This window comes from Bacillus sp. JFL15 (genome assembly GCF_001184225.1).
Classification (GTDB): Bacteria; Bacillota; Bacilli; order Bacillales; family Bacillaceae; genus Bacillus; species Bacillus siamensis.
On sequence record NZ_KQ236689.1, the window covers coordinates 1,491,832 to 1,549,502 of the forward strand.

Here is a 57,671-nt window from a genome sequence, read left to right on the forward strand (position 1 = left end):
GTTTTACCCCATTCTGCGGCTGCCGCAGAATCACAAGCTACATACAAAGTTGAAAACCTCAACGACAGTGAGCTGAAGATGACGTTCAATCATGCAGATGTTCATATTGACGCTAAAGGCAATGCAACGCTTAAAGACAACATAACAGGCGAGGAGCAGGCTCTTCCGAAAAGCTCAACTGACAAAAATGGTGACCCCGTTACACTGAAATATGAAAAAATCAAAAATGGCGTTTTAGTCAAAGTCGTGAACAAAGACGCTGGAAAAACGAGCGGTTCAATCAGCACCCAATCAGTCGGGAAATGTATTTTAGGTACTGGCGGCGGTGCGGTAACTGGCGGCGGCACACTGGGTCTCGCAGGAGCTGCTGTAGGAACAGTCACAATACCCGGCATCGGAACAGTAGGAGCGGGTGCCGTCGGAGCAATTACCGGAGCTGTTGGCGGTGCAATGACAGGAGCTGCCGCATCTTGCTTTTAACCATGAAGAAAAAGGGGCCCGCGCCCCTTTCTTTTACTAACTATGGAAGGTGGTCGACATGTACAAAATCATCATTCCTTCAATACTAGCCATCTTCATTCTCTGGATATTCTTACAGATTTCGCTGGAGATAAGCATCGTTAAGAATCCATTGAATTATTTTATTGTATTCATTGTCTTCTTTCTCTTTATTAAGATGGTGAAAGAGAAGCAACAGTAGGTTGCTTCTTTTACCATGTGTAGAAAATAAAATCATATCTTAATGAATTCTATAAGCAGAAACCAGGCTATTATTCTCTATTGTACCTTGAGAGCAGGTAAAGGAAGCTTAGGTTTTGAACATTATGTTTGAGCGGAAGTTTAGTTTAAACGAAAAAATAATCCTATTTAATCTTAAGATGAATCTTAAACAGCAATACAGTAATGATCGGACTCACGATTATTAAAAATGTATGTTTACCTTTATGATTTAAAGCGGTTCAACAATAGAGTTTATTCTATTCTTAGTTAGTATTAAAAATGATATTTCCATTTCATTTTAATTTGGCAGATGACTACAATACGTTTCTCCGAACTTTTCTATATCACTATAAAAAGGGTATTTTAAGGACTTTAGGCCAGTTACATTTCACTAGAATACTACCGCTGATTACCTGTTATAGTCTTCAATAATCGAAATTGTTTTATTTGCCACTTCACTTCCAAGTGAGGCATACAATTTCTTATCGCCAATAACATAAAATTCTTCTTTAGCTCGTGTAGCTGCAACATTCATCATATTTGGATCAGAAACAGCCCATCTTGCTGCTCCACTGCTATTAGTGTCCGCTCCAAGAACAAAATAGACAATTTTTGCTTCTTTTCCTTGAAAAGTATGGACAGTTCCGATGTTTGTTTTTTTCCCATTTTCGCGTTTCGTAAAGTTAATTTTATCTAAAACTTGTGCAAGTTTATAAGCCACATTTCTAAATGGAGATATAACATAGATTTCTTCAGCTAAGTCTGGATTTTCCTGCAAACGATTATCAATCAGACTTTTCAGTAAGTCAGCTTGTTCTTTAACAAATTTGTCATTTGCTTTTCCGGTTGAATCATACCATTGTGATTTTCCTTGTGACTCATCTTCTGATTTACCTTGTACCATCAACCCATCATACGAGATTTCATTTGAAATCGTAAACATCGGATAATTTGAACGTCTGTGCACCCAAAGTGGTATGCCAATCCATTCATCCTCATTTTTTTGAAAACCATACTGACTTGCAGCATCCACAATCGTTTGAGTAGAAGCATCAGCAGAGACAAATTTTTCATCAACTTTATAATATCTTCCAATCAATGTCAGAACATTTGAATCTAACGTCAATACTGGTTTTATTTGTGATGGATCCCCAACCACCATAACCTTTTTACTTCTAAAAATTGCGCCAACACTTGCCTGCGGTAGTGCTTGACCTGCCTCATCTATGAATAAGTTACCTATTGAGTTTTCATTAAGGTTTTTAAACATCCTGCCAAAGCTGGCAAAAGTAGTACTGACAACAGGGATAGCGAAATTCAACCATTGCCATGATTCTGAAATTAACTGATGTCCATTCTCTTTTCCAATGTATTCGGACTGTTTATTCCAAATAATTCTTGCCGCTTTCAAATTCTTTCTGTTTTCATACAGGAATTGCTTTCTAACCTTTAAGGCTGAAATAAATAATTCTGATTGTAAAATACGAAAGCGCTTGGTAAACCATGGATTAGACTTTTGAAGTTCATCATATGATAGTGAGAAATCTAGTTCTTCTATTCCACTTTGAAATTTGAGTTTTTCCAATAACGCAATTTCTTGTTCCAATTTCTTAAAATTATTTTGTTGAGTAGTGATCCATTGTTCGAAATCAGCTTTTGTGTCCTGAATTTGTTGCCGAGTATTTTCGATTTTAACAGCATTTACCTTTAGTGCATTTTCGAATTTCATGCGCTCATTTAACAATTTAGTCTTTTGTTGAGAAAGATGATTTAAATGGGCATTCGTATTATTGAGATTTTTGAAATACTGCTCAACTTTTGATTTATTAAATATTTTCTGGAACCATAAAAAACTTGGCTTTTGTGAAGTAACTACATCATAATTCCGTTCAGCTTGAGCTTGTAAATCATTCAAATTTTTGTTTTCAATGGAACAATCCGATAACTTTTTTTGGAGATTTACGCTTTCTTGTCTCAGCCTTTCAAGTTCACGCTGCGCTTCTTCCTCCTGTGAAATCAAATTTGCTCGTTTCTCTGTTACTTCTTGTTCAAAAGCAAGGGTTTGCTCCTTATGCTTGGTTTTAAATTTTTGAAGAGAATACATTTTCTCGCTATATTCTTGAATTTTTTCTCTTTCAGTTTTTAATTCATCATAGAGACGTGAGAATTCTTGATATACACTTACATCTGTATTCGCTTCATAATTTTCTTCTAGATCCTTTTCAATTACTTCGATAGTTAAAAGTAACTTGTTAATGTTTGATGATGCTCCGCCTTCCAACGAAAATGTACCCCAATTATCCTCATTTAAAAGCTCACTTTTTATCTTGCGATTCTTTCCGAAACCTTCACCGGTTAATTTAGAATTAGAGATATCTTTAAAATAATTCGCTTCCTCTAGTTGCTTTTGAAAATCGTCAGCAATCTTCTCTTTCTTTGGTAGCTCCTTAACAATGTTTTGGACTGCCCCATTGTTTGAACTTGCTACAATCATGTTCTTATCTGAAATGGAATGTGGTAAAACACCAAGTTTAGCACTCTGCCAATAAACTAGACTACCTTGAATATTTTTATCAGACAGCTGTGAGATTTCCGCTGCCTGTTGTACTACTAAATCAGCAAAAATATCTTTTAACAGTGTTGTTTTCCCTGTTCCCGGCGGCCCATTGACACTACGAATATCATTTTCATCATTTAAAGCAAGATTTACCGCAACCTGTTGCATAAATGAAAGCGCAAAATCGGGATTACTTGGGAAACGTCCCAAAGGATAAAATTTAGGTTGCAAAATCATCTCAAAAATATGTGGATTAAAATGAGTCGATTCTTTTTTACCATCTAAATTTTTTCTGTATCCAGAATAGCCATTAAAATATCTATCCAAATTTTTATTAGTGATTGTCTTTGCCTTGTTCAGATCTCCAATAAAGAACGAATGTAGATTCACATCTCCATTATCCAAGTTTTTCACAAATGCATAGCGGAAATTTTCTGTAGTAACATTATAATTTTGTAAGAGTTCAGAAAATGCGGTATTAAAATCCTCATTAAATTTCCTGTTCAAGTCTTCTCTAAATGAGTTTTCAACTTCTAAAATATCTTTCGGTAAATCGCCATGTCGGCGGATATAACCGCTCATCGTATAGAACAATTTGTCTGCTATAAAATTTAACTGGTTATCAAAATATACAGAGAAGGTGAATTTGTCAGAGTTACTAACTTCTTCGTAGGTTTTAGCGATCTTATATTTCTCCCTCAATATGTCAACAATCTCTTGAAAATTGAATATATCAAAATATAATACTAAGCCCGACTTCTTGAAGAACTTATCTGATACACTTTGCTGTTCTTTTTGTTTAGTTAAAAAGTCTAAAAAAAACTTACTCCAGTCCTTCTCCACTGTATGTAAAGGCTTTAGAGCTTTATCTTTTTTATTAATAGAACCTTCTGATAGTTGCTCTATCGTAATCCAAGCATTTAAAATGTCTTTCCTTCCGTTCATACTATCCCCCGTCATTATCTATATATAGAAAACTTGAATTATATGTTGCATTTGTGTATTTCATTTTTAAAATGAAGAGTTTTTCATTGACAAAATTAGATTTCAACTAGACATCTGCTTAGTTTGTATCAAAAGGCACAACTTATAATTTGTTTTTTCTTTAATCAATTATAAAACCTCACTCACTTATGATAAGGCTCCCCTTAATGCATCTAAATGAGGTTTATCGGTATCAAGGTTTTAAATTATTAAAAGGTCAATTCGTCTACTGTTTTGGATGCTCTTAACATATCATAAAGTGGTGATATGTTCGTATTTTGACAAAAATCATTATCTCTAAGTTTTGAAAAAGTAAAATAAAGATATTTCTTAGCTCTAGATAAGCCTACAAAGAACGTACAAGTGTCTTCTTCTTCTTGGTTTGAATAAGTCCAAAATGCGTTGTCATCAAGCCCTACAAAAAATACTGCTTCATATTCTAGACCCTTACTTTTATGGATTGTCATAATAGGAATAGAAAAGCGCCCCTCGAAACTATCAATTGCTTCTTTCCAACTCCCTGTTTTTTGATAAAAGGCAAATAAATAATCTACTAGGCTATCTCGTACTTGATTAAGATATTCTCCCTGTGAATATTGAGGATAGAATTTTCTAATTTTATCTACCCTATAATAATCCATAATGTCTAGGAGGATTTTTCTAAATCCTTCTAGTTCACTAAGTTTATCTAATTCATCTTTGACCTTATTTAAAAACATCTTGAAGTCAAATAAAAGGTGATTGATTGTTTGATTTATTATGGAACCTTTTACTCCTGCTAATTCCATCTTGATGTCCCATATTTTTATCCAAGCATCACTGTTTTTTACGTCTATTGCTGATTTTAAAGTGTTGATTAATAAAATTATTAATTCTTCTTTTAGTAAATCCTGAAATAAAGTTTCATTCCTAGCTACTATATTATAGTTTTCCAACTCACTAATTATATCCTGAGAATATTTATCTACAGTTTGTTTAACAATAATACAAATCTCATTATATGGTGTTTCTAAGGAATAGATTAGTTCATTAATCTTAGTTGCAACAATTTGAGCTTCCTTTTGAGAATTTTCAAAATACCATATTTCTGATATCCCATCTTCAGTTGACCATCTTGAATTTGGAATAGGAGTAAATGGTTGATCTTGCAAATAATTATTCACAACTTTTTGTATTTCTAATAATCTAGGAGCTGATCTATGGTTCATAATTAAATTATATGGCGTTGCAGAAAAATCTTTTTTATAACATTCAAAGATGTCTTTCTTGGCACCCGCCCATACCATAATCCTTTGTCTATGATCTCCTACAGCAGTGAGTGAAATAGATGAACTTATAAAGCAAGTTTTAACTAAGTCATATTGAAGAGTAGTTGTATCTTGAAATTCATCTAAAAAAACATGACTATAAGTTTTTTGTAGTGATTTTAAAATCAAAGGATTGGTATTTAAAATGTATATAGACAATTGGCAAATCATTGGAAAGTTAAGTCTTGCAGAGCTCTCTTCATTACCTTTCAATAAGTAGTTCCATACATTTTTCAACAACTCATCATTTTTTATAGGAAGAGGTTGGCTATTTAAGTGCTTTAATAATACATTAACAAATTCATTTCTTTTCATTCCCTTACGTTGAAAAATACCAAATTTAGCATATGCTTTTACAATGTCATTATTACTTTTGTCGAAAAGACTATAGTTTAAATTCGGTCTGTATTCTATAGGTAATGCAGAAATAAAGCTGTCTAATATATTTTTAGCAAATGAATCGAATGTTTTGGAATTGAATCGAACAGCTAATTCTGAAGCAACCCTTAAATTAACTCTTTCTTTTAAATTTACTGCAGCATCTTTTTTAAAACTAATGGCTAATATTCGTTTTGGCTTTGGACAGCTATTAGTCTCTAAAAGAAAGCAAGCTTTTTGCGCTAATAATTCTGTCTTACCAGCTCCAGGTCCAGCAACTACTAATGAATTCTTAAGATTTTTCGTAGCAGATAGAGCATTTTGTTCAAGACTCAATCCACCATTTGGCACCCAACTATTAACTAACTCATTCAAAGTATCCATCCCCACTCTAAAGGTTTAAAATCTGTGTCGCTTTTTCTGCAATTCTTTGTATGACATCTGGAGTTGAATCTTTTAAATGCTGATCCTCAATAAGACTTAATGCTTGAAGGTGTGTTACAGGTTTTCCTCTTGTTAAGAAGAAATAGTTATACCAAATCATTAATTCCTTCTGTTCACTTGTATATGTATCCCCATTGCCACCATTTTCTTTTAATGTTTTTCTAACACTATCGTTTATTCTATCTATATATGCTGCTGTATTCTTATCGGCAGCTGAAAGTTTATGAATTCTTTTATTAGTTTTATCATCAATTGCTAGAAGGGGGCCTTCATTGTGTTTAAGAATCATTAAGTACTCATCTAAAAAGTTTTCTATCATCATAAAATCAATATCTATTGGATTTGAAAAGTACACATTATAGTTATTTAACAAATTTATCCAGCATGATAAATATTCCAATCCCTTTTCATCTAAGGACCACTCATGCATTTTTTCTAAATATTGATTTTCTAATATTTGTCCATTTTTCAAACGCAGTAATTTATTTCTGTCGACACCATTCTCGATTAATTGCTTAAGAGCATACTTAATTCTTCCCCAACCACCACCATTTCGTTCCCTATCTAAATCTAATAACGTGATAAATGGAATATCTAATTGGGTTAGTAATCTCCAAAAGTGATTTACATGTCTTCCTCCTAAGGGAACTACAGAAATTCCGGTTGAATCTAGATTATCGTTATATAAGGTAAGAAACTTAGGTAATAATATTTCTTCACTATCACCTTCACCTAATATTACTAAAGATGAAAAATAGAGCTCAGGATAGGCTTTTACAGCTTCTTTAACAAATTTAAATGCTTCATCATCCTTAGGCGGTAATAACACCTCTTTTACAACAGTTTTACTATTATTCTTTTCTATTCTTAAATGCCTAATTTGAATTGGATCTATTCTTTTTATAATAGAAGGGCTATGAGAAGTTATAATTATTTGAGCATTAGGTTTATCTCCTAAACTCTTAAGATTTTTTATTACTTTTCCCAACAAATGAGGGCTAACATGATTCTCAGGTTCTTCTACTAATACTATAGTTATCGCTGGTGGATCTATATTTAATATTCTACTTTCTTCCGTAACTTCCGAACTAATTTCTTCAATCGCTTTGTTTTCTAACTCTAATAAAGAATCAATTAAGGTTAAATAAAATAAAGATTTTAGTCCGTCTCCTAAATCAGAAACCTTAAATGCCTTTTCCGTATGAGATGGGGTAAATTCAACGTCTAACTTTTTTAATATACTTTCTAAATTGTTACTTCCGAATTTGATATTTGCATTGCTGTATCTTTGGTCATTATGGTAATTTTTCCATTGATCTGCAATTATTGATTTTACGGTTGAAATCCCCTGTTGATTAGCTACTTGAGTATCTAATAAATTAATTTTTTCTTTAATAGCTTCCTTGTCACTTTCTTTCCAATTAATTTGCTTGATAATTCGCCACAATATGGTTCCTGAAGCGTTTTTTAGCTGCTCTGATGGATTTCTAGCAGCAGGAACATAAATTACTTTAATTTTAGATTTATCATGCGCATTAATAGGTTTTAAATGTTCCTCGGAATTTTCACCTTCAGAGCACTGAATATAGTAATAACGATAGTCAACGCTTCCTTCAGGGTCATTGCTTTTTTGCCATGTTGCATGTAATTGGATTCTAATATAAGGATTACCACCCTCTTCTGAAACTATGAAATTTTCAAAGTAGATGGGAATTCCATAGTCATCAGGGTCACCGTTTTCTTTAAAAAACTCAAACTTTGCTTCGAGTTTAAAGTAATTACTTTCAACTTCTTCAGGAGTTTGATTATTTAACAAGTGAAAATCCGATCTTTTAATATTGGTGCTTTCGCCAAACAATTTTAAAATGGCGCTTAGTACAGTAGTTTTTCCAGCACTATTCGTACCAATTAGAGCTGTTAAATCCGAAATATTTATACTAGTTGGTTCAGGACCAAAACTTCTATAATTCTCAAGAGTTAGTTTAACTAATTTCACAAACACATCCCTCTCTTTCCTATAGTTGTTAATTTTACCACAAAAAAGCCAAAGATTATTGTATCAACAATCTTTGGTTTTGATTAAACCTGATTCACAGAAAATTTCTTACTATTATTTTAACATCTCAAAATAAATAATTTCTTTGATAATCAAAAACCACTCACTTATGATAAGGCTCCCCACGATTAATCCGAAACGCCCGATAAATCTGCTCTACAAGTATGAGACGCATCAACTGATGAGGAAAGGTCATCTTCGAAAATGACAGTTTGTCGTCTGCGCGTTTCATGACGGCATCGCTTAGGCCGAGTGAGCCGCCGATGACGAAGGTGATTTTGCTTTTTCCATAAGTCGCCAGCTCATCTATTGTATCGGCCAGTTCTTCGGATGTTTTCATTTTTCCTTCGATGGCGAGAGCGATGACGTGGCTGTCCGGGCTGATTTTGGCCAGGATGCGTTCGCCTTCTTTGTCTTTGACGATTTTCATGTCTTGGTCGCTCAGGTTTTCCGGAGCTTTTTCGTCCGGGAGTTCGATGATGTCGATTTTTGCGTAGGCTGAGAGTCGTTTTTTGTATTCTTCAATGCCTTGCTTGAGGTATTTTTCTTTTAGTTTTCCGATGGTCACAATATTGATATTCACAGGTCATCCCCACTTTAGAAATATATTGTCCACAATTGTGGATATCTTTTCTGTATTTTGTGTAGGATCATTCGTTCCCTACTAGATATGTTGCAGTGTCCCCACATAATTCACAGGCTGTGGATAAACTGTTAGTATGTTCGATTTTTCTGATTTCGGGCGGAAGCTCATGATCATCTATGTACATGTCCAGCACAGTTTCGATATGTTCTTCACAAGAATAATAAGCGGTTTTCATTGTTACATCCTCCGGTTTTCTTTTGCGCGCGGCAATTGTTCTCTTCTCAATATAACCTATTTATACACATGTTAGTAGTGCTTCGGGCTGAGTTTTATCCACAATTCGGCAAATCACGCGCAAAAAGAGCCGGCGTTTGCAGCATCCGGCTCTTTACGTGTTTTCTCTTTTTTCTAAGCGAAGGACGAACAGAATTCCTAATAGACACGCCAGCAGCGTACAGCATACATCAATCCAGTCCGGCTTTCCGCCGTTTAAAAAAGAGTTGGTTATCACGGAAACCAGGAGAATGGTTACAGTCACCGCGGCAAGCTTTTTCTTCATCGGCTCCCTCCTTCATCTGACTGTCTTCTGCTTTTACGGTGCAAATTCCTCTATTTCTATGTTCGGTCGGTTTTTTTCTTGTTATATAGCCTGATTATGAGAGTCACAACGATATATACAATCATAATCAATGTTCCGTTGCTCACATCAGGGTATCCAATCAACATATTCATTATGACAAAAACAATGGTTATACAAATGACGGACAACAATAAGAAGAGACTGAATGATTTCAAATGAACACCTTCTTTCTTGCAGTAACGTTTCATTATAAAAAGCTTACCAAAAGCGGCAAGCTCTTTTCAAATCTGCATATTTCAACCAAAGAATTGTTCGCAAATTTCTTTAGCACCTGCTTCGCCAACTCCATTTTCAATTGCTAAACATAAGGGCGAGCACACTACTGCGCCGACAGCACCTCCGACAGCCATACAAGCACCTGCACAAGCAATACTGGATCCCAGCCCCAGCATTTTTGTGACTAAATCGTTACAGGACTCCAATTTTGATTTTGCCGGAGATGCTTTTTTGACAGAGTTCAATAAAGCATTATTCCCCTTGCCTTTTAATCCATCTTGATTAAAATCTTCATTAATAATTTCTTTATCTCCAACTCTTAATTTGAAGTTTCCTTCTTTTTTTTCTTTGTCCCATTTTCCTATACCCTCTACTGATAAAACGATTTGCTTAGTGTTTAAATTAATATACCTCTGCGCAAATGAATGATTTTGCTGGTCTTCATAATGAACCAATGCAATCTTATGATCTTTATTATTTAAAACAGTTACAAAGACTTCTGTTTTATCCATATCCAAATCATCTCTGTCTTTGACGATATCCAAAGCTTTTTGTCTGTCTTTTTTACTGCCTTCAGACTTAATCGTTTTATCACAGACAGGGCATGTGATTTCATCCTTTATTGTCTTTGTACTAATAGCTTCTGTCACACCTGAAAAACTGAACATAAAAACAAAAATAACTACTCCCACAAACCATTTGAAACGTTTTTTCACTATATATCCTCCTTTTATTCAGTCTACTACTCTATATCCTGAAATGAGTACAAGTAAACCAATAAAAGGGTTTTTTGTTTATATAATCCAAAGTTTATATTTTCATTATGATGACTGCTTTTCCTTCTCAAAACCCATCCATCACCTGCACATCATACAGCTTGAGATGGCTTTTCGGCGTGATGATGTCTTTCAGGCTGGGGATGGTCCGGTCGTTTAGTTTTTTGCCTGTTTTCAGGTCGAAGGATTCAATTTTGGCGGGCTTTTTGTAGCTGTATGTGAACAGATACAGCTTTCCGTTTTGATGCGTCAGGTCTTTGAAGTCGGCCTTCATTCGTGATGCGGGGAGGGTGAAGGCCTTTTTGCTTTTCCCGGTCTCAGGGTTGATGCGGTAGACGGTTCCGAAGCCGTCAACGAAATAGAAGCTATGCTGCTCCATGAAAAAGCTTTTTTTGAAGCTGAACGGCATGGAGTCATAGATCGTCTGTTCGTCATTTTTATAAGCGGCGATGTCATATGTTTTGATAGTGCCGCTCTTTCTCATAACTTTCACCATTTGGTAGATGTGTTCTGCTTTTTCCCCTCTGGTGACAAAGCAGACGGCGCCGTCGTCCGCGGCGAGCTGGGATTCGACTGACGTGCCTTCTTTATACGTCCATGTCGCGATGGATTTTGTATGGAGCTTTTCTTTATCGGCCTGAATGTCTTGTATGTGATAGCCTTTTTCGTCATCTGTCGGCGTGAGCGCGAAAAGATGATCTTTAAAATAGCCTGAGGCGCGGATATAGTGCGGGATGACGTTTTGCTTCCACCTGCCGTCAATCTGGCGGTACAGCTCTGAGCGGTAGCTGCCGCCGCTCTTGTCGTAGCCCGAATTGTACAGCGTGTAAAAGCCTTTCGTCCGTTCGATATATCCCGCGCTGTCTCCCGTATGCTGATACGTTCTTTTATATGTGTGAAGACCATTTTGAACGGTGTAGATTCCTTTTTTGTCCTCCAGCAGCACGCTGCCGTCATGCACTTTGGCCGATCCGAGCTCAAGCCCCTTCATTTGATAAGAAGAGAGCCGCCCCTTTTTATCGGCGAAGAGGGCATAGCTTTTTCCGCCGCCGAACGTGTCTTGGTCAGCCGCAGTGGAGAAATACAGCAGCGCTTCTTTATTTTTCAGAAAATCAGGGTCATTTAATGTTTCCCTATCAACCTCCGCAGGCTCTTCCGTGCGGAAATAGAAGAAGCATAAGACCGCTGCGGCAAGGATGAGCACTAAGGGTATCCAGATGATTTTTTTCACGTTGTTCTCCTTAGCGAATGGTCAGAATCGTGGCCGTGTAAGACGAGCTTGTGATGTCGCGCGGATATACGCCTAAGCCGCCGTTAGAGTCAATATCGATTCCGGCTTTTAAAAGAAATGCCGACCACAGCAGTTTTGAGCAGTTTTTGGCGCCTTCATGGCCCGTATTTCTGTTATTGACGAAGTTGAAGGAGTATTCATCACCCACTCTTGATACAGCCCAGTCAGCGGCGGCTTGTTTTTGGGCATCAGTGACTTTCACGGTCTGGACGATTGAATTGTCTTCGACTTCTCTTCCGTTATAAGCAATCTGGCGGACGCCGTCTCCCGGCACGGATTCGACAATTTTATCAGCGGATGAATACATGCCGACATGCCCGTGGTTGTAAAAAGCCGTGTATGAGTTCGTGTAATAAATATTGCCTTTTGTGCTTTTCGGAAGTTTTTTTGTGCCTGATGATCCGCCCATTGCAGAGAGTCCGTCTTTGGAAGCGATTACATTTCCTTGCACCTTATCTGCTGTGATTTCTTGATGAAACTGCTTGAGAACCGCTTCTGTTGAAACGTGCTTCTGCTCGGCAAGCTCTTTGGCGGATCGGAGAACGTCTTGCGGGGTTGTGCCCTGCTGAAGCTCTGCGATTTCTTTTGCGTAGCGGGCTGCTTCTGTTTCTTTCGCTTTGACATTCGTACCGGAGAACGACAGAACCATGGTGAACGACAGGGCAAACGGGAGGACAGCTTTGAACAGCTTTTTACACATATTACTTCGCCTCTTTTCTCAAAGTATAATTTTTCCACATTTGCATTATATGACGGAATTGCGATAAAAAAATATAAAATTTACAGATTTTTAAAAATTTTATAACAATAGTAAAAAATATGCATAATCGTCTTTTATCAAATACATAACAATCGGGTCGTTGCGGTTTCCTCATTGAGGTTAGGGTGCATGGGCATGCAGGAAGGACTACGGCAGCCAGAGTGAGTCATGCCGTTCATCTCGGGGGGGTGATCAATGTGGATAGGATCGAATAAAGAGCTTGTCGGAAAAGCACCTTTATGATCTGCATAGGTTGATCCGCGGGTGACGATTGAAGAGACCGTCGGCGCCATGAAGGAGGACGGCTGATCAGAGGCGTCCCCCTGCCGTGAGCTCGGTAAAGGCGGATCAGCTTGATGCCGATGAAACGCCGCGATTTCATTTAGCTGCCAATACGGAGCCCGTCCAAAAACTTACCGCCATTGCCCGGGAAATGAATAACAAAAGAGGCCCATCGTGCGGGCCTCTTTTCATGACAGCTTTTTGCTCATAATCACATCGGTCTCCAGGAATCCCGTCTTCTCATACAGCTTCCGCGCCGTTTCGTTATGAGCGAATACATGGAGAGAAATCTTGCGGACACCCAGATCTTTGGCTTTGTCCTCCAGCCTTGCGAGTGCCTCTTTTGCATAGCCTTTGCCGCGGAAGGGCGGATGAAGGCCGAAATCATAAATAAATGCGTCGTGCTGCGGGTGATCCGGATCGGCGTGCAGCCAAAGCCAGCCGGCATTTTCCTTACCGTCTAATGTCAGCGTCCATAAATAGTGATCGGCCGTTTCCAGGCCGTCAGGAAGCAGGTCTTCAAACGCCAGCTCCGCTAATTCCGGCGCTTCATCAGGCAGCCACGTTCCTGCTTTTACCTTATCTTCAGCGTAATGCTTTGTTGAATGAGCGAGATAGGACTGAAATTCTTGTCCTGTCATCGGCTGCAGCGTGATAGCCATTGAATCACTCCTTACAAAACACAGACTGAAAGCGGTTCATGAAGTATTATCCGAAGGCTCCGTTTTCCGCCGGTTTTATGATTTGTTCGGCTTGTGCCGTTGAACCAGTTTGCGCAAATAATCCAATCGAAATGAGACTTGCTAAAGCTGCTGAGAGTACAATGAATTTACATGTTTTCATTACGAATCCCCTCCGTCAATCTCAAAATTTGGTCATTGGCATCAATTGATTCCTGAAAATACTTCGCCGCCAGTTTGTAATTCTCCTGTTTTTTAAAATGCGTTGCGGCTTGATACGATAAATCGGAAACGTCACTCCACAGCTCTTTCCTTCTTAACTCGGCGAAAGCTGATTCAAGCGCTTCTTCACTGTGGTCAATAAATACATGCTGTAAGATGCGCAGCTTTTGGGTATATACGGGCTCGTTTTTGTCTTCTGCGGCATTCAGCGCTTTATGCAGCCAAAACCGGCCCTCATCCGTCTGTTCCTGCTTCAATAATACTCTGGCCAGCATGTACAGACTCCGCACCGAATACGCTGATCGCAAATGCTCCTTTTGATCGAGAGCCATTTCAAATTCGACTCGCGCCTCCTCCAATTTCTCCTGTCTTTCATAGCAAATGCCTGCGTTAAAGTGGGCAAGCGCTTCAATGTGCGGATCGCCCGCTTTGGCGGCTTGATGGACTGCCGTCTGCAGGAGCTCTTCAGCTTTCTGGTAGTGAAACAGGTCCATTCTGTTACAGCCGATCACCATTAAACACTGTGCTTCTCTGACCGCGTACATTTCGTTCGCTTTGTAGATCTCTAATGCTTTTTCCGCATGGTTCATCGCAAAGTAGTTTTGGCGGATTTCATAATAGGCAATCGCCACTTGATAATTAAACTCGGCTCTTTCAATCTCATTCGGTATGTGCCGGAGCCTGCTTTCAGCAATCCGGTAAAAATTAATGGCGTTCATGAACCGTTTTTGGTAAAACTCGTGCATTCCGGAAAAAAAGTAATAATAGTATTGAATCATCTGGTCTGTTTTTTCTTTATCGGCGGTCAGCTGGATCGTTTTTAAAATGCCGTCTGTTTTCTCATACTCTTCCATCAAAAGCTTATAGCGGGAATCAATTAAATTAAAATAAAGGAGCACCGTTTGATTTTGTGTCATATTTTGCAGATCTGTAAGCAGTTGTTCTCTTAATGCCTCAGCCGATTCGGTGTTGTGCTTTTTGATTTCTTCATACCAGTCACTGATTTTTTTCGCAACAGTTTCGTGGGCCATCACCTCAGCCATCTGTCAGGACACCTCCCTTTCCCATTTTGTGTAATAAATATATCATATTTACAGGGTCAAAAAGAGGGTGACAGCCTGCTAGTTTCCTCGTGGCAACAAAAAAACCTCCGCAGGTGCGGAGGCGCATATTTTATAATAGTTTTTTTCCCAACAAAGATTCCACCAGCTCAACCGCTGTTTTGCCGGTTTTGTTTTTGTGATCGAGAATCGGGTTGACTTCGACAAATTCAGCTGAGGTGATAATGTCGGCATCATGCAGCATTTCCATTGCCAAATGGCTTTCACGGTAGCTGATGCCGCCGACGACAGGCGTCCCTACGCCGGGCGCGTCGCTCGGATCGAGGCCGTCGAGATCAAGGCTGAGGTGAACGCCGTCACAGTCTGACAGGTAGTCAATGGTTTCTTCAATAACCTTCGTCATGCCGAGGCGGTCAATCTCATGCATCGTATAGACCTTCATGCCTGTTTCCTTAATGTATTCACGCTCGCCTTCGTCAAGCGATCTCGCGCCGATGATGACGACGTTTTCCGGCTTGATTTTCGGGGCATAGCCGCCCAGGTTCACCAATGTGTCGTGCCCGACGCCGAGGCTGACGGCCAGCGGCATTCCGTGAATATTGCCTGACGGCGATGTTTCCAGCGTGTTTAAATCGCCGTGCGCATCGTACCAGATGACGCCGAGCTGTTTATAGTGCTTGGCCGTTCCTGTCAGCGTTCCGATCGCGATGCTGTGATCGCCGCCCAAGACGAGTGGGAACCGCTCATTCTCAATGACGCTGTCCACCTTGTGGGCGAGCTGCTCGTTCCCCGAAAGCACAGAGTTCAGATTTTTCAGCTCTTCATCATTTTTGAGTTTTTCACGATTGACGGGGATGTCGCCTAAGTCTTCCACCGCATACCCCATGTCAGATAACCGTTCAATGAGATGCGCGTAGCGGATGGCGCTCGGGCCCATGTCCACTCCGCGTCGTGCTTGTCCTAAATCCATCGGCATTCCAATAACTGAGATATTCTTGTTCATCCGTTTTTCCACCTCAACATGTTGTATGTTGTCCTGTGCGGGTTTCTCAAAGATGACTTGGACACGAAAAGATTTAAAGCTCTATCTGTTTTTCTGACTGTTTATGCTTTTTTACATACAGATGATAGACGATAACGCACACCGCCATGAACGGGATGCCGCAATAAAGGGCGAGCCGCTGTTCTGAATCAAATGCGAGACTGATCAGAACGACCGTATTTAACGTCAGCCCGACAATAGGCAGCACCGGGTACAGCGGTGTTTTAAACTTAAGGTCTTTCACTTTGCCGCCTTCGCGGATGTATTTCCGTCTGAACATCAGCTGCGACAGAGAAATCGTAATCCAGCCGACCTGCGCGCTTAGTCCGGCTAATGATAAAAGAAACATATAAACGGTTTCCGGCGCTGCCACTTTAGACAGCAGCGACAGGCAGGCGACGGCCAGCGTCACAATCAGCGCGTTCATCGGCACGCCGCGTTTATTTGTTTTGCCGAGCGCTTTAAAAGCTTGTCCTTCGTTCGCCATGGCATATAGGATACGCGTCGATGCAAACAGGCCTGAGTTGGCCACTGACAGCAGCGCAATTAAGATAACAAAGTTCATGATATCAGCGGCATACGGGATTCCGATTTGTTCAAACACCACGACAAACGGGCTTTCGACCACTCCCGCCTGCTTCCACGGAATCATGCCGGCAATGACGATGATAGAGAGAACGAAGAAGACAAGCGTTCTCCATACCGTCTGCCGGATAGAGCGCGGAATCGTTTTCTCGGGGTCTTCACTTTCTCCCGCGGCAACCCCGATCAGCTCCGTTCCCTGGAACGCGAAGTTTACGGTAATCATCGTAACAAGCATCGCCTTCATGCCGTTCGGAAACAATCCATCCTCATAAAAATGAGAGAAGAAAGGTGCCTGCTCGCCGTGTTTCAGATCGATCAGGCCGAACATGGCGGCGCCTCCCAAAATAATAAACAGCAGAATGACTAAAATTTTAATGCCGGAAAACCAAAATTCCGACTCAGCGAACGCTTTTGTGGTAATGGCGTTCAAAAGAAACATCAGCCCGACAAACACGAGGCACCACACCCATACGGGAACATGCGGAAACCAGCGGAGCATCAATTGTCCCGCAGATAAAAACTCAATGGCGCATGTCACCGCCCAGCCGAGCCAGTACAGCCAGCCGAATGCGAAACCGAAAGCGGGGCTGATAAATTTGGTGGCGTACGTCTGAAACGACCCTGAAACGGGAAGGGCAACCGCAAGCTCGCCTAAGCAGAGCATTGTCAAAAACATAATAAAACCGCCGACCAGATAAGACAGAACCGCGCCCAGCGGTCCCGCCTGGTTGATTGTATATCCGGTACTCAGGAAAAACCCGGTGCCGATTACTCCGCCCAATGAAATCATAAACAAATGGCGCGATTTCATTGTGCGCTGAAGCTGATTCTCTTTTTGATTTGTATTCACTATTCTGCACCCCTTCAGCAACTTGTATTGGAACCAAGCCGGTGCTTTGAAACCGATTTGCTGTCCAAAGAGCCTCTATTTGTATATGAAAGTTATATGAAATTCATTTTCGTACATAAAGATACATTATACTAAAATACTGTCGCCGCGCAAATAGAGTGTGCTGAATTTTTTATTTGTTAATTCCATACAAGCTGAGGGAAAGCGTTTCCACATCAAGTTTTTACGCGTTTTGAAGCACGTTTGTGATCTTTTGGACCGCCCAGTCCAAGTCTTCCTTGGAAATCATTAACGGCGGTGCAAAACGGATCACGGTATCATGTGTTTCTTTGCATAAAAGCCCTTCGCCTTTCAGCTTTTCACAGTACGGGCGGGCCGCTTCAGTCAGTTCGACGCCGATAAACAGGCCGCGTCCGCGCACGTCTTTTATGATCGGGTTATCGATTTTCTCAAGCTCTTCTTTAAAATACCGGCCAAGCTGAAGGGAACGCTCTGCCAGTCCTTCTTCCTCAAGGACTTCAAGAGATGCGAGCGATACCGCGCAAGCGAGCGGGTTTCCGCCGAATGTCGAGCCGTGGGAACCCGGATTAAACACGCCGAGAATATCACGGTTCGCCGCGATGCACGAAATCGGGAAAACGCCGCCGCCGAGTGCTTTGCCCAAGATAAACATATCCGGTACGATATTTTCCCAGTCAACCGCGAATGTTTTCCCTGTCCGGCCGAGTCCCGTCTGAATTTCATCAGCAATCAGGAGCACATTTTCTTCCTTACAAATAGCGGCCGCTTCTTGTAAAAATCCTTCCGGCGGAATGACGATGCCCGCTTCTCCCTGAATCGGTTCGAATAAGAAAGCGGCTGTGTTCGGCGTAATCGCCCGGCGCAGCGCTTCCGCGTCTCCGTATGGAATTAATTTTATACCCGGAAGCATAGGCCCGAAACCGCGTTTATACTCATCTTCTGAAGAAAGGGATACCGCAAGCATCGTTCTGCCGTGGAAGTTGCCGATACACGCAATGATTTCCGCCTGATTATCTTCTACTCCTTTGACCTCATATGCCCAGCGTCTCGCCGCTTTGACAGCGGATTCAACAGCTTCCGCCCCCGTATTCATCGGCAGAATCATATCTTTTCCCGTCAGCTTGGCTGTTTTCTCATAAAACGGGCCGAGCTGATCGTTATGGAACGCGCGTGACGTCAAAGTGATTTTATCCGCCTGATCCTTCAGCGCCTGAATAATCTTCGGATGTCTGTGTCCCTGGTTCACGGCAGAATAAGCACTGAGCATATCCATATATTGATTGCCTTCAGGGTCTTTTACCCAAACACCCTGCGCTTCAGAAATAACGATCGGAAGAGGATGGTAGTTGTTCGCACCGTAATGTGAAGTTTGGCTGATAATCTCTTGAGATTTTGTGAAAGCTGACATAATCTGATTCCCCCTTGTTTTGTATATCATTCAACATAAGATCTTGCTTTCCCTTTTTATAAAGCAAGTTCCGTGCCAATCCGAAAAAACGGGATATTTCGCCAGCATTCTTTCTCTTCCTGCAAAATTTTCCGGCAGTTTGCGTGCAAACTTCAGCCAAGCGCAAAATTTTTTTGCGTTTCCCGCTGACAAAATAGGAGCAATCCAATTAGATTGCTCCCATTCAACCGTTATTTATTCAATTGTCTCTGATATACAATGTAAGAATATAGTAAGGATAATATGATACAGCCGATTGCGGCAATGAAAATGACTGACACTCTATACACTGGCGGCAAAAAAGCTGCAAGCATCATGATAATGCCCGCTAAGACAAAAATTTTCGAACTGACCCTGTGTGTATCCTTCCAAACTCTTTCACTGCTCAGCGTCCAAGGCGTTCTTATCCCCAAAAAGAAATTAGGCTTAACGATCTGAATAAAGTTTCCAAACACAATGAAAATGACTCCCACTATAAAGTTTCCTAAATAAGATATAGGGAGATCATATCCCAGTCCGGTCAAGATGGTCATCAGATTAATGACAAACAGAACCGCAAACATTGTATTAAATATAGCCATATATGGCCGGATAAATGTGTTGTAGTTATTTTTAGGATCAATCTTAGGGATGATAGCCATTAAAATATATAGAATCATCATTATGCCAATAAGCATCATCATCGCATTAGCTTTCGTTTGGTAACCATTTGCACTTCCGTTTAATCCCCAGTGTGTCGCCAAAATGTCCGGTAAAGATGAATATGTGAAAACCCATGTTAAAACAGTTAAAACAATGATTCCTGCCGAAAAGAGATATTTTTTCATGATTCCCCGCCTTTCTTATTATCATGTTCTGAATCAGCCAAAGAAAAGAACCAGCCTATAAGATCCTGTAATACAGTGGTATTTAATGAGTACATAATGAATTGGCCTTTCCTCTCATCGTGAACCAGATCAGTATTTTTCAATATGTTAAGGTGATGAGAAATACTGGGTTTTGACATTTCGAAGTGCTCCGCAATTTCTCCAGCTGTCATATCTTGTTTTTTTAATAAATCCAAAATTCTTCTCCTTGTAGGATCGGCTAGTGCTTTAAATGCTTTATTCAAGAATGTTCCCCCTCTCATACATACATGATTTAGATATTTAAGTATATATCTAAATATCAACCATTTCCCTAAAAAAGTCAATGGTTTTATTACCTTAATTACCATTTATTTTAAAATATCAGCCGAGCGCAACATTTTTTTGCGTTTCATAATCAATTTATTTTAAAATAATGAATGTTACGACGATTGGGAGGGGGAATTGACCTGTACACAACCAGCGAATTTTTCACACTCGTGTTACAAAGCATTCTGGAAGAGATTGATGTCGGGCTGCATGTGGTGGACGAAAAGGGCAGCACCGTCATTTACAATAAGAAAATGATGCAGATTGAAGATATGGATGAACGGGACGTCCTGCATAAAAACCTGACTGATGTATTTATGTTTTCCAGTCAGCAGGACAGCACACTCGTCCAAGCCCTTCAGGAAGGCAAAACGATTAAAAATGTAAAGCAAAGCTATTTCAATAACAAAGGCCAGGAAATCACGACGATCAACCACACCTTCCCGATTGTGCAAAACGGCGAGATCAAAGGCGCCGTGGAGATCGCCAAAGACGTCACCAAGCTCGAACGGCTGATCAGGGAGAATATGCACAGAAAAGAACAAAACAGCTACACGTTTGACAGCATTCTCGGCAGCAGCCCGGTTATCCGGGAAGTCATCGAAAACGCGAAACGGGCAACCCGCACCTCATCATCCGTGCTTTTGGCCGGTGAGACGGGAACGGGCAAGGAACTGTTCGCCCAAAGCATTCACAACGGCAGCCAGCGCTCAGGCGCCCCGTTCATATCACAAAACTGCGCCGCCCTGCCGGACAGTCTGGTCGAAAGTATTTTATTCGGCACGAAAAAAGGCGCCTTTACCGGAGCCATCGACCAGCCGGGCTTATTCGAGCAGGCGCAGGGAGGCACCCTTCTCCTTGATGAGATCAATTCTCTCAATCTCAGCCTGCAGGCAAAGCTGCTCCGCGCCCTTCAGGAAAAGAAAATCAGGCGCATCGGATCAGCGCAGGACAAACCGATCGACGTCCGCATCATCGCCACGATGAATGAAGACCCGATCACCGCCATTTCAGAAGAGCGGCTGCGCAAAGATTTATACTACCGATTAAGCGTTGTCACGCTGATTATTCCGCCGCTCCGGGAGCGCAAAGAAGACATTCTGCCTCTGGCCGAAGTCTTTATCCAGAAAAACAATCACCTGTTCCAAATGCATGTCGATTCGATCAGTGACGATGTACAGCAATTCTTCCTGGAATATGACTGGCCGGGCAACATTCGCGAGCTTGAACATATGATTGAAGGCGCCATGAACTTTATGACGGATGAAACGACGATTACGGCGGCCCACCTTCCTTATCAGTACCGCATGAAAATCAAACCGGCTGACACGGACGCCAAAGCCGCCGCAAGCACCCAGCCCGGCACTGATTTAAAAGATAAAATGGAGAACTTCGAAAAATATATGATCGAAAAGACCCTGAGAAAACACGGCAATAACATATCCAAAACGGCAAACGAGCTCGGAATCAGCAGACAAAGCCTGCAATACCGCCTGAAAAAATTCGGTCTGGACCGGATGAAATGAATCCAACTGAAAAAAGGCTGAGATGCTCCTCAGCCTTTCGTCAGGTTATGTCTGATTGGCGAGCCGCTCCCCGGTAAACCAAAAGTTTTCGCTCACTGCCAATGTATGTTCCGTATTCTCGACTTGATGGCGACGCTCTCTTTCAGTTTGTAAAAACTGAGCATCATAAACAGCGACAATAAGATGGATAACACCCCGATTGCGGTCAGCAGCAAGGCTGAATCAAAATAATCGTTTAAGAATCCGATAAACGGAAAGGCAATGAACATGAAGAGCGATGTCAGCAAACTGATAATCGACTGCAGCGTGGCTCTCGTTCTTGACGGAATCTCATTGTTCACCACCTGACTGGAGACGGGTTCTATCACATCATAGAGCGCGTTAATGACGACAAAAGCGGCTATCGTCACGTACAGGCTGCCCGAAGGTATAAACAGATAGGCCGCCCCGATGATGCAGAATGTCAGCAGAAGCACGCGCCTCGGCGTGAATTTTTCCGCCGGCTTTGAAGAAAAGATGGAGCACAGCGCCTGTAAGATGGACAGTCCCGCAAAAATAACGGATATATTGCGCACGGACAGCCCTTCCGAGATAAAAAACCGATGTAATCGCAAAGAAAACAGAGAGGGACAGCACCAGATATTTAAAGGCTTTGTTCAGCCTGAAGAAGTCCTTGACTTCCTTTAGGATGTCACCGACCGTCTGCGTTTCGTGTTCACTGTTTTCAAATCTTAAATCATTGAATTGGCTGACGCGGGGAACAGCTACGTCCGCTCCGGCCCGCGTTCGGATAATAATCGGCATACACGATTCGGATCGGTTTTTTCCTGCGGCTTCCATCCGTTTTTCCTATTCTAAATAGTCCGGGTGAATTTTATTATTCTTCTTGTATGAGCGGGATCTTTTTGGATCAACAGGCTTACCCCGGCAGCCGGATTACGAACACGGAGCCTTTTCCCTGCTCGCTTTTCACTTCAATTGTTCCGTTATGGCTATCGATAATGGTTTTTGTAATGGCAAGACCCAGCCCGGTGCCGCCGTATTTACGGGATCGGGAGGTTTCTGCCCTGTAAAACCGGTCAAACAAATGAGGCACATGCTCCGGGGCGACGCCCGCTCCGTTGTCCGCCATCATGAGCATGATTCCGCCGTCTTTCTGCAGGGAGACGGTGATGACGCCCGTTTCTTCATCCGTATGCTGCACCGCATTGTAAAAGAGATTGAGAATGACCTGCTTCATTTTGTCTTTGTCAAAAACGGCTTCAATCTTTTGATCGACAAAAAACTCGAGCTTCCGGTTTCCCGCCAGCAGCCTCAGCTGAGCCTCCATTTCCAAAATGACGTCTCCCAGCGCGCCTTTTTTCATTTCAAAGCTCGGCTCCCGGTCCATCTTCGCGAGAAAGAGAAGGTCCTCTATCAGCTTATTCGCTCTGGCTGATGCCGCGTACAGGCTTTGAAGCGCTTTTTCTTTCTGCTCCGGCTTCTCCGCCGCTCCGCGCATCAAAATTTCAATAAAGCCGTGAATGGAGGTAAGCGGTGCTCTCAGCTCATGTGACGCGTCTGATACAAACTGCCGGATGCGCTCCTTCGCTTCTTTTTCAGCCTGAAACGCGGTTTCAATCCGTCCCAGCATCTGATTGATGGAGATGCCCAGCGACTCCATTTCTGCATGCCTTTTATCAATCGGCAGCCGTTTATCGAGACTGGTGGCATTGATGTCATCCACCATACGCCCAATGCGCGATAATGGCTTGAGTGTGAGCCGGATCATCGGTAAGAAAACAAACAGTCCGATGACCAGAGCCGCAAAAGAAAGCACCGCAAAAATGCCGATCTGGCGGAAAAGCGAAGCATTCAGAGGATGTGTCAGCGTGCTCATTTGCACAACTCCCGCCGGTCTTCCGCCAACGGAAATCGCCTGAAACACAGCGATGATCTCCTTACCCGCTTTATTGTGAGCCACCTGATAGTGAAGCGCCATGGGGTCTGTCAGCGCATCCCGATACACGTTTTTCGGAAAAGATGGGGCGGCTCCCGCTTGCGGGTCTTCTGATAAAACAGACATCTTGTATGATGGATTGATAAAAGCAACCGTCAGGCCGGGGGAAATCAAATTCGGGTGAGCCGGTGTTTCGGAACGGGCAAGGGTTTTGATTGACCTCCATACACTTTGATCCATTGAATGGATATAGCTCTGGATGCTGGCCGCCTGATTTTCATACATCGTCCGTGCCATAAACATGTACTGAGTGCCGCCGATGAAGCATAACAGCAGGGCCAAAATCACCAGTGACCTGAACAGGAGCTGGAATCGCAGGGTTCTGAACAGCTTTCTCCGCTTCATCCCAGGTCCGCCCTGCATTCGGCGCCCCGCACCTTGTGCTCTTTGTCCTTCAGCTTTTCGCGTAAAGAGCGGATATATGCCTCGATGATATTGTCTTCCCCGAGAACCGTTCCGTGGCGAAGCCCCATCGTTATCAAATCAATGAGTACAGACCCGCCGTCTGCACTCAGCAGCCAGATGCCTTTCAACTTATTCATGATGCAGTCTCTCCTTAGATGTATCAGCCTGTGTTTATTTTTTTCGCTTCCTCTTCTATTATTCGCTTTTATCTGAAACAAAACGGAATCTTAGCTGAATTGGTTAAAGTCAACGCCTAAAACGGTGCAGTCTGCACATCACAATAATTTCACCTGCCGCTTCGATTTTGCAGCATCAGTCTGTTTCTGCCTATTATCAATTGAGCGTGTTGCGGCCCGCCTTCAGGAAAAAACGGCATAAAAAAAGCGCCCTGAAAAAGGACGTTTGATATGTCATATTTCATTTTCTTAAATTCTGCATTCTAAAATAATTCTTCCTTCGCATTCACCCTCGATTTCGTTCAATACAATAATCTTATCAGCCGTTTTCATGTGTTTCACCCCCTTTTCTTCATCATATTAACAAATAAATCAATAAAAAACAGCCCGGTTTTTTCCGGGCTGTTTTTTTATTTCTGTAATCGATCCGCTTCTGTCAGTTTGACTTCCGCTGTTTTTTTCTTTCCTGAACGGTAGAACGTGATGTTCACACGGTCGCCGATCTTTTTGCGATACAGACGTTCACGAAGGTCCACAATGTCGTTGACCTTATGACCGTCGAAACCGGTGATCACGTCAAGCTTTTTCAGTCCTGCTTTGCCGGCCGGTGAAAACGCGTCGACACCCATAATGACCGCCCCGGTTTTAACACCTTTCGGAAGTTTCAGCGTCTGGCTCCAGTGGTAGCTCGCAATATCCGTTAAAGATTTCATCTCGATACCGAGGAAAGGCCGTCTGACTTCTCCGTATTTTTCTAAATCCTGAATAACGGGAATGACAAGCTTTGAAGGGATGGACAGGCCGATTCCTTCAACGGCGGATTCGGCGATCTTCATTGAGTTGATGCCGACCACCTTACCCGATATATCCATCAAAGCGCCGCCGCTGTTGCCGGGATTAATCGCGGCGTCGGTCTGCAGCACTTCCGCATTCCAGTCCGGCTGTCCGTCTCCGTTTGAGTCAACGGGCACCGCTCTTTCCTTGCCAGAAATGATTCCCTGTGTCACTGATCCCGCAAATTCAAGCCCGAGCGGATTTCCAATCGCCACGACCGGTTCTCCGACTTTGACTTGATCGGAATTGCCGAACTGGGCAGCCGATTTGATCTTATCAGACTTCACCTTCAGCACGGCCAGATCCATCAGACGGTCGCTCCCGATCAGTTCGGCAGGCACGCGCGAGTCATCTTTCAGACTGATCTCAATCTCAGTCGCACCTTCAATGACATGGTGATTGGTTACGATATAAGAAGTGTTTCCGTTCTTTTTGTAAATGACACCGGACCCGCTTCCCGCTTCGCCGCCCTCTCCCCAAATATCGGTCTTTTGGATATTGAGAACGCCGACTACCGAATCCGATACACGGCTGACCATATTCGTGACAGCATCGTTGACATTTACGTTGACTGTTTTCACTTGTTCGCTGCCGATGCGCTGATTGGCGCCTTTGCTGCTTTCACCATGGTCTCCGCCTGTCCAGTACGGCAGCAGTAAAGCCATGAGCGCGGCCCCGACGATGACGCCGATCAGACTAGAAAAGAAGTATCCTCTCTTACTGCGGCGGGGCTGTTCGGGGGCGTACTGTTCATCATCGCGATTATAATCCACCCTATCTCAAATCCTTTCAAGAGAACTCAATTTGCTTATAGTGTGGGTTATATCGCGGATTAATAATCATGATTCATTTGGAAAAATTACACGGCGCACAGCGGCGTCGGGATTTTCGGATCGGTATCAAATAATTGAAACGTTTCCCCCGCGACAAATCCTTTCGCAGCCAATGTCTGCTGCACGGACATTCTCGCCAGTTCCTTCATATTGTTGTCTTGGCTCAGATGCGCCAAATAAATGCGGGATGTGCCGTCGCCGATGACATCGGTCATGGCGAGCGCCGCGTCTTCATTCGAGACGTGGCCGACATCGCTTAAAATCCGACGCTTAATGCTCCAAGGGTATCTGCCCATTTGCAGCATGCCGACGTCATGGTTGCTTTCAAACACAAATACATTGGCCGAACGGATAATGCCTTTCATTCTGTCGCTCACATATCCGGTGTCCGTCATCAGCGCGAGCTTTCTGCCTTGGTAATGGAAAACATAAAACATCGGCTCGGCCGCGTCATGAGAGACGCCGAATGACTCAACATCAAGCCCGCCGAAAGATTTCACGCTTTCCATCGGGAACAAAAACTTTTGTCCGGTATCCAGCTTGCCGATCTGATTCTCCATCGCTTTCCACGTCTTTTCATTGGCGTAGACGGGAAGACCGTACTTTCTCGCAATGACGCCGAGCCCTTTAATATGGTCGCTGTGCTCATGAGTGACAAAGATGCCGTCCACGTCGTCTATCTTGCGGCCGATTCTCTCCATCAGCCCGTCCATCGCTTTACCGCTCAGGCCGGCATCCACCAGAAAAGAGTGCTCCTCTGTCTCCAGATAAAACGCGTTTCCGGTACTCCCGCTCGCAAGAACGCTAAATTGCAAGCTCATTTGTTCTCACTCCATTATTTATTTTGATTGTTATCAATGACTGTGCTTTCCAATGCATTCACAGTGTACGTTTGCTGTGTCTTTTTCTTCGTCCCTTTTGACTTATCTTCAATTGTAATTCTCCATACCGGCGCCAGCACCTGCGTACTTGTCAGCGGGTATTGGGCAATATAGCCGAACTTGACGCTTTTGACGGCGCAATTCGCTTTTAAGTAATTTTGAGAATACAATAATTCGACCGCATCCAGCTCAGGAATCAGGCTTTCCGTCTGGATTCGCTTGAATGACTCAAGCATGGTCTGCTCGTAAGACACGACCTCGTTTTTATCGTTCAGATGCAGAATCACCTGTCCGATCGCATCCGTGGACGAGTCAAAATCCTGATAAATAAACTGTCCGTCATACGTCTGGTAAAAAATGATCTGTTTTTGATCCTTGTCGACTTTCCACAGTTTATATTTTTCACCGCCGGTTATTTTAGAGCTCACGAGCGATTCCGCATCATCCTGCGGTTTTTGCTTCGATAAACCGACCGGATCGGTAAATTTCATTTTCAGCGTCGTGACCTTGTGATCATCCGCCGGCATCTCCATTAAAGGTTTTTGATCCTTCAAGGCATCAATATCTTCCGCGGTGAATACCTTTTGGCCCGCCGTCAGCCGGTAGCCCGTCGCGGAATCAGAAGACAGGTTGCCGAATGTGATATGATCCATCTCCATGTCTTTTTCCACATTTGAATTTTTAATCACTTCGTATTCACTGCTTGAGCGTTTTTCAAAAAACTGATAGCCAAGAAAAATATCGAGGATGAGGAAGGCAATGATGAAGATCGTTTTTGTCTTATTCCACTCCATTATCGGCCTCCTCCTTCCCCAGCAGATCTTTCGTAATCGGAACGATCTTCCCGTTGATTTTCATACTCCAGACGGGTTCCAGCTCAACAAGATCATTCGTTGACGAAGATACCATTTGATAGGACAGGAAGATCTGGTCGATTTTGTTCACATCGTATTTATCCTGCTGCTCCAGCAGAGACACAATCTCATTGCCGCTCATCATTTTTACGTCTTTTGTTTTAATCGGATTCGGCCCGAGAACATAGTTCGGCCGCTTGTAGCTGAGAACCTCGTCATTGGCCCATTGCAGGGTCATAACAGGCCCGGACCCGAAAGGCTTAGACATGCTGTTGATGACAGGCATTTGATCTTTAAACATGTAGAAACTCAGCTGCTGGTTATCACTCACATTGAAAAATTGATAATGATCCGTCCAGCTCCCCGTATCCTCTAAATATTTATAGCTTTTCTTAATCAGCTCTCCCGTTTGGTAAGAAGCGCTTTGCGCCAGGTTCCGGTGCTGGAACTGAATCTGCCGCTGCGTCGAATTGATTTCCAGACGGCTGATTCCGTCAGTCAGCACGTTCCGATTGTAATTCGGGTCCTCTCTGACCGTGCTCGGATCGTTAAAGAGCGTCTGCTTAAACAGGTTCGTCTTAATGGTTTCAGTGATAAATTCTTTTTCCTTCATATTAAACCGCGCATTCGGCATGAGAAATTCTTTGCTTTTCCCGACCGAATAGAGGTGGTATAACGGCATACTCGATTTTTTGCTGTACAGCTCATTCATCAGATTGCGGTAATTTGCCGATTCGACAGTCACTTCCAGAATCAGCTGTTTGCTGTAAGAGACCATGTAAATCTTCTTATTCGGCTTATTCTCATTAAACGGAATGACAATATGGTCAAATGAGCTGTATTCCATTGACGGATTCGACCATTTAAACATCGTTTGGAAGAAATCAATCGGAATGGTGTCATTGAATTGCAGATCAAGCTTTGCCGAATTCCCATTTCTGCCGTAAAGCCAATTTTTAAAACCGAGTTTGTCGTATTGATCAGAAATATCCTTCATCCCTTTTACTTCCCATTGCGGCAAATCCGCCCACAGGTCATTAAAGAGCGTTTCATCAACCACTTTATAATGAGAGCCGTTTGTATGAATGAACATATCCCGGGGTTTTACCGTTTGCGACATTTTTTGGCTCGTTTTATCAATTTTATGCTTTTCCCGGACAGTCGATTTGGTTGAGGCCGTGCCTTCTGAGAAATTGGGCTGGAATGTCCAAATTCCCCATGTTAAAACAAGACTAATGACGACTAGCACCGACAGTATGACTGTTTTTATATTTTCACGCCTCATCCCAATCATCCTCTTGCTCTTCTTTATATGGAAGAGTAAATGTAATCTTCGTGCCTTTGCCTTCTACACTGTCGGCCCAAATGTCACCGCCGTGCGCCTGAACCATCTCTTTTGCAATCGCAAGGCCGAGTCCGGTGCCGCCGAGCTTTCTCGTGCGCGCCTTATCCACCCTATAGAAACGGTCAAATACTTTTTCCACATCTTTTTTCGGAATGCCGATCCCTTCATCTTTTACGCTGATGTAGAGCAGCTCTTCTTTCTCATTCACATCAACTGAGAAGGTGACATGTCCGCCTTCCGGTGAGTATTTCAATGCGTTAGAAATGATATTATCGAGAACCTGCGTCACTTTATCCTGATCAATCTCCACGTACAGATTTCTGTCCGGCAGCTCGCGGATAAATTCGACATGCTGTTCTTTCGTCATTTCAAAACGGTCAATAATCAGAGACATAAAGCGGATCATATGAATCCACTCTCGATTAAACTGATAATCTTTGCTGTCGAACTTAGAAAGCTGCAGCAGATCATTCACCAATCTGATCATGCGCTCAGTTTCATTTTGGGTCACCATTAAGAAACGCGGAGCGATCTCTTTGTTTTCCCACGCGCCTTCAGCAAGCGCCTCTAAATAGCTTCGCATTGTCGTCAGCGGCGTCCGAAGTTCATGGGACACATTCGCAACGAATTCTCTGCGCTCGCGATCGAGTTTTTCCTGCTCGGTGACATCATAAAGAACCGCGATTAAACCATCAATTTTTCCGTGCTCTCTCTGAATCACGGAGAAATTGACCCGCAGCACAGTCGTTTCATCGTCACGTTCGATCTCCAGCAGCATGGAGTCCTGCTGTTCTACTAAATCCTCAAATGTAAAGTTCTCTTTTATGCCCAATAAAGACGTAATCGGCATCTCTAAAGCCGTTTCACGTGAAACATTCAGCAGCTCAAGCGCAGGGCTGTTTAACAGAATAATAGCCCCGTTGCGATTCGTGGCGATGACGCCGTCCGTCATATACGCGATAACGGAAGAAAGCTTTCTTCTCTCCCCTTCCGTCATGGCTTGGGCATCTTCAAGCTCTTTCGTCAGATGGTTGAAAGTCGTTGCGAGCTGACCGATTTCATCATGCCCGTATTTTCGAACCTTTCTGGAGAAATTCCCTTTTGCCAGTTCCATCGCCTGCTTACGCATATCCGACAGCGGATGGGTAATGGTCCGGGCGAGAAAGATACCGAGAAGAGCCGTCAGAACCAGGGCTAAGCCTGTTCCTGAAGCAAGGATCGAGTTGACGGTTTTCATTTGGTTAAAAGTATCTTCCATACTGGCCACGACATATATCGCGCCGACAACTTCCTGATTCTCTGTAATGACCGGTTTTGCCGAAATCAGCACTCTGTTTTTGCTTTTAGGATCATAATATTTTTTTGAATAGGCCTGTTTTGTAGAGAAAATCCGTTTAAAAATCGGGTCAGTCGTCTGTTTCCCCGCTATTTCCTCGCCATAAGGCCTCGAAGAACCGACGACCTCATAGCTTTTATCAACAAAGGTAATTTCCCGTATTTCATTGTTTTTCGTAAAATCATTCAAAATACGCTTGACGTCATCCTTAATGACGGTGCCGTCATTGTCCCCTTTATATTCCTGCTCAATATAATAGGAAAGGTTGTCAATCCGCTGATTTAACGATAATTCATAGGACTTGAGAAGAGAATTCTCCACCTGTTTCACAAAGTACACGCCGATAATCTGCATGGCAATGATAATAAGAAGCACATAGATCAGCGTGATCTTAAATTGAATCGACCGAAAAAAACCAACCTTATTCATCGCCGGTTAGTCCTGTTCAGGGTTTCTCAAGTAATAACCGACACCCCGTCTTGTGACGATCCAGTTCGGATGGCTCGGATTATCCTCGATTTTCTCGCGAAGGCGGCGAACTGTTACATCCACCGTTCTCACATCACCGAAATAGTCATAGCCCCACACAGTCTGCAGCAGATGCTCACGCGTCATGACCTGTCCGATATGTTTGGCTAAGTAATGCAGCAATTCAAATTCACGATGGGTCAGCTCGATCGTTTCTTCTCTTTTTGATACGACATAAGCGTCAGGGAAGATGACGAGGGAACCGATATGAATGTCATTTGAAGCTGATTCTTCCTCAGCCGGCGCAACTGTAAGCTGGCGGCGCAGGTTTGCTTTGACGCGGGCCAGAAGCTCACGCGTGCTGAAAGGCTTAGTGACATAGTCATCCGCTCCGATTTCAAGTCCGATGACCTTGTCAATCTCCGAGTCTTTTGCCGTCAGCATAATAATCGGCATATCATATTTTTTCCGGACTTCCCGGCACACTTCAACTCCGTCTTTATTCGGAAGCATAATATCTAATAGAATTAAATCAGGCTGAAGCTCCTCCACCATTTCCACAGCTTCGTTTCCGTCATACGCACAGTGCACGTCATAGCCTTCTTTTCTTAAATTAAACTCTAATATATCTGCAATCGGTTTTTCATCATCGACTACAAGGATCTTCTTATCCATCATCTTGATTTTCCTCCTGCCAGAATGACTTCATTTCATCTATTGATGTTTCATGATGATCACAATTCGGATCGTGAAAAACGTTCCCCGTCTATTATAACGGTTTCAGGTCAAAAGATAAAAAAATTAAAGAGAACAGCGCAAAAACGTATTGAACTGCCATCCTTTTGTCATGTTTTTTATTTTCTTTTAAAAAATAATATTTTTTTGAAACCTCCCGAAAACAAACGCCGTCTACTGTTTGACGTCTTCTTCTGGGCCGGCTGAAAAGCCGGCTCTCCCTTTTTTTATCACAAAGAAAAAACGCACCTACTATTGCAGATGCGTTTGGGTAAGTGGCTCGGGACGGAATCGAACCGCCGACACACGGATTTTCAGTCCGTTGCTCTACCAACTGAGCTACCGAGCCAGATGTTTCTTTTCTATACTATAAAGTAAAGTAAAATGGCGGTCCGGACGGGACTCGAACCCGCGACCTCCTGCGTGACAGGCAGGCATTCTAACCAACTGAACTACCGGACCTTACAGTAATTTGTCCGGGGAACCGTATCGTGGCGGCCCTCCCAGGACAAATAAGGAGTTAGCAATAACGCTAAAGTAAATCAATGACCCGTACGGGATTCGAACCCGTGTTACCGCCGTGAAAGGGCGGTGTCTTAACCGCTTGACCAACGGGCCATAAAAAGTGGTGAGCCATGAAGGACTCGAACCTTCGACCCTCTGATTAAAAGTCAGATGCTCTACCAACTGAGCTAATGGCTCTTGATGTGTCGGATTATGTATCATAGAGCATTCAGACAAAAGCTTTCTTGCAGTACTCTATTGAAGCTGTTCCGTAACAACGAGATTTATAATATCATAGAACATTCGAAAGTGGCAACTACTTTTTTGAAAAAAATCTATTATTTTTTTCCTACATGAAAAAACAAGCCTCCGGTCACGGAGGCTTGTCTGCTGCAAATCCTTAGTTAGCACGGTATACACTGCGGATGACGTTCGTTTGTGAACGGTCAGGACCGACAGAGAAAATAGAAAGCGGAATACCTGTCAGCTGAGACACGCGTTCCAGATAATGGCGCGCGTTTTCAGGAAGGTCGCTTAACGTTTTTGCGCCTGTAATATCTTCCGTCCAGCCAGGCATTTCTTCATATACCGGTTCACACTCAGCGAGGGCTTTCAGGCTTGCCGGGAATTCTTCAATCACTTCACCTTTATAGCGGTAAGCGACACAGATCTTCAGCGTTTCAATGCCAGTCAGCACATCAATTGAGTTCAAAGAAAGATCTGTGATTCCGCTGACGCGGCGGGCGTGGCGGACAACAACGCTGTCAAACCAGCCGACACGGCGAGGGCGTCCTGTCGTTGTGCCGTATTCGCGTCCGACTTCACGGATTTGATCTCCGATTTCGTCTTTCAGCTCAGTCGGGAAAGGACCATCACCCACACGGGTTGTGTACGCTTTCGATACACCGACGACGTGCTGAATTTTTGTCGGGCCTACGCCTGAACCGATCGTCACCCCTCCGGCGACCGGGTTAGATGAAGTGACAAACGGGTATGTCCCTTGGTCAATATCAAGCATAACCCCTTGAGCGCCTTCAAATAAGACGCGGCGGCCTTCATCCAGCGCGTCATTTAAGACGACGGATGTATCGCATACATACTTTTTAATCTGCTGGCCGTATTCATAATACTCATCCAGAATATCTTCAATTTTGAAGCCGTCCGTTTCATACATTTTTTCAAGAAGACGGTTTTTCTCTTCAAGGTTCCGCTCAAGCTTTTCTGCAAACACGTCGCGATCTAACAGGTCTGCGATCCGAATGCCGATCCGCGCCGCTTTGTCCATATAAGCAGGTCCGATGCCTTTTTTCGTTGTGCCGATCTTATTGGCCCCTTTGCGTTCTTCCTCTACTTCATCCAGTTTCAGATGATACGGAAGAATCACGTGGGCTCTGTTGCTGATTCTCAAGTTATCCGTGCTCACACTGCGTTCATGAAGATACGCAAGCTCCGTTACGAGCGCTTTCGGATCAACAACCATTCCGTTCCCGATGACACACGCTTTTTCTTTATAAAAAATTCCTGATGGGATTAAATGAAGCTTGTACGTGACGCCATCAAACTTGATGGTATGTCCTGCATTGTTTCCGCCTTGATAACGTGCGATCACTTCTGCATTTTCTGATAGGAAATCTGTAATTTTACCTTTTCCTTCATCGCCCCACTGCGTACCTACTACGACTACTGAAGACATATATCCGTGCACCTCCGTTAACCTTTCAAAACGATATCTCATTCAAACAAATTAAGTGTATCAGTGCCGAAACAGAAAGTCAATCGTAAATCCGAACATTAAAATCTTATCATTCTATATTTGTTCGCCTTAACTATGTTTAAAAGCGTTTTCTCTTTCATTTGTTATCTATTACTCCTGAAACTTTCATACTTTAACATGAAAAAGAACCCGTACCCTGGGTTCTTCAGACAGTCATTTATATGCCGCTTGTATTCATCAGAACGATCCGCCAGCCGTCGGGATCTTCGATGGTCACGCCTTTTTCTTCCCAGTACGGATTTTCGGGTTTTTTCTCTTCATATCCCATCTGCTTTAACCTCGTGCTGATGCGAATGACCTCCTGAGAATCCGGGATGTAAAAGACAAGCAGGCTGTCGCCGTGCGGAACGGGCGCCGGCTGAGACGCGCCGGTTTCTTCGGTAAATTCTAAATGATATTGCGTATGGGGCAGGCCGAACATGACGCCGCTGTAGCCTCTATGTCCGGAAAAGCTGCCGACCCTCTTCAGTCCGAGGCCCTCTTCATAAAACCTGATGATTTCTTTGAGCTGTCCGGTCGGCCGGGCAATCCGGATTTGCGCCGCTTGGAATTGCGGAAATTCAATTGTCATCATCATTCCTCCCTTGATGCCATTATATAAAAGCGCTTTCTTTTTATCGACTGCAGAACGGACGGCATTCTCTCATTCTTTCGGATGAAAAAAAGCCTCAAGACATCGCTTGAGGCTTTACGCACCTGCCGGAACACCGCCGTCATCAAAGCGTCTTTCCAGGTTTACGAACTTATTGTATTCCTTCACAAAAGCCAGTGAGACGGTGCCCACCGGACCGTTACGCTGTTTGGCGATAATGATTTCGATGATGTTTTTGTTTTCGGATTCTTTATCATAGTAATCATCACGATACAGGAAGGCGACGATGTCGGCATCCTGCTCAATACTTCCTGACTCACGGATATCTGACATCATCGGACGTTTATCCTGCCGCTGCTCAACACCCCGGGAGAGCTGAGACAGGGCGATGACCGGAACTTCAAGCTCCCGTGCCAGCGATTTTAGCGCCCGTGAAATTTCCGATACCTCTTGCTGGCGGTTGTCGCTTGAACGGCCGCTTCCCTGAATGAGCTGCAAGTAGTCAATTAAAATCATGCCCAATCCGTTTTCCTGCTTCAGCCGGCGGCATTTTGAACGGATTTCGCTGACGCGGATGCCTGGGGTGTCATCTATAAAGATACCGCTGTTTGACAGGCTTCCCATCGCCATCGTCAGCTTGCCCCAATCTTCTTCCGTCAGATTTCCCGTTCTGAGATTTTGGGCGTTAATATTCCCTTCGGCACAGAGCATACGCATGACAAGCTGCTCGGCTCCCATCTCAAGACTGAAAATCGCAACGCTCTCATCCGTTTTGGTGGCCACGTTTTGCGCAATATTTAAGGCGAACGCCGTTTTCCCCACGGACGGACGGGCTGCGACAATGATCAGATCATTTCGCTGAAAGCCCGCCGTCATCCGGTCAAGCTCAATAAAGCCGGTCGGAATCCCGGTAATATCGCCTTTCCGGTTGTGAAGCTGCTCAATATTGTCATATGTTTGCACAAGCACATCTTTAATATTTTGGAAGGCGCCCGAGTTTTTTCGCTGCGCAACCTCCATAATCGTTTTTTCCGCATCGCTTAATAGATCTTCAACTTCATCCTCGCGCGTATACCCGTCTTGGGCGATCGAGGTCGCCGTTCTGATTAAACGGCGGAGAATTGATTTTTCCTCAACGATTTTCGCGTAATATTCTATATTAGCCGCTGTCGGAACGGAATTCGCGATATCCGTCAGGTAAGAAACGCCTCCCACCTCTTCTAACAAATCGGTATTCGCAAGCTCTGACGTTACCGTGATCAAATCAACCGGTTCGCCGCGGTCTCCGAGCACGAGCATGGCATTGTAAATTTTTTGATGTGACATTCTGTAGAAATCATCCGGAATCAACACTTCAGAAGCCAGTGTCAACGCAGACGGCTGTAAAAAAACAGCACCTAACACGGCCTGCTCAGCTTCTATGTTTTGCGGCGGCAGCCGATCATTCAGAAGGTCTGTCATGCTAAGCACCGTCCTCTCCTTAAAAAATATCCAAACTCCATTTTACCATTTCTCATGAAAAAGAATAGAAAAATATCACTTTCCCTGTATTTGTCAGGAGAGGGTTATGTGTTTTGCCGTTCCGAATGCCGGGAAACAAATAAACAAACCAAACCCAGGAGGGAAGAAGGATGAAGACATATGCAGTAACACCAAGTATTGATGCAGACGGATGGTTTGTGAAGGCAGAAAATGTGGCGCCGACGGCTCTTTGTACATCAAAGGACGCGGCGATCGAAAAAGCGGAGCAGATGGCGAAAGAGAACAGCCCGGCTAAGCTTGTCATTTATGATCAGCATAAAAACATTGAAGAGGAACGTTCCTTTTAAGAAAAGCCTTCGCCCGCGCGAGGGCTTTTCTTATTCGATGAAGCGGATATGCAGCACCGTCTGCGCCATGAGATCAGCCGTTTTTTGATACAGATCCCATTCTTCACAGGCGGCAAATACTTTCATCATTTCCTGCAATGTCTGTTTCAGTATGATAAATTCGTCAATTGTCCGCAGTTCTGCGGCTTTTTTCTGATAATCAGCCAGCTTCAGCTGTAATAACATCAATGGCGATTGCATAAAAAACCTCCCCCATTCTGTTATAAAGCCAGGCTTATCAAACCTCCATTTCTTTGTCATATCCTCTTACGATAGAATTTTGATTTTAGTACAATAAAGAAATGGAAGGAGTGATCACATGAAACCGCTGCAAATTTCCGCTGAAACGGCGCAAAAGCTTGCAGAATCACTGAATATGCCGCTTGAAAGAATCATGCACATGCCTCAGCACATTCTGCTTGCCAAATTAGCTGAAGTCCAAAAAGAGAACGATCAAAAATAAAGGCTGTTCCCTCATATATATGTGCGGGAGGCGGAAGCAATGGCTTTCCGCCTCTTTTTCTTATAGGTAAATAAGGAATGGCGGCCGGACGAGACGAGATCAAAACCCAGTCTCTTTGCTTTGCTCTTAATCACTCATTTAAAAAAAATGTTTGATAAATACTGTCTATTTGTGAAACCATGTTCTCCTGACGCAGATGCTGGCCGGCATAGGTCTTTGCTGCTTTTCCAAACTGTTCTCTGAGAGCTTGATCCGTAATCAGTCTTAAGAGGGCATCGGCAAGCTCCCGTATGCTGCCGGGCTGACAGATAAGGCCTGTTTTCTCATGCCGGATCATCTCAGGGATCCCCCCGCAGTCAGTTGCGACAATGGCCTGCCCTGCGAACATCGCCTCGATGATCGCTATGGGAAAATTATCATTCAATGTAGGCAGAACAAAAATAGACGATTCAGCCAAAAGCGCCGGCACATCACGCCGTTTTCCGAAGAAAAACACATTTGAAAGACCCAGTTTCCGTCTCTTCTCTTCAAGAAAACCCCGCATTTTCCCGTCTCCGATTATCCATATCTCGACTCCGGATAAGTGCCTCCGGATTTGTGCGAGGGCGTTCAGCAGCACGTCATGTCCTTTTCGCTCTGTCAGGCGGGAAACACATGCAATCACGAGCTTCTCAGCACGTTTTGGCTCGGGTGCATCCCGGATGTCAATGCCGGTATAAACAGTCGTCAGCTGTGTTTCTTTTGCACCGTACTCCAGAAGAGGCGCATGAAAGGAGTCGCTGATGGTAATGATTTTATCCGAAGCCCGAATGCCCTGTCTTTCTATTTCAGAGAAGTATGCCTCTTCAATTGAGCCCTTTTGGATTTTATGAAACTTCATCCGGCTTTTCGTAAAATGTCCATGCGGTGTGAAGAAAAGAGGACGCCGATACGTTTGATTAAGGTGTCCCAGCAAAAATACCGCAAACAAATCCTGTGCATGAAAAAGATCGTATTGCTCTAAATCCTTTTCCATCAAAAATCGTTGAAAGACATGTAAATAGCTGAGATTTTTGACGAGTTTTTCGTTTGCGGCGCCGTATCTGCCAAGAAGAAACACTCTGACTTCATCAGCCGCACGCGGAATATCTTCCTGAAAAAACGATGGCGGCATTTGAAGGGGCGAGATGACATCCGCCTGATGACCGGCGCGCTCAAAACCTGTCTTAACTGACGTGATATAGCTCGCCAATCCTCCGACATTCGGGTACTTGAGAAAAGTTGCGTACAAAATACGCAACGGCCTTTTTCGTTTGGGGGAGCTTTTTCTTTCCGCACAAAATGAATGCAGCTCTTGTTCATCTTGATGGCCGATGCCATAAAATTGATCCATGACGCGCAATAAGGCAGGAGGCACCAAACTGCACGGCCTCCCGATCTCTTCTCTCAAACCCGCTCCCCCTCTCAAACCTATAGTCCTAATTCCCGTCCCCATTGTGACACTTTGTCTGCATGATAGGGCAGCAGCTCTCCTCCCCGATTGTCGAATATTCTCCGCAATTGGGTATGAAGCCCTTTCTCAAGTGTTCTCTGCACATAAGCCATTTTATAAAGCGTCATAGGGGGCGTCTCAAAATGAATGCCCCGCTTTTTCATTTCTTTCGCATACACTTTTACACAAAACGTCCGAATCTCTTCTGCGTGGCGGCTCCAATCTTTTCTGAAGCCGAGCAGAATCTCAACCAGAACCGTCATATCGAACCATACCGGCGCGTATTTTGCTGATTCCCAATCGATGAATTGAATGTCCCACGGTTCATGGCCGGACGCGTCATGGGTGCAAATATTCTGCATATGAAGGTCGCCATGTGTAATGGCCGAGCCGTTTTGTATCAATTCAGGGAAAAAATCCGGTCCTTTTTGCTCCAGCCAGTGAGAGATCTGCCGATAATGAGGCTTGACGATATCTTTTGTACGTTCATCTTTAAGGGCCCTATCCAATAATTCCGCTGTCTTTTTGATCTGCTTTTTACGTCCCTTCCTCATCGTTTCCGATTCATATACCGGGAGCCATGACCGCCATTTTCCGTCAGAAATTTTCTTGTTTTCAAAGGTGCGGCTGTGCAGTTCTGCGACAGACGGAATAATATATTTGAAATGCTTAGGATGAAATGTAAGCTGTCCTCTGATCTGGCTGACAAACTCCATAAATATCCATGTTTCATGATTGCTTTCTTCTATAAGATAGATTTCCGGCAGCAAACCCCCTAAGACAGAACGGGCTTTACTGTATATATTAATCTCGACCGCGTTTTTTTCACGGGAAGATTTATACACCTTCAAAATCAGCGGTATGGTCCCGGATTTCTTTTTCACAAGCAGTTTATAAATGGCGCTTCTGTCCGTTGATTTCAGACATGTGATGCCGTCCGGATTCACAGCGGCCTTTTCGCCAAGTGAATACGATAGTTTTTCGTCAATTCTCAGTTTCTGAAACGCAGCATACAAACGATCCTTTTCATACATGCCGATCTTCCTTCCGCTTCCGTTTCCAGCTGTTTTTGAGATGGGACCAAGTGTTTCTGATAAACGGCATCGGGTCATTCCAAGCAAACAGGGCATATTCTTTTTTTCCTTTAAATCCTCTCCAAAAATGCCGGAATGTCATGTCTCCTCTTTTTCGTTTCTTCAAAAACGTTAAGAAGTAACGCACCTCATAAATCCAACTGATTCCTTCTTTTTGTTCGAGCTGAGGCTTTACATGTTGTCCGGTCAAATACAGATAGTACATGTAAACGAAATGAACGCCTGCAGATTCCGTCAGGCTATGGCTGAGCCAAAAGCGCGGATTTATTTCTATAAACTTGTAAACATTGTCCCGCGGATCCTTTTTAAATTCCGCCATGCCTACTCCTTTGAGCTGAATCGCTTCAAAAAACGGCAGGGTCTTCTCAATTAATTCAGGAACCCGTTTGCTCACGACATGAGCCCCAGCGCCAAAATCAGCGGGAAATTGATGTTTTTTTTGCAGTGAAAACAAGCCCATTAACTTCATTTGGTCATCATAAAAAGTCGCCACTTTATAAAAACATTGATTGTCTCCGGGAATGATCTCCTGCACGAGCAGTTCTCCATTTTCTCTGTAGGAGCTGAACTCCCTGCGCAATTGTGCGGCATCCTTCATCACTATTGCTTTTTTGTTTACTTTTTTTCTGTATTCATGGCCGGCCACCGGTTTTAAAATACACGGGAAGTCAATATTGACGATGGCCTCTTCCAGTTCATCCTGATTGTTCGGAAAAAAGGTTTTCGGACAGGGAATGTTGTGCTTCATCGCTAATTCATATGCTTTGCTTTTATCTAAAACCGTCTCTAACAGAGAGCGGCTCGGGAGCAAAAATAAAAAAAAACCGGCTAATGTGTCGCGGAATTTGGATATGAATCCCACATAATCATCAGATCCTGCGTACAGAACCGGTTTTACTTGAAATCGCTTCCCGAAATCAGTCAGAAATGTCAGCAGTTCTTTCTCTTGTGTTAAAGGGCTGGGACAGACCCCGCAATCTGCCAATCTTGATTTTCCGATACGATAAGGTTCCTCCGTGTCAAACGCGTAGACATCTATTCCTCTTCGGGCCAGGCTTCGAATCATCCCGATCCCGTTTGCACTGAAATCAAGTACAACGGCCGCATGTTCGTGTTTCATAATCTCCCTCCGAGCTTGATGGTATTTTGATAAATGGATTCAATATTTCTTATCATCGTCTCGCTGCTTAAATGCTTCTCTGCGTAGGCCTTTGCATTTAAAGCAGCTTTTTTCCGCGCAGATTTGTTAGAGATAAAAAACGTTAAAGCCCGGGCTAGCGCCTCTGCATTTCCCGGCTCGACAATCAGCCCTGTTTTGTTATGGCGGATCAGATCCGGGATGCCCCCGCAATCGGTCGCGATGATAGCCGAGCTGCTGAACATCGCTTCAATAATCGAAATGGGCAGACTATCATTAATGGTCGGCAGTACGAATATGTCCGTCATATTCAAAATAGCGGGAACATCGTCTCTTTTTCCTAAAAAGGAGACCATTGATAGTTTCAGTTTTCGAGCCTGTTCCTCCAGGGCTCTCCTTGTCTCTCCGTCTCCTGCGATCAGTACTTCCACATCATCAAGTACATCAGACGGAATTCGCGAGAGTGCCTCCAGCAAATACTTATGTCCCTTTCTCGGGCCTAATCTTGCAATACACGAGATGATAATCTTATTTTTCGGTAACTGGATTTTCTTTTTCCAGCCTGTTTTTGTATCGTAATCAATTCCCGTGACCACCGTTGTCATGTCTTTCTGTTCGGCCCCGAGCTTCATGAGCGGCCTGCGGAACGTATCGCTGATAATAATCAGGCGGTCTGCGTATTCAATGGCTTTCATCTCTAATGTTTTATAATAAATCTCTTCTACCGAGCCTTTTTTAAATATGTGAAATTTAAGTCTGTTGAAAGTAAACATGCCATGCGGTGTGAAAAATAAAGGTTTCTTATAGATTTGATTGAACCTGCCTAACATATTGGCTGTAAATAAATCTTGAGCGTGGAACACATCATATCTTTCCAAAGGAATCTTTTGAAGCATTTGCTCGTATACAAACATCAGCCGATTATTTCTCAAAATATGATCGTTATAATCCCCGTATCTGTCTTTAAAGAAATCTTTTAATTTCGGAACAACAGCATCCCGCAGTTCTTTTACTTTGTCGGAAGGAAACAGATTAGGGGATATGACATCCACCTTATGGCCTCTCTTTTTCAAGCCTTCACTAAGCGTTTTAATATAGTTTGATAAACCGCCCGTGTGCGGGTAGTCCCAAAACGTGGCAATCAAAATGGATAACTTCTTCTTTTTCCTGTATACCGGCGGAATTTGATCTGCATGTTTCATCTGTGTCTTTATGGCTTTCTTTTTTTGCGGGCGCGTTTTGACCCCGTAGTAGCGGTCAAGCGTCTGGACCATATACGGATAGGGGACGGAAAATGTCTTGTTCATTTCCAGATCCTCCGCACCACTTCAAATGCTTCGGCGTATTCCACACCCGCTGTCATCCCTCTGACTCTTCCTAAATGTTTAACGCCTTCATATGAACGGGGATGAGGGTAATCCCTCATTTCTACGTCGTAGTGGTGAAGCGCCGCGAGTTTGGCATCCATCGTGTCTGTGATATTGACGAAGTAATTAGGCTTGAAGAGTTTATCAGCCGTATTCCTCTCCCACTCGCTTGAAGACAGCGTTTCAAACGTAAGCAGTTCAATCGGCTTTTGATCCGGAAGAGGTCTGGCGGCTGTTAAAACTGCTTGGAATGTTTTCTGATGGTCCATATTGATATCGCCGTAATGATGAGTAAAGATTTTATCAGGCTGATAGACGCGAATGAGCTGTTCTAATTCTTTGACAAGCTTATGAAGAGGGATACATTCCAATTCTAAATTCGTATGCTCCAAAAAGATGACTTTCTCAATTCCAAGCACTTGATTCGCACGTTCGCCTAATTGTTTAATATGATGAGCTTCTTCTTTTCTTCCTAATGCCGTAATAACGGAAATTACTTTATATCCTTCATTGATCAGCCGTTTTATGGTGCCCGCTGATCCCAATAGTTCATCATCAGGATGAGCGCCGATAACCATAATGTATTCTTCCATTTTTTCCACACTCCACCAAACAATTGTTACAAGTATCATATGACGACCCTAAAAAAAGGAAACTTACATGTGCGGATTTTCAGAAACTTACATGTGCAGCTGCCATTCCAGGTAACGTGACGGATTTAATTTTTTTATGGTGTCCAAAAACTCATCCGCCAGGCCGTATTGGTTCAATCCTTTTAATAGTTTTACAGGAAAGCGGGCAATTGCGGAAAAGGCTCTTTTATGATCGATGACTTTAAGATTACCGTGTTCGTTGATTAGAATGTGCCTGATTTCGGCGTCCCATCTGGTAAAACCGATTTTCTTTAATTCATCCAGCATATTTAAAATATCAGCCGCCAGTTTTTCGGAAATGGATTTTTCTGTTTTAATATGGCGGGCAAGGGAGGTGCCTTGAACATATTCCATCACAATATAACGATCTCCGTATTCATACAGTTTTGGAATCACTGGGGAACCTTGTCCGATTTGCAAAGCTGCCAATTCCTTCTCGCATGTCTCTATTTCAAAGAAATACTTTAAGCATTTGTTGTGTGTTAAGCGATAGACTTCCCCGTCTTTTCCGTTCCCGATCAGCGGATAGTGTTCCAGCGTCTTTTTATTTTCCGGATCATTAAAATATGTTTCAGAAAAAAATCGCATCATACCGACACATCCTTCGTTATGTTGTAATATCATATGCAATCTGATAAGCATCGGACATGAAACATTCTCATCATTTTCTTACGCTGCTGACATAAAAAAACCCGCCGGATCGGCGGGTTTTTCTATTATTATATATTACGCTTCTTCTTTTACGTGAACCTTCAGCACAGCCTGAACGTCAGGATGCAGCTTTACAGGAACGTTTGTATATCCCAGTGTGCGGATACCGTCTTGGAGCTCCAGTTTCCGCTTATCCACTTTAATCTTGTGCGACTTTTGCAGCGCTTCTGCAATCTGCTTGCTTGTGACAGATCCGAACAGGCGGCCGCCTTCACCGGATTTGGCACTCAGCTCAACAGTCAGCTGTTCAAGCGTTTCTTTTAAATCTTTCGCTCTTTCAAGCTCTGCAATCGCTTCTTTTTTCTCTTTTTCTTTCTGTCCTTTCAATGCGCTGATATTTGTCGCATTTGCTTCGACAGCGAGGCCTTTTTTAATGAGAAAGTTATGTGCATAACCGTCTGCTACGTTTTTCATTTCGCCTTTTTTCCCTTTACCTTTTACATCTTGTAAGAAAATAACCTTCATCTCTGAACGCCTCCCTCAAAATATTCATCAATGGCTTCCTTCAGCCGGACAAGCGCTTCTGAAACAGAAATGCCTGATAACTGGGTTGCCGCATTGGTTAAATGCCCTCCGCCGTCCAGCGCCTCCATAATAATCTGCACATTGACCTCGCCAAGCGATCTCGCACTGATGCACACCGTATGCTCATCCCGCCTGGCTACGGCAAATGAAGCTTCCACTTCACTCATCGACAAGAGGGAATCAGCAGCCTGCGCAATCAGCACCTGGTCAAAGTACTCCTCTTCATTTTCAGGAAGAGAAGCAATCGCGATATTTTCTTTATAAAGAGTTGTATGCTGGATCAGCTTCGCCCGCTTAATATAAGAACCGACTGATTCTTTGAGGACTTTCTGCACCAGAACCGTGTCTGCGCCTTTCGCTCTCAAATAAGAAGCGGCGTCGAACGTCCGCGAGCCCGTGCGAAGGGAAAAGCTCTTCGTATCCACTATTATACCAGCTAACAGGGCCGTCGCTTCAATCATATTGATTTTGAGCCGCTTCGGCTGGTACTCAAGCAGCTCCGTCACGAGTTCTGCGGTGGATGAAGCATATGGCTCCATATAAACGAGCAGCGGGTCTTTAATAAATTCCTCGCCTCTTCGGTGGTGGTCAATCACAACGATATGCTCGATTTTGTTCACGAGACGCTCTTCCATCACAAAGGACGGTTTATGTGTATCTACCACGACAAGCAGCGTGTCATCATTTGAAATTTCCATCGCCTCTTCCGGCGTGATAAACCGCGACCACAGCTCTTCGTATTTTTTAATTTCTTCAATCAGGCGCTGAACACTTGATCCGATCTGATTCGGATCAATGACGATGTAGCCTTCCTTGCCGTTGGCCTGCGCCACCTTTAATATTCCGATTGCGGCTCCGACTGCGTCCATATCAGGAAATTTATGACCCATAATAATGACATTGCTGCTTTCTGAGACAATTTCCTTGAGCGCGTGGGAAATTACCCGGGCGCGCACCCTTGTGCGCTTCTCCATCGGATTCGTTTTGCCGCCGTAAAATTTCACCTTGCCGTTCGGCATTTTGATCGCCACTTGGTCGCCTCCGCGGCCGAGAGCCAAATCGAGGCTGGACTGCGCCAGATCTCCAAGCTCCTTCAAGGAAGAAACCGATGCGCCGATCCCGATGCTGAGGGTCAAAGATACCGTATGAACGGATGTTTTTTCACGGATTTCATCCAAAATCGAAAATTTCGCGTTTTCAAGCTCCGTTAATATGTGCTCATTTAACACCGCGATAAACCGTTCCGAGGACGTCCGCTTCAGGAAAATGCCGTACTCTTGCGCCCACGCATTTAATAATGAGGTGACCTGGCTGTTCATCGTGCTTCTCGTCTGGTCATCCAGCCCCTGTGTGACATCATCGTAGTTATCTAAAAAGACATATGCCAGCACGGTTCTCTCATTTTCGTACTGCTTTTCAATCTGAATCTGTTCCGTCACATCAAAGAAATAAAGCAGGCGCTCATCTCTTTTAATCACCACTTTAAACTTCCGCTCATTCAAGGTGATCGTTTCCGAATCGACCTCCTGCTTGATCAGCGGCACGACGGCCTCACATGTGTCATACAGCGAGCGCCCGACGAGCGTGCTTTCATTAAAGCAGGAAGACAAAAACGGATTCGCCCACTCAATGTAATATTGATCATTAAACAGCATAATCCCGATAGGCATTTCCATTAATGCCTCTTCGCCTACTTTTTTCAATCTATAGGATAGCGTGGAGATATAATTGTCAATTTCTCTTCTGATCAAAGAATCCGCACGCTTAATGAAAAACAAGATCACGGCGAGCAGCACAACGCCGACGGCTCCTATCAGCCAGTTAAAGTAAATGCTGATGAGGATTACGATGATTGACAATGCAATCAATGCATAGATGGGATACCGAAACAACGGCTTTTCATAAAAACTAGGCATTTCTATCAACTCCCCACCTGTAAGTCACACTCAATTTCGCGTCACCTTATTTCTTATGTTAAAGCCTATGTCAATGATGCCTAAGAGGAGATACACGGACATGATGAGCGGAAAAAGCACACCCAGCACAATCGCTAATACAGGAAACGCTTTTGGCATCTCCATCTCATGGCAATAGAAAAAAATAAACGCTAACCCTTGAATACAAATCAGCAAGTTGAGAATATATCCCCCATTCAATGAAACCGAATACATCATATGCCCTTTTTCTAAATGCAGAAACCCTAATATCGTCACAACAAAGTACAAAATAACAACGACTTGCGGGAGTCTGAGCTCTCTAAAAGGCTTCATCTTCGGAAGATCAGGGAAAAACCTCCTTAAAAACGGCCTTGCCATAGCATAACTGAGGAAAGCAGAAACAATGCTGGTCAATATAAGCGCAGTCGGAAAAAGATATTGAAGCGTGCTCAGCTGTCTTTCCATCAGCTTGGTCTGCTTCCCGAACTGATCTCCGTAACCCAGCTGTTTTGACATGGTTTCTGCTAAAGACAGCGACTCTCGAAGCTGGGACATAGTGTTATCAACCACGTTCATATTAAGAAACACGATGCTGAACACAAAAATAACGACACCGCACAGCATACACGCAATAGCGCCGGCCGCAACCGCATAACCGGGCTGTTTCTTTTTAAAGTAATATCCCATAGCAATCCCCGTACAGGCCGCCGTAAACGCGCCTGTAAGCCCGGCAAACGAACTCACAATAAAACTGACAGGGAGGCTGGCAAGACCCATCCATATCCCCGGCTTCAAACCGTGCCGAATAGTATAAAGAATGATCGGCAACGGCAAAGCAAAGAGAAGAATCGCCCCCAGTAAAGGGAGATACACGACCAAAAGGGAAATGATTGCAAAAATACTGATCAAAATGGCGCCTTCTATTAGAGCCCTTGTATTCTTCACTTACTCACCTCAAACCTTGTATCATTCAGAACATACGAATAGAAAAGAGCAGCTTAGACGACTGCTCTTTTGACGCCGCAATGTCTCTTCCAAGACCTGAATTTTCCATAAACTCTCCAAAATACACGTATTTATTCTAACATAAGTCAAAATCGTAAGTAAAATGAGCGCAGACGGCTCCAATGTTCCATGTGAAACATGAAAACAGACAAACGGACATCCTAGTGAAAGAATGCCCGTTGTATCAATGATCCTGATCGTCCATGAAACCAGAAGTATCTCTGTTTTTCTTTTTGGTTTTCCGTACAAATAACAAGACGATAACGATAAGTAAGAGAGTGGTTGCCTGTAAAACACCGCTGCTGAAAAGGAAGAAGTTCTTTATCATGTCCCACATATAGTTTCACCTCTGCTTCGTATTTCCTTTACATTGAGTTTCCCTTTCTGGAAACTTCAAAACATCAGGAACAACATCGGGACCGGGGCATATGCTGATAATGAAAATGAAGGATAAAGGAGATTCTCACACCATGACTGAGCGGAGAACATTAGCATGGCATGAAACGTTAGAACTGCACGAGTTAGTGGCTTTCCAGGCAAACGGGCTTGTGAAATTAAAAAGAACAGAACGTGAAGTAAGCGATGCCAGATTAAAACAGCTTTACAGATTTTCCATCCACTCGCTGGAACAAAATCTGCGTGAACTGCTTCCCTTCTTCCCTGAAGCCCCCGGCTTTCGTGAAGATGAGACAGAAGAGCGGGCTGATTCCTCCTTTTACAGCGGCGGCCTGCTGAGCATGGCCAAAACATCTGTCCGCAATTACGCCGGAGCCATTACAGAAACGGCCACACCTCAATTAAGAATCGTCTTCGTCAAGCACTTAAACGCGGCCATCAAGTGGCACCAAATGGTCTTTGAGTATATGGAAGAACGCGGTCAATATCCGGCTTATAACTTGAGCGAATTGCTGAAAAACGACGTCCGCAACGCCAGAAAAGCCATTGCGATGAAATAAAAAAAAGCAGCAAGGACTCTCATCCTTTGCTGCTTCTTATTTTTGAGCAGACTGATCTTGAGCCGACGTTTTTTCCCGGTATGTTTCGAGAAATTCCCGGTTGGCGTCTCCCCATTTCTTCATTTGCAGCACGATCGGTTCAAGCGACCTGCCGAATTCGGTGAGTGAATACTCAACCTTTGGAGGCACCTGCTGATACACCTCACGATGCACGATGCCGTCCGCCTCAAGCTCCCGAAGCTGTAGCGTCAGCATACGCTGCGTAATGCTGGGACAGATGCGCCGAAACTCATTAAACCGCTTTTTTCCGCCGATCATATGATAAAACAAAATACCCTTCCACTTTCCCCCGATAACGGAAAGTGTCAGCTCAACCGGGCAACCTTCTTTATTCGGATATATGTTCATAATTCATCCTCCATAGTACCTTTTTTGATACTACATGCTGATTAGCATCTGACTTACCCAGTATTTTACTCGCAATCTGCTCCCACTCTCAACAAAAATGCTTCTTTTTCACATCAATTTTTAAGGTTTTGAAGATTACACCCTCCGCAAGACGTGTTAAACTATAAAAAGATTGTTTACACTACAAAAAAGGACAAGGAGTTATTATGGAAAAAATTCTTATTTTCGGACATCAAAACCCAGACACAGATACCATTTGCTCTGCCATTGCCTACGCTGATCTTAAAAACAAACTCGGCTTCAATGCTGAGCCTGTCCGCCTAGGACAAGTCAACGGCGAAACTCAATACGCGCTTGATTATTTCAAGCAGGAAAGCCCGCGTCTCGTGGAAACAGCCGCAAACGAAGTAAACGGCGTCATCCTTGTTGACCACAATGAACGCCAGCAAAGCATCAAGGATATCGAAGACGTTCAGGTTCTTGAAGTCATTGACCATCACCGTATCGCCAACTTCGAAACGGCGGAGCCTCTTTACTATCGTGCAGAGCCGGTCGGCTGTACGGCTACGATCTTAAACAAAATGTACAAAGAAAATAACGTGAAAATCGAGAAAGAAATTGCCGGTCTTATGCTGTCAGCGATTATTTCCGACTCACTTTTATTTAAATCTCCGACTTGCACAGAGCAAGATATCGCGGCGGCAAAAGAGCTTGCTGAAATTGCCGGCGTAGATGCGGAAGAGTACGGCTTAAACATGCTGAAAGCAGGCGCCGACTTAAGCAAAAAAACGGTGGAAGAGCTGATTTCCCTTGATGCGAAAGAGTTCACGCTCGGCAGCAAAAAAGTCGAAATCGCCCAAGTCAACACAGTTGATATTGAAGATGTCAAAAAGCGTCAGCCGGAATTAGAAGCGGCCCTTTCAAAAGTCATTGCTGAGAAAAACCTTGATCTGTTCCTTCTCGTGATTACGGACATTTTGGAAAACGATTCTCTTGCGCTTGCCATCGGCGATCAGGCATCAAAAGTGGAAAAAGCATTCAACGTCACTTTAGAAAACAACACGGCTCTTTTAAAAGGTGTTGTATCCAGAAAGAAACAAGTCGTTCCTGTTTTAACAGACGCGATTGCAGAATAACCAAAACACCCCGGCGGGTTCCCGGGGTGTTTTTTTTATGGCCTTTTTTGTAAGCGCTCACCAAAAAAATCGCTTTGACGCGTTTTGATATGTGATATATAATATATCACATGAAAGGCGTTTTTTCTATTCATTGTAAATCAAAACAGCGAGGAGGGTTCTGCGCTGGAAAAACACGCTGCTCTTTCCTATTCACGAACAACAGGAATTTGGCTTGTGCTTACAGGAGCTATCTTATGGGGTGTCTCAGGAACAGTTGCCCAGTATCTGTTTCAGGACCGCCATTTTAATACAGAATGGCTGACCTCTGTACGGCTGCTGCTTTCTGGGGCGCTTCTGCTCGGAATCGCGTACCGCAAAGAAAAAGGACGCATATGGGCTGTTTGGAAAGACAGACAGGACATAGTTCCCCTTCTTTTATTCGGGATTTTCGGAATGTTAGGCGTTCAATACACTTATTTCGCGGCAATTGAGTACGGCAATGCGGCCACCGCTACCGTTCTCCAATATTTAGGGCCGGCCATTATTACATGCTTTTTAGCGATCCGCGCAAAGAGAATGCCTTCAGCGAAAGAACTGCTCGCCGTCTTATTAGCGGCTGCAGGCACATTTATTTTGGTCACGCATGGGAATGCCGGCAGCCTGTCCATATCCGGCCTGGCCGTCTTTTGGGGTATCAGCTCAGCCTTTGCGCTGGCGTTTTACACTCTTCAGCCGCATCGGCTTTTGAAGAAATGGGGATCGGCCATTATCGTCGGATGGGGCATGCTGATCGGCGGGGCCGCTCTCAGCTTAGTCCGGCCGCCTTGGAAGTTTGAAGGCCAATGGTCATTATCCGCATATGCCGCGATTGTATTTATCATCATTTTCGGAACGCTCATCGCTTTTTATTGCTACTTGGAAAGCCTGAAATATCTGAGTGCCTCTGAAACCAGCCTGCTCGCCTGTGCGGAGCCGCTGTCGGCAGCTTTTTTAGCGGTGATCTGGCTGCATGTTCCCTTCGGAATATCAGAATGGCTGGGTACTTTATTGATTTTAGCCACCATCGCTTTATTATCTATCAAGAAAAAATAACCTCTCTTTTTTTTAGAGAGGTTTTTTCCTAGGCCTGGAGCACCCCTTAGTCTCAATTACCCATATATTAAAGGGTCTTTTTTCATTTTACTATCTTCCAAAAGAGGAAATTAGACCAGTTGTCAATAGATTCAGAGTCGAATAGAATGATGTCGACAAGTAAATCACGCAGGATTGTTACTGATAAAGCAGGCAAGACCTAAAATGTGTTAAGGGCAAAGTGTATTCTTTGGCGTCACCCCTTGCATATTTTAGGTCTTTTTTTCTGTAACAAACCTGCCATTCATGAATGCGGGAGGATCGAATCGGCAGATCGCAACAAAAGTACATACAAAAGGAGACATGGACATGAACATCAAAAAATTTGCAAAACGAGCCACAGTTCTAACTTTTACGACTGCACTTCTGGCAGGGGGAGCCACTCAAGCCTTCGCGAAAGAAAATACCCAAAAACCATACAAAGAAACGTACGGCGTCTCTCATATCACACGCCATGATATGCTGCAGATCCCTAAACAGCAGCAAAGTGAAAAATACCAAGTGCCTCAATTCGATCAATCAACGATTAAAAATATTGAATCTGCAAAAGGACTCGATGTGTGGGACAGCTGGCCGCTCCAAAACGCTGACGGAACAGTAGCTGAATACAACGGCTATCACGTCGTGTTTGCACTTGCAGGAAGCCCGAAAGACGCTGATGACACATCAATCTACATGTTTTATCAAAAGGTCGGCGACAACTCGATTGACAGCTGGAAAAACGCGGGCCGTGTCTTTAAAGACAGCGATAAGTTCAACGCCAACGATGAAATCCTGAAAGATCAGACACAAGAATGGTCCGGTTCTGCCACCCTTACTTCTGACGGAAAAATCCGTTTATTCTACACTGACTTTTCCGGTAAACATTACGGTAAACAAAGTCTTACAACGGCGCAGGTAAATGTGTCAAAATCCGACAGCACGCTCAATATCAACGGAGTGGAAGATCACAAAACGATTTTTGACGGCGACGGAAAAACATATCAGAACGTTCAGCAGTTTATCGATGAAGGCAACTATACATCCGGCGACAACCATACGCTGAGAGACCCTCACTACGTTGAAGACAAAGGCCATAAATACCTTGTATTCGAAGCCAATACAGGAACAGAAAACGGATACCAAGGCGAAGAATCTTTATTTAACAAAGCGTACTACGGCGGCAGCACGAACTTCTTCCGTAAAGAAAGCCAGAAGCTTCAGCAGAGTGCTAAAAAACGCGATGCTGAATTAGCGAACGGCGCCCTCGGTATGATAGAGTTAAATAATGATTACACATTGAAAAAAGTCATGAAGCCGCTGATCACTTCAAACACGGTAACTGATGAAATCGAGCGGGCGAACGTTTTCAAAATGAACGGCAAATGGTACTTGTTCACTGATTCACGCGGTTCAAAAATGACGATCGACGGTATTAATTCAAACGATATTTACATGCTTGGTTATGTATCAAACTCTTTAACAGGTCCTTACAAGCCGCTGAACAAAACAGGTCTTGTACTGCAAATGGGTCTTGATCCTAACGATGTGACGTTCACATACTCTCACTTCGCAGTGCCTCAAGCCAAAGGCAACAATGTCGTGATCACAAGCTACATGACAAACAGAGGCTTCTTTGAGGATAAAAAGGCAACTTTTGCGCCAAGCTTCTTAATGAACATCAAAGGCAAGAAAACATCCGTTGTCAAAAACAGCATCCTTGAACAAGGACAGCTTACGGTTAACAACTAATCATAATAAAAAGAAAATGCCGATATTTCATTGGCATTTTCTTTTATTTCTAAACAAGATGGTGAACTCAATCATGGCACGAAAATGGCCCATTGCAATATTGATCATTCTGGGTGCGTTCCTGTTTGTCGGCTTACTGCCGGACAAAAGCAACAATTCCTCAAAAACAAACACGAAGAATAAACCGGATTACCGGGCGGCATATCATTTCACAACCCCGGACAAATGGAAAAACGACCCTCAAAAACCCATTTTTTTCGATGGGAAATATCATTACTATTATCTTTATAATCGGGATTATCCGAACGGCAACGGCACAGAATGGCGGCACGCCGTATCAGAGGACTTGGTGCACTGGACGGACGAAGGCACGGCTATTCCGAAATACACCAACCCAAACGGCGATATATGGACCGGTTCTGTCGTCATTGATAAACACAACACGGCAGGCTTCGGCAAAAACGCACTCGTCGCCATTACAACGCAGCCGACGGCCAAAACCGAAGCACAGGAACAATATTTATGGTACAGCACGGATAAAGGAAAAACATTTACATCCTATAGTGATCAGCCCGTCATGAAAAACCCGGGCACTAAAGATTTCCGGGACCCGAAGGTGATTTGGGATGAACAGGATAATAAATGGGTGATGGCCATGGCCGAGGGCGAAAAAATCGGCTTTTATGAATCACCCGATTTAAAGAGTTGGCATTACACGGGCGGTTTTATCACCCAGCAGATCGGCCTCATCGAATGCCCTGACCTTTATATGATGCGTGCAGATGACGGAACGGCCAAGTGGATTCTCGGCGCAAGCGCAAACGGCAAACCTCAGGGCAAACCGAATACGTACGCTTATTGGACCGGAAACTTTGACGGAAAAGAATTTACTGCCGATCAAGCGGAACCGCAATGGCTCGATTACGGGTTTGACTGGTACGGCGGCGTCACATTTGAGGACGGCAATAGCAAAGATCCGCTGACAAAACGCTATGCGCTGGCATGGATGAACAATTGGGATTATCCCAATGAAACTCCGACACTAAAGAACGGCTTTAACGGCACGGATTCTATCGTTCGTGAAATCCGCCTTCAGCATCAGGATGGCGGCACCTACAGCCTGATGTCAGAGCCGGTTGAAGCATTGAACCAATTAACCTCTTCAACGGACGGCACTGAAGACAAACAGGTGAACGGTTCTGAAACGTTGCCGATCAAGGGTGATACGTATCAGCTTGACATGGATATCTCTTGGTCCGATATCAAAAATGCAGGCGTCAGACTCAGAGAATCAGCAGACCACAAGCGGCATATTGATGTCGGTATTTCAGCAGAAGACGGCTGTGCCTATGTGAACAGATCATTTACAGATCAGCCTGATAAAACCGGGACATATACTGAAAGCAAAGCGCCATTTGACGGAAATAAAGGGCGCGTTCATCTGAAAATTCTCGTGGACAAAACGAGTATTGAAGTATTTGCAGATGACGGAAAAACCGTTCTCACAAATGAAGTGTTTCCAAAACCCGAAGATCAGGGAATCACGCTCTATTCTGAAGGCGGTTCCGCTGACTTTCAGCATATTGAGATAAAGCATCTCGGTTCCATTCATCCTTAGATCACTCTTCATTTCTAACCGGCGTTCAGACTGTGTTAAAATGCTTGTATGTATACTACGATTCATGAGGTGTTCCATTGGATAATCAAAATAAAGAACCTGTGCTGAAAAGAACCATCATGCGGGACGAAGTGTATCACACGCTCAGAAACTGGATCATAACGGGCAGGCTCAAACCTGAAACAAAGTTAAAGGACAAGGAACTGTCGGAAACATTGGGAATCAGCCGCACTCCGATACGGGAAGCCTTATTGCGCTTAGAAGATGACGGCTTGGTCATGACAAAGGCAAACAGATGGACGCTTGTCGCTCCGATTGAGTTAAAAGAAGCGGAAAACTTGTATTCCATTGTCTGGACGCTTGAAAAACTCGCACTGCAGCAAGCCCTCCCGCATATGGACGCTGCAGTGATTCAGGAATTGAAACAGCTTAATGAAGAGCTGCTTCAAACGGTGAAGGCCGGCGATAAAATGGCCATTCTGGAAGCGGATAATGCATTTCACCATCGCATCATTCTGCTTACAGACAATGCCGAACTCTGCAAATTGCTTGTGGGGCTTAAGGTAAAAATCCAGAGAATGGAGATCCGCTATTTCAGCGAAGATGATGCATTGACCAGATCTTACAATGAACACGCTGCTATCATTCACGCATTAGAACAGCAGGACGACGCCGCTGCCCTTGCAGCGCTTGAAGCGAATTGGAAAAACAGTTTAGAACGTCTGCAGAACATGTCTTAGCAAACGAAAAAGCCAAATCATATGATTTGGCTTTTTACGGATATAACAAGGCAGCCGACTTGGCTGTCTTGTTTACTTTTTGTTTATATATAAATAAATACCGTAATCCGTCGGCACAGAAGCATACCCCATCTGTCTGAGCATGGCTGTGATATTCCCGCGATGATACGTTCCGTGGTTCACAACATGGAGAATCATATCGGCCGCCGTGGTTTTCATGATGTCACCTGACGGATGTTCTATTTCAAGGGAGAGATTGATATTTTCCTCCTTTTGCAAAAATAGTTGATATCGGTCTGATAATTCCAAAAATAGATCTTCCAGCTCTTCTATCTCTTTAGACAAGATGTCCTCTTGTTGCTGTTCAGCTGATTTCAGCGTATCCTCCAGACGCTCTCCGGAGAACACATCAAACCACCCCTTATCCGACAGATACACATGAGTCAATACACCGGCTATCGACGTAAAGACACTTTGAATCTCTTTACGGTACACATCCTCCGGAAGCTCTTTAAGCCGGGTGAATATTTGCTGATTTGCCCAAAGATGATAATCATACAATTGCAGTGCCAGATGTCCCACAAAACCCTCTCCTCTCTCGATACAGAACGTACGTTCCCGATTATACCACGCTACATGCGGCTCTGTACCGTTTTCTTCATTTGCAGCTGAGAAAACCCGATAAAGGCTGAAAATAATAAAAGAATCCCCGCGCTTATATAAATAAACCGCACGCCGAATACATCCGAGATCATCCCCGTACCAATAATGGAAAACATAAAGATCAATTGAATGAATGCTGATCTCGCCGCTAATATATTGACCCGTGTCTGTTCAGTCGTGATGTTTTGAAGAAAGGTTTCCTGCGTCAGATCTCTTAATACGCAAGCCGGCCCCATACACAGCACCAGAAAAAGGGCCAGAACGGCACTGCTGGTCAATCCATAAATAAAAGTGAGCATTCCATACGCCAAGGCTCCCGTCAGCATAAGCGGAATGAGGCAGCGCTGAAACTTACCGGATAACCTATAGATGATCAAGCCGCCGATCATCGTCCCTGCATAATAGGCTCCGTTCACATATCCCCACCACGCTTCTCCTTTTTGAAGGACATCATGCACATAAGTTAAGGACACAGATCCGATCCATATCATGCCTGCCCACGATTCGATCACATCCATCACCATAAGGGCCCGCAGCTGTTTTTGCTTAAATAAATACACCCAGCCGCTTGCCGCATCTGCAAAAAGTGAACGTTCCCTGACTGCTGCCGTCGCACACATTCGTACTTGAAGAAACAGAATGATGCCCAAAACCGAAGAAACCAGTAACATTACAGTGATGATTATTGTATAGCTTTCTCCCAAAAACGCGATGATGACACCGCCCAAAGACCATCCGGCAAACTGAACGGTCTGATCCGCCGCAGATAATAAGCCGTTCGCCTTCGCCCTTTGATCAGGAGGAATGATTTCTCCAATCAGCGCGCTTTTTATCGGAGCGAACCAGCCGTTGCAAAAAGAAATCCCTCCGATCAGACAAAACAGCAGAAAAAAGACAGCCGATGAACCCGTTTGGATAACATAAAATAAACAGACTAACAGTGTCACCTGCATCAATTGAGAACCGATCAACAAAGACCGAAGCGTAAACCGGCCGGTGACCAGCGGCAAAACGGCGCTTCCCAATACGCGACATACAATGCTGACGAACGTCATGAGAGAGGCCACCGCCGTCGAACCGGTTTTTGTAAACAAAAACAAGATAACAGCCATTGTATAAAGTGAGAATCCTAAATTGATAGCGGTCTGGCTGTATAAAATAGAGTAATACGCCCTCTTCATATTCATCTTCTGCAAAAGCTTCACTCCCTGATTATGTAAATCATACCATATTTGCCGATCAGCTCTCTTAAAAAACAGAGTTCACTCCATCTATTAGTCTTTATGAGCATAAAGGAAACTTTCAGCAAAAAAATAATGAAACACCCTGGCTCATAGTGCAACAAAGGCAGATTTTCGGTTGTGTACATATATGTCATTGCCATACTGGCGCCTGTCCCTTATGATGTATAATGCATAATAAATATATCTATAATGCTTATAAGTAATAAAATGAAAGAGGTGACATTGATGGAATGGGAACAGCTTGAATATTTCCAAACGCTCGCACAAACTGAGCATGTCACAAAAGCCGCAAAGCTATTGTCCATCTCACAGCCAGCACTCTCCCGCTCAATTTCCCGATTGGAAAACCACTTAGGCGTTCCGCTGTTTGACAGACAGGGCCGTTCGATTACATTGAACAAATACGGAGCAATGTTTTTAAAACGGGTTCAGACCATGATGAAAGAGTATACTGACGGCCGAGAGGAAATTCAGGCTTTATTGCAGCCGGATCAAGGAGAGGTTTCTCTTGGATTTTTACATACACTCGGGACAGCCATCGTTCCGGATGTCATCAAGACCTTTCAGCAAAAACACCCCGGGATCAGCATTACATTAAGACAAAATCATTCCTATTGGCTTCTCGATCAGCTGAAAGAAGGTGAGCTTGATCTCTGCCTTCTCGCATCTATTAAACCTGAAAAGTCGATTCGATGGGTGCAATTATGGAGTGAGGAACTCTTTTTATATGTACCGAAAGGACATCGCCTGGCGCATCGTGAAACCGTCACCCTGGACGAACTCGCCGAAGAACCTTTTATATTGCTGAAAGAGGGGTATGCGCTCCGAATGACGGCTGATCAGCTATTTGAACAAGCAGATATCCATCCGAAAATTATGTTCGAAAGTGAAGAGGCGGCAACTGCGGCCGGCTTCACGGCCTCCGGTCTCGGTGTTTCCATCCTGCCTGATTTAAAAGGCTTGGATCAAAGCAACCTCTCAAAAATACGCATCAGCTGGCCAAAATGCCAGCGCGTGATCGGCCTCGCCTGGATAGAAGGCAGATTTTTATCTCCTGTTGCTGAAACGTTCAAACAGCATGTGATTGAACATTTCGGCTGAACAATGCCGTCCTCACGAAAAAAGCCGATGCGCGCAAGCATCGGCGGCCGAACCTGTTCTTCAAAACAGAATAAAAAAAGAGGGCTTCCGAGAAGGAAGCCCTCACTCCGTCTGCTACGCCAATAAAAGAAAAATAAGCGCTAAAACAGCCGGAAGTCCTTGTTTTACGATAATTGATTTGTTTGAAGTAAAGCCGCCGAAAAGAGCGGCGATGACCACGCAGATGACGAAAAACAATTGAATCATATGGCCAATCGGATCAGCTCCGAGGATCAGCCCCCAAATGAGGCCGGCAGCCAGAAATCCATTATACAGACCTTGATTTGCAAACATGACCGCCACATTCCGATCACTTTCTAAATGCTTCGGCAATTTGAAAGACCGCTT

Annotated in this window: 55 protein-coding genes, 4 tRNA genes and 1 pseudogene (2 of these 60 only partly in view); 12 read left to right on the forward strand and 48 right to left on the reverse strand. The window is 43.8% G+C overall.

From position 1 onward, the window contains the following. Positions 1–480 carry the 3' portion of a hypothetical protein gene (locus AD710_RS07465; RefSeq protein ID WP_049627702.1) on the forward strand. The gene continues 75 nt to the left of window position 1, outside the view, so only the last 480 of its 555 coding nucleotides appear in the window; its start codon lies off the left edge, out of view; its stop codon occupies positions 478–480. A 58-nt stretch (positions 481–538) separates the two neighbouring features. After that, positions 539–700 (forward strand): hypothetical protein, encoded by a 162-nt coding sequence (locus AD710_RS19530; protein ID WP_049627703.1) that lies wholly within the window; start codon positions 539–541, stop codon positions 698–700. 429 nt (positions 701–1,129) lie between these two features. Here the strand turns inward: AD710_RS19530 and AD710_RS07475 are convergent, their stop codons facing one another. The 17 genes from AD710_RS07475 to AD710_RS07550 form a co-directional block, all read right to left on the reverse strand. Further along, positions 1,130–4,222, reverse strand: a complete 3,093-nt coding sequence (locus AD710_RS07475; protein WP_197083930.1) for an AAA domain-containing protein — start codon at positions 4,220–4,222, stop codon at positions 1,130–1,132. Between the two features lie 248 nt (positions 4,223–4,470). Next, positions 4,471–6,330, reverse strand: coding sequence for a UvrD-helicase domain-containing protein (locus AD710_RS07485; protein WP_082197866.1), 1,860 nt, complete (start codon positions 6,328–6,330; stop codon positions 4,471–4,473). Positions 6,331–6,337: 7 nt separating this feature from the next. Beyond that, positions 6,338–8,386: an ATP-dependent nuclease gene (locus tag AD710_RS07490; protein WP_049627705.1), complete on the reverse strand. Its 2,049-nt coding sequence runs from the start codon at positions 8,384–8,386 to the stop codon at positions 6,338–6,340. 163 nt (positions 8,387–8,549) lie between these two features. Further along, positions 8,550–9,029: a 23S rRNA (pseudouridine(1915)-N(3))-methyltransferase RlmH gene (gene rlmH, locus AD710_RS07495; protein WP_049627706.1), complete on the reverse strand. Its 480-nt coding sequence runs from the start codon at positions 9,027–9,029 to the stop codon at positions 8,550–8,552. A gap of 67 nt (positions 9,030–9,096) precedes the next feature. Continuing rightward, positions 9,097–9,267: a CxxH/CxxC protein gene (locus tag AD710_RS19035; RefSeq protein WP_004393147.1), complete on the reverse strand. Its 171-nt coding sequence runs from the start codon at positions 9,265–9,267 to the stop codon at positions 9,097–9,099. 153 nt (positions 9,268–9,420) lie between these two features. Then, positions 9,421–9,591 (reverse strand): hypothetical protein, encoded by a 171-nt coding sequence (locus AD710_RS19810; protein WP_004393146.1) that lies wholly within the window; start codon positions 9,589–9,591, stop codon positions 9,421–9,423. 317 nt (positions 9,592–9,908) lie between these two features. Beyond that, positions 9,909–10,604 (reverse strand): hypothetical protein, encoded by a 696-nt coding sequence (locus AD710_RS07505; RefSeq protein WP_047477381.1) that lies wholly within the window; start codon positions 10,602–10,604, stop codon positions 9,909–9,911. Between the two features lie 127 nt (positions 10,605–10,731). Then, the gene (locus AD710_RS07510) at positions 10,732–11,895 is read right to left on the reverse strand and encodes a hypothetical protein (RefSeq protein WP_049627708.1); all 1,164 of its coding nucleotides are present in this window, start codon (positions 11,893–11,895) and stop codon (positions 10,732–10,734) included. A 10-nt stretch (positions 11,896–11,905) separates the two neighbouring features. Further along, positions 11,906–12,655, reverse strand: a complete 750-nt coding sequence (locus AD710_RS07515) for a YiiX/YebB-like N1pC/P60 family cysteine hydrolase (protein ID WP_049627709.1) — start codon at positions 12,653–12,655, stop codon at positions 11,906–11,908. A gap of 530 nt (positions 12,656–13,185) precedes the next feature. Beyond that, positions 13,186–13,659, reverse strand: a complete 474-nt coding sequence (locus AD710_RS07520) for a GNAT family N-acetyltransferase (protein ID WP_016937383.1) — start codon at positions 13,657–13,659, stop codon at positions 13,186–13,188. A 46-nt stretch (positions 13,660–13,705) separates the two neighbouring features. After that, entirely contained in the window at positions 13,706–13,840 is a 135-nt protein-coding gene (locus AD710_RS20195; RefSeq protein ID WP_007407881.1) for a hypothetical protein, read from the reverse strand. After that, on the reverse strand, positions 13,827–14,942 hold the full coding sequence (locus tag AD710_RS07525) for a response regulator aspartate phosphatase (RefSeq protein ID WP_016937382.1): 1,116 nt from the start codon (positions 14,940–14,942) through the stop codon (positions 13,827–13,829). The genes AD710_RS20195 and AD710_RS07525 overlap by 14 nt, the downstream gene beginning before the upstream one ends. Positions 14,943–15,072: 130 nt before the next feature. Further along, positions 15,073–15,963, reverse strand: a complete 891-nt coding sequence (rocF, locus tag AD710_RS07530) for an arginase (RefSeq protein ID WP_016937381.1) — start codon at positions 15,961–15,963, stop codon at positions 15,073–15,075. A 73-nt stretch (positions 15,964–16,036) separates the two neighbouring features. Then, positions 16,037–17,437: an amino acid permease gene (locus tag AD710_RS07535; protein ID WP_016937380.1), complete on the reverse strand. Its 1,401-nt coding sequence runs from the start codon at positions 17,435–17,437 to the stop codon at positions 16,037–16,039. 223 nt (positions 17,438–17,660) lie between these two features. After that, the gene (locus AD710_RS07540) at positions 17,661–18,866 is read right to left on the reverse strand and encodes an ornithine--oxo-acid transaminase (protein WP_047477367.1); all 1,206 of its coding nucleotides are present in this window, start codon (positions 18,864–18,866) and stop codon (positions 17,661–17,663) included. 230 nt (positions 18,867–19,096) lie between these two features. Next, a complete protein-coding gene (locus AD710_RS07545) occupies positions 19,097–19,732 on the reverse strand; it encodes an SdpI family protein (protein ID WP_049627710.1) in 636 nt (211 codons plus the stop codon). Then, the gene (locus AD710_RS07550) at positions 19,729–20,016 is read right to left on the reverse strand and encodes an autorepressor SdpR family transcription factor (protein WP_047477365.1); all 288 of its coding nucleotides are present in this window, start codon (positions 20,014–20,016) and stop codon (positions 19,729–19,731) included. Before AD710_RS07550 ends, AD710_RS07545 begins: the two co-directional genes overlap by 4 nt. A gap of 204 nt (positions 20,017–20,220) precedes the next feature. Between AD710_RS07550 and AD710_RS07555 the strand changes: the two genes are divergently transcribed. Further along, positions 20,221–21,606, forward strand: a complete 1,386-nt coding sequence (locus AD710_RS07555; RefSeq protein WP_156187186.1) for a sigma-54 interaction domain-containing protein — start codon at positions 20,221–20,223, stop codon at positions 21,604–21,606. Positions 21,607–21,698: 92 nt separating this feature from the next. On the opposite strand, the pseudogene AD710_RS07560 reads toward AD710_RS07555, so the two are convergent. The 16 genes and pseudogenes from AD710_RS07560 to dnaB all read right to left on the reverse strand — a co-directional run. Next, positions 21,699–22,338, reverse strand: a pseudogene (locus AD710_RS07560) (MFS transporter); the annotation flags it as partial. A gap of 187 nt (positions 22,339–22,525) precedes the next feature. After that, entirely contained in the window at positions 22,526–23,950 is a 1,425-nt protein-coding gene (locus AD710_RS07565; protein WP_049627712.1) for a sensor histidine kinase, read from the reverse strand. Further along, positions 23,947–24,147 carry a hypothetical protein gene (locus tag AD710_RS07570; protein ID WP_045925613.1) on the reverse strand — a complete coding sequence of 67 codons (201 nt, stop codon included), beginning with the start codon at positions 24,145–24,147 and terminating at the stop codon, positions 23,947–23,949. The genes AD710_RS07565 and AD710_RS07570 overlap by 4 nt, the downstream gene beginning before the upstream one ends. A gap of 449 nt (positions 24,148–24,596) precedes the next feature. Beyond that, on the reverse strand, positions 24,597–25,793 hold the full coding sequence (locus tag AD710_RS07575) for a S1C family serine protease (protein WP_049627713.1): 1,197 nt from the start codon (positions 25,791–25,793) through the stop codon (positions 24,597–24,599). An 86-nt stretch (positions 25,794–25,879) separates the two neighbouring features. Further along, the gene (locus AD710_RS07580; RefSeq protein WP_016937374.1) at positions 25,880–26,674 is read right to left on the reverse strand and encodes an MBL fold metallo-hydrolase; all 795 of its coding nucleotides are present in this window, start codon (positions 26,672–26,674) and stop codon (positions 25,880–25,882) included. A 14-nt stretch (positions 26,675–26,688) separates the two neighbouring features. Then, positions 26,689–27,528, reverse strand: a complete 840-nt coding sequence (locus AD710_RS07585; protein WP_016937373.1) for a two-component system regulatory protein YycI — start codon at positions 27,526–27,528, stop codon at positions 26,689–26,691. Then, positions 27,515–28,873 carry a two-component system activity regulator YycH gene (yycH, locus tag AD710_RS07590; RefSeq protein ID WP_049627714.1) on the reverse strand — a complete coding sequence of 453 codons (1,359 nt, stop codon included), beginning with the start codon at positions 28,871–28,873 and terminating at the stop codon, positions 27,515–27,517. Before yycH ends, AD710_RS07585 begins: the two co-directional genes overlap by 14 nt. After that, a complete protein-coding gene (gene walK, locus AD710_RS07595; RefSeq protein WP_016937371.1) occupies positions 28,863–30,698 on the reverse strand; it encodes a cell wall metabolism sensor histidine kinase WalK in 1,836 nt (611 codons plus the stop codon). The genes yycH and walK overlap by 11 nt, the downstream gene beginning before the upstream one ends. A gap of 6 nt (positions 30,699–30,704) precedes the next feature. Next, positions 30,705–31,412: a cell wall metabolism DNA-binding response regulator WalR gene (gene walR / locus AD710_RS07600; protein WP_004393104.1), complete on the reverse strand. Its 708-nt coding sequence runs from the start codon at positions 31,410–31,412 to the stop codon at positions 30,705–30,707. A gap of 336 nt (positions 31,413–31,748) precedes the next feature. Next, positions 31,749–31,821 (reverse strand) — tRNA-Phe (locus tag AD710_RS07610). A gap of 36 nt (positions 31,822–31,857) precedes the next feature. Next, positions 31,858–31,934: transfer RNA gene (locus AD710_RS07615), tRNA-Asp, on the reverse strand. A gap of 84 nt (positions 31,935–32,018) precedes the next feature. Further along, positions 32,019–32,090: transfer RNA gene (locus tag AD710_RS07620), tRNA-Glu, on the reverse strand. A gap of 8 nt (positions 32,091–32,098) precedes the next feature. After that, positions 32,099–32,174: transfer RNA gene (locus AD710_RS07625), tRNA-Lys, on the reverse strand. 202 nt (positions 32,175–32,376) lie between these two features. Next, complete coding sequence (gene purA / locus AD710_RS07630) at positions 32,377–33,669, reverse strand: adenylosuccinate synthase (RefSeq protein WP_049627716.1); 1,293 nt, start codon at positions 33,667–33,669, stop codon at positions 32,377–32,379. Positions 33,670–33,907: 238 nt separating this feature from the next. After that, on the reverse strand, positions 33,908–34,321 hold the full coding sequence (locus tag AD710_RS07635) for a VOC family protein (RefSeq protein ID WP_049627717.1): 414 nt from the start codon (positions 34,319–34,321) through the stop codon (positions 33,908–33,910). Between the two features lie 117 nt (positions 34,322–34,438). Next, positions 34,439–35,803: a replicative DNA helicase gene (gene dnaB / locus AD710_RS07640; protein WP_016937368.1), complete on the reverse strand. Its 1,365-nt coding sequence runs from the start codon at positions 35,801–35,803 to the stop codon at positions 34,439–34,441. A 170-nt stretch (positions 35,804–35,973) separates the two neighbouring features. On the opposite strand from dnaB, the gene AD710_RS07645 reads away from it, so the two are divergent. After that, on the forward strand, positions 35,974–36,171 hold the full coding sequence (locus AD710_RS07645) for a DUF2188 domain-containing protein (RefSeq protein ID WP_016937367.1): 198 nt from the start codon (positions 35,974–35,976) through the stop codon (positions 36,169–36,171). Positions 36,172–36,201: 30 nt separating this feature from the next. Here the strand turns inward: AD710_RS07645 and AD710_RS07650 are convergent, their stop codons facing one another. Next, complete coding sequence (locus tag AD710_RS07650) at positions 36,202–36,411, reverse strand: hypothetical protein (protein ID WP_045925617.1); 210 nt, start codon at positions 36,409–36,411, stop codon at positions 36,202–36,204. 118 nt (positions 36,412–36,529) lie between these two features. Between AD710_RS07650 and AD710_RS19040 the strand changes: the two genes are divergently transcribed. Further along, entirely contained in the window at positions 36,530–36,673 is a 144-nt protein-coding gene (locus AD710_RS19040; RefSeq protein ID WP_016937365.1) for a YycC family protein, read from the forward strand. A 130-nt stretch (positions 36,674–36,803) separates the two neighbouring features. Here AD710_RS19040 and AD710_RS07655 read toward each other — a convergent pair whose 3' ends face one another. From AD710_RS07655 to AD710_RS19540, 10 genes are all read right to left on the reverse strand, one after another. Further along, on the reverse strand, positions 36,804–38,102 hold the full coding sequence (locus tag AD710_RS07655; RefSeq protein ID WP_049627718.1) for a glycosyltransferase family 4 protein: 1,299 nt from the start codon (positions 38,100–38,102) through the stop codon (positions 36,804–36,806). Between the two features lie 20 nt (positions 38,103–38,122). Continuing rightward, positions 38,123–39,178 carry a phosphotransferase gene (locus tag AD710_RS07660; protein WP_049627719.1) on the reverse strand — a complete coding sequence of 352 codons (1,056 nt, stop codon included), beginning with the start codon at positions 39,176–39,178 and terminating at the stop codon, positions 38,123–38,125. After that, positions 39,171–40,358, reverse strand: a complete 1,188-nt coding sequence (locus tag AD710_RS07665; RefSeq protein WP_049627720.1) for a carboxylate--amine ligase — start codon at positions 40,356–40,358, stop codon at positions 39,171–39,173. Before AD710_RS07665 ends, AD710_RS07660 begins: the two co-directional genes overlap by 8 nt. Continuing rightward, complete coding sequence (locus tag AD710_RS07670) at positions 40,355–41,683, reverse strand: glycosyltransferase family 4 protein (protein WP_049627721.1); 1,329 nt, start codon at positions 41,681–41,683, stop codon at positions 40,355–40,357. The genes AD710_RS07665 and AD710_RS07670 overlap by 4 nt, the downstream gene beginning before the upstream one ends. Beyond that, positions 41,680–42,336 (reverse strand): PIG-L deacetylase family protein, encoded by a 657-nt coding sequence (locus tag AD710_RS07675; RefSeq protein ID WP_049627722.1) that lies wholly within the window; start codon positions 42,334–42,336, stop codon positions 41,680–41,682. The genes AD710_RS07670 and AD710_RS07675 overlap by 4 nt, the downstream gene beginning before the upstream one ends. A gap of 87 nt (positions 42,337–42,423) precedes the next feature. Next, complete coding sequence (locus AD710_RS07680; RefSeq protein WP_029575279.1) at positions 42,424–42,987, reverse strand: protein kinase family protein; 564 nt, start codon at positions 42,985–42,987, stop codon at positions 42,424–42,426. Positions 42,988–43,122: 135 nt separating this feature from the next. Further along, positions 43,123–43,572, reverse strand: a complete 450-nt coding sequence (gene rplI / locus AD710_RS07685) for a 50S ribosomal protein L9 (protein ID WP_016937359.1) — start codon at positions 43,570–43,572, stop codon at positions 43,123–43,125. Continuing rightward, the gene (locus AD710_RS07690) at positions 43,569–45,548 is read right to left on the reverse strand and encodes a DHH family phosphoesterase (RefSeq protein WP_016937358.1); all 1,980 of its coding nucleotides are present in this window, start codon (positions 45,546–45,548) and stop codon (positions 43,569–43,571) included. Before AD710_RS07690 ends, rplI begins: the two co-directional genes overlap by 4 nt. 30 nt (positions 45,549–45,578) lie before the next feature. Beyond that, a complete protein-coding gene (locus AD710_RS07695; RefSeq protein ID WP_049627723.1) occupies positions 45,579–46,514 on the reverse strand; it encodes a YybS family protein in 936 nt (311 codons plus the stop codon). A 244-nt stretch (positions 46,515–46,758) separates the two neighbouring features. After that, complete coding sequence (locus tag AD710_RS19540; RefSeq protein WP_016937356.1) at positions 46,759–46,911, reverse strand: hypothetical protein; 153 nt, start codon at positions 46,909–46,911, stop codon at positions 46,759–46,761. 133 nt (positions 46,912–47,044) lie between these two features. Here AD710_RS19540 and AD710_RS07705 point away from each other — a divergent pair, with 133 nt between their 5' ends. Beyond that, on the forward strand, positions 47,045–47,530 hold the full coding sequence (locus AD710_RS07705; protein ID WP_016937355.1) for a spore coat protein: 486 nt from the start codon (positions 47,045–47,047) through the stop codon (positions 47,528–47,530). A 36-nt stretch (positions 47,531–47,566) separates the two neighbouring features. Here the strand turns inward: AD710_RS07705 and AD710_RS07710 are convergent, their stop codons facing one another. Beyond that, on the reverse strand, positions 47,567–47,938 hold the full coding sequence (locus AD710_RS07710) for a winged helix-turn-helix transcriptional regulator (RefSeq protein ID WP_016937354.1): 372 nt from the start codon (positions 47,936–47,938) through the stop codon (positions 47,567–47,569). 206 nt (positions 47,939–48,144) lie between these two features. Between AD710_RS07710 and AD710_RS07715 the strand changes: the two genes are divergently transcribed. The 5 genes from AD710_RS07715 (at position 48,145) to AD710_RS07735 (ending at position 54,276) form a co-directional block, all read left to right on the forward strand. Beyond that, entirely contained in the window at positions 48,145–49,074 is a 930-nt protein-coding gene (locus AD710_RS07715) for a manganese-dependent inorganic pyrophosphatase (RefSeq protein WP_004393053.1), read from the forward strand. A 165-nt stretch (positions 49,075–49,239) separates the two neighbouring features. Next, positions 49,240–50,148, forward strand: coding sequence for a DMT family transporter (locus AD710_RS07720; RefSeq protein WP_326352395.1), 909 nt, complete (start codon positions 49,240–49,242; stop codon positions 50,146–50,148). Between the two features lie 348 nt (positions 50,149–50,496). After that, complete coding sequence (locus AD710_RS07725) at positions 50,497–51,918, forward strand: glycoside hydrolase family 68 protein (protein WP_045925625.1); 1,422 nt, start codon at positions 50,497–50,499, stop codon at positions 51,916–51,918. A 61-nt stretch (positions 51,919–51,979) separates the two neighbouring features. Beyond that, positions 51,980–53,536 carry a glycoside hydrolase family 32 protein gene (locus AD710_RS07730; RefSeq protein ID WP_442853072.1) on the forward strand — a complete coding sequence of 519 codons (1,557 nt, stop codon included), beginning with the start codon at positions 51,980–51,982 and terminating at the stop codon, positions 53,534–53,536. A gap of 77 nt (positions 53,537–53,613) precedes the next feature. Then, positions 53,614–54,276, forward strand: a complete 663-nt coding sequence (locus AD710_RS07735; protein ID WP_016937350.1) for a GntR family transcriptional regulator — start codon at positions 53,614–53,616, stop codon at positions 54,274–54,276. A gap of 72 nt (positions 54,277–54,348) precedes the next feature. Here AD710_RS07735 and AD710_RS07740 read toward each other — a convergent pair whose 3' ends face one another. Both AD710_RS07740 and AD710_RS07745 read right to left on the reverse strand, forming a co-directional pair. Then, entirely contained in the window at positions 54,349–54,858 is a 510-nt protein-coding gene (locus AD710_RS07740; RefSeq protein WP_049627726.1) for a DinB family protein, read from the reverse strand. 50 nt (positions 54,859–54,908) lie between these two features. Then, positions 54,909–56,126 carry an MFS transporter gene (locus AD710_RS07745; RefSeq protein ID WP_049628786.1) on the reverse strand — a complete coding sequence of 406 codons (1,218 nt, stop codon included), beginning with the start codon at positions 56,124–56,126 and terminating at the stop codon, positions 54,909–54,911. A gap of 282 nt (positions 56,127–56,408) precedes the next feature. Here AD710_RS07745 and AD710_RS07750 point away from each other — a divergent pair, with 282 nt between their 5' ends. Further along, positions 56,409–57,284: a LysR family transcriptional regulator gene (locus AD710_RS07750; protein ID WP_049627727.1), complete on the forward strand. Its 876-nt coding sequence runs from the start codon at positions 56,409–56,411 to the stop codon at positions 57,282–57,284. Between the two features lie 114 nt (positions 57,285–57,398). Here the strand turns inward: AD710_RS07750 and AD710_RS07755 are convergent, their stop codons facing one another. Continuing rightward, positions 57,399–57,671, reverse strand: partial view of a DUF1304 domain-containing protein gene (locus tag AD710_RS07755; protein ID WP_049627728.1) — the 3' portion only. 96 nt of this gene lie beyond the right edge of the window; the window shows 273 of its 369 coding nt (coding positions 97–369); its start codon lies beyond the right edge, outside the window; it ends in the stop codon at positions 57,399–57,401.

What these genes read in the sequence shown, in the direction of transcription:
- AD710_RS19530 (WP_049627703.1), top strand. Translation starts at nt 539, where the DNA reads ATGTACAAAATCATCATTCCTTCAATACTAGCCATCTTCATTCTCTGG.
- AD710_RS07475 (WP_197083930.1), bottom strand. Translation starts at nt 4,222, where the DNA reads ATGAACGGAAGGAAAGACATTTTAAATGCTTGGATTACGATAGAGCAA.
- AD710_RS07485 (WP_082197866.1), bottom strand. Translation starts at nt 6,330, where the DNA reads ATGGATACTTTGAATGAGTTAGTTAATAGTTGGGTGCCAAATGGTGGA.
- AD710_RS19035 (WP_004393147.1), bottom strand. Translation starts at nt 9,267, where the DNA reads ATGAAAACCGCTTATTATTCTTGTGAAGAACATATCGAAACTGTGCTG.
- AD710_RS19810 (WP_004393146.1), bottom strand. Translation starts at nt 9,591, where the DNA reads ATGAAGAAAAAGCTTGCCGCGGTGACTGTAACCATTCTCCTGGTTTCC.
- AD710_RS07515 (WP_049627709.1), bottom strand. Translation starts at nt 12,655, where the DNA reads ATGTGTAAAAAGCTGTTCAAAGCTGTCCTCCCGTTTGCCCTGTCGTTC.
- AD710_RS07520 (WP_016937383.1), bottom strand. Translation starts at nt 13,659, where the DNA reads ATGGCTATCACGCTGCAGCCGATGACAGGACAAGAATTTCAGTCCTAT.
- AD710_RS20195 (WP_007407881.1), bottom strand. Translation starts at nt 13,840, where the DNA reads ATGAAAACATGTAAATTCATTGTACTCTCAGCAGCTTTAGCAAGTCTC.
- AD710_RS07525 (WP_016937382.1), bottom strand. Translation starts at nt 14,942, where the DNA reads ATGGCTGAGGTGATGGCCCACGAAACTGTTGCGAAAAAAATCAGTGAC.
- rocF (WP_016937381.1), bottom strand. Translation starts at nt 15,963, where the DNA reads ATGAACAAGAATATCTCAGTTATTGGAATGCCGATGGATTTAGGACAA.
- AD710_RS07540 (WP_047477367.1), bottom strand. Translation starts at nt 18,866, where the DNA reads ATGTCAGCTTTCACAAAATCTCAAGAGATTATCAGCCAAACTTCACAT.
- AD710_RS07545 (WP_049627710.1), bottom strand. Translation starts at nt 19,732, where the DNA reads ATGAAAAAATATCTCTTTTCGGCAGGAATCATTGTTTTAACTGTTTTA.
- AD710_RS07565 (WP_049627712.1), bottom strand. Translation starts at nt 23,950, where the DNA reads ATGAAGCGGAGAAAGCTGTTCAGAACCCTGCGATTCCAGCTCCTGTTC.
- AD710_RS07570 (WP_045925613.1), bottom strand. Translation starts at nt 24,147, where the DNA reads ATGAATAAGTTGAAAGGCATCTGGCTGCTGAGTGCAGACGGCGGGTCT.
- AD710_RS07580 (WP_016937374.1), bottom strand. Translation starts at nt 26,674, where the DNA reads ATGAGCTTGCAATTTAGCGTTCTTGCGAGCGGGAGTACCGGAAACGCG.
- AD710_RS07585 (WP_016937373.1), bottom strand. Translation starts at nt 27,528, where the DNA reads ATGGAGTGGAATAAGACAAAAACGATCTTCATCATTGCCTTCCTCATC.
- yycH (WP_049627714.1), bottom strand. Translation starts at nt 28,873, where the DNA reads ATGAGGCGTGAAAATATAAAAACAGTCATACTGTCGGTGCTAGTCGTC.
- walK (WP_016937371.1), bottom strand. Translation starts at nt 30,698, where the DNA reads ATGAATAAGGTTGGTTTTTTTCGGTCGATTCAATTTAAGATCACGCTG.
- walR (WP_004393104.1), bottom strand. Translation starts at nt 31,412, where the DNA reads ATGGATAAGAAGATCCTTGTAGTCGATGATGAAAAACCGATTGCAGAT.
- purA (WP_049627716.1), bottom strand. Translation starts at nt 33,669, where the DNA reads ATGTCTTCAGTAGTCGTAGTAGGTACGCAGTGGGGCGATGAAGGAAAA.
- AD710_RS07635 (WP_049627717.1), bottom strand. Translation starts at nt 34,321, where the DNA reads ATGACAATTGAATTTCCGCAATTCCAAGCGGCGCAAATCCGGATTGCC.
- dnaB (WP_016937368.1), bottom strand. Translation starts at nt 35,803, where the DNA reads ATGACAGACCTTCTGAATGATCGGCTGCCGCCGCAAAACATAGAAGCT.
- AD710_RS07645 (WP_016937367.1), top strand. Translation starts at nt 35,974, where the DNA reads ATGAAGACATATGCAGTAACACCAAGTATTGATGCAGACGGATGGTTT.
- AD710_RS07650 (WP_045925617.1), bottom strand. Translation starts at nt 36,411, where the DNA reads ATGCAATCGCCATTGATGTTATTACAGCTGAAGCTGGCTGATTATCAG.
- AD710_RS19040 (WP_016937365.1), top strand. Translation starts at nt 36,530, where the DNA reads ATGAAACCGCTGCAAATTTCCGCTGAAACGGCGCAAAAGCTTGCAGAA.
- AD710_RS07660 (WP_049627719.1), bottom strand. Translation starts at nt 39,178, where the DNA reads ATGTATGAAAAGGATCGTTTGTATGCTGCGTTTCAGAAACTGAGAATT.
- AD710_RS07665 (WP_049627720.1), bottom strand. Translation starts at nt 40,358, where the DNA reads ATGAAACACGAACATGCGGCCGTTGTACTTGATTTCAGTGCAAACGGG.
- AD710_RS07670 (WP_049627721.1), bottom strand. Translation starts at nt 41,683, where the DNA reads ATGAACAAGACATTTTCCGTCCCCTATCCGTATATGGTCCAGACGCTT.
- AD710_RS07675 (WP_049627722.1), bottom strand. Translation starts at nt 42,336, where the DNA reads ATGGAAGAATACATTATGGTTATCGGCGCTCATCCTGATGATGAACTA.
- AD710_RS07680 (WP_029575279.1), bottom strand. Translation starts at nt 42,987, where the DNA reads ATGATGCGATTTTTTTCTGAAACATATTTTAATGATCCGGAAAATAAA.
- rplI (WP_016937359.1), bottom strand. Translation starts at nt 43,572, where the DNA reads ATGAAGGTTATTTTCTTACAAGATGTAAAAGGTAAAGGGAAAAAAGGC.
- AD710_RS07690 (WP_016937358.1), bottom strand. Translation starts at nt 45,548, where the DNA reads ATGCCTAGTTTTTATGAAAAGCCGTTGTTTCGGTATCCCATCTATGCA.
- AD710_RS19540 (WP_016937356.1), bottom strand. Translation starts at nt 46,911, where the DNA reads ATGTGGGACATGATAAAGAACTTCTTCCTTTTCAGCAGCGGTGTTTTA.
- AD710_RS07705 (WP_016937355.1), top strand. Translation starts at nt 47,045, where the DNA reads ATGACTGAGCGGAGAACATTAGCATGGCATGAAACGTTAGAACTGCAC.
- AD710_RS07710 (WP_016937354.1), bottom strand. Translation starts at nt 47,938, where the DNA reads ATGAACATATATCCGAATAAAGAAGGTTGCCCGGTTGAGCTGACACTT.
- AD710_RS07715 (WP_004393053.1), top strand. Translation starts at nt 48,145, where the DNA reads ATGGAAAAAATTCTTATTTTCGGACATCAAAACCCAGACACAGATACC.
- AD710_RS07725 (WP_045925625.1), top strand. Translation starts at nt 50,497, where the DNA reads ATGAACATCAAAAAATTTGCAAAACGAGCCACAGTTCTAACTTTTACG.
- AD710_RS07745 (WP_049628786.1), bottom strand. Translation starts at nt 56,126, where the DNA reads ATGAATATGAAGAGGGCGTATTACTCTATTTTATACAGCCAGACCGCT.
- AD710_RS07750 (WP_049627727.1), top strand. Translation starts at nt 56,409, where the DNA reads ATGGAATGGGAACAGCTTGAATATTTCCAAACGCTCGCACAAACTGAG.